This is a genomic window from Aliivibrio sifiae (assembly GCF_002954705.1).
GTDB lineage: Bacteria > Pseudomonadota > Gammaproteobacteria > Enterobacterales > Vibrionaceae > Aliivibrio > Aliivibrio sifiae_A.
Genome location: NZ_MSCO01000001.1, coordinates 1222138 through 1279808, shown reverse-complemented (window position 1 = coordinate 1279808; position 57671 = coordinate 1222138). Strand labels below are relative to the sequence as shown.

Here is a 57671-nt window from a genome sequence, read left to right as displayed (position 1 = left end):
TACGTGTTAGTGTTGGTAAAATAGTATCTGTCATGCTTACTCCAATGAACTCATTGAGTTAGATTTATTATTAAATGTTATTTATGTTGAACATACATATACATGAGCAACAACTCAAGTCTAAAAGATACAATAATGCTACTTTATACGCCCACATCTTTATCTCTATTAAGTTTTGGGTTTCATCCCTTTGAATTTTCCGTTATCTTACTCGGGTGTATTAAAGAATTAACAGGCGAAACTATGCCATTTCAAACAGATGAACTTCGTACTCAGCCTTTAGGCCCAATGCCAACACCCGCTGAGCTCACGACTGCTCACCCTATTACCGACGATGTTGCTGAACATATTGAGCACTCTCGCGCACAGGTTGAAGCTATTTTAACTGGCAAAGATAAACGTCTTTTAGTCGTTGTTGGTCCATGCTCTGTACATGATACAGCTGCCGCATTGGATTACGCACAACGCTTAGCCAATATTCAAGAACAGTATAAAGGTGAACTTTTCATCGTTATGCGTACTTATTTCGAGAAACCGCGCACAATTGTAGGTTGGAAAGGATTAATTACCGATCCTAATTTAGATGGCAGCTATGCACTTGAGGCTGGTTTACATAAAGCGCGTAAACTTTTGCTTGATATCAATAAACTGGGTTTAGCTACGGCAACTGAGTTTTTAGATATGATCACGGGTCAATATATTTCAGATCTCATTACGTGGGGTGCCATTGGTGCTCGTACAACTGAATCTCAAATTCACCGTGAAATGGCGTCTGCTTTATCTTGCCCTGTTGGCTTTAAAAACGGAACAAATGGCAACACACAAATAGCGATGGATGCTATCCGTGCGGCTAAAGCATCTCATTTCTTCTACTCGCCTGATAAACAAGGTCGCATGACGGTATATCGCACTGCGGGTAATCCGTTTGGTCATGTCATCCTTCGTGGTGGTAATGATAAGCCAAACTTTGATATTGATTCAGTGACAGATGCTTGCCAACGTTTAGAAAATGTGGGCTTACCCCCTCACCTGATCGTCGACTTTAGCCATGCAAACTGTGAAAAACAGCATCGCCGCCAACTTGATGTAGCAAAAGATATTTGTGCTCAAATCGAGTCTGGCAGCAATAAAGTGGTTGGTATTATGGCTGAAAGCTTCATCGTTGAAGGCAATCAACCAATGACTGATTTAAATAACCTGACTTACGGTAAATCAATTACTGATCCATGCCTAAGTTGGGAAGATACCGTGGCTATGTTAGACATGCTATCAAACACAATTAAAACATCTCGTTAATTTAAGGATTAAAACTATGCCTGCTTTTGATATCGTTTCTGAAGTTGATAATGTTGAACTAAAAAATGCGGTAGACAATGCTACTCGTGAATTAGCTACTCGTTTCGATTTTCGTGGTGTTGATGCTAGCTTTGAATTAAAAGGCGAAAACATCAAGATTAAAGCGGAAGATGACTTCCAACTATCTCAGTTAGTAGATATTTTACGTGGTAACCTTGCAAAACGCGGTGTTGATGCTCGTTCAATGGATATCAAAGACGCAGTTCACTCTGGTAAAAACTTTTATCAAGACATCGACTTTAAACAAGGTGTTGATACGCTTATCGCTAAGAAATTAGTAAAAGAAATCAAAGCATCAAAAATTAAAGTTCAAGCTGCAATCCAAGGCGAACAACTTCGTATTACTGGTAAGAATCGTGATGATCTGCAAGCTGCAATGGCACTTGTACGTGAAGGTGACTTTGGTCAACCTTTCCAGTTCACAAATTTCCGTGACTAATCCAGTTTTCACATAGTGATGTTCTAAAAAACATTACTATTTGATAGATATAAAAAAAGCGTCTCTACTGTTTATCAGTGAGACGCTTTTTTATTATTTTCAGTTATATTTTTCGTTAGTCTCTAGTTTAAAATTAGCTGACTAATCGCTCAAATTCATCAATTTGTTGGCTCACTCTATCTAAGCTCTGCTGCCAAAATGTTTCTTGGGTTAAATCCATCTGTAAGTGCTTTTGAACCACCTCTTCAGCTCGCATAGAGCCTGTATCACGCAGTAAACTTACGTAATCACTGTAGAAGCATTCCCCTTTTGCTTCTCTCTGAGCGTATACACCAATACTGAATAAGTAACCAAACAAATATGGGTAATTATAAAAACTCACTTCTGGGATGCTAAAATGCAGTTTACTTGCCCAAAATAATGGGTCTGGCTCTGACATCGAGTCTCCATACCATTCAGTCCAAGTTTTACTCATTAAGTCGGAGAGTTGTTCTGACCCTAACTCTTTATTTGCGCATTGCTCATAAAATGCTTTTTCAAACTCATATCGCACTGGAATATTAATGGTTAGCGCTAATGCCGAAGACAGTTCTTCCCATAGCATTTCTATTTTGTCTTCTTTTGTTTTTGCTTTCGCCATCAATGCATCACGAACTACGTTTTCAGCAAAGATCGACGCTGTTTCTGCCAATGTCATTGGGTATTTAGTTTTACACAATGGCATGTCTCGCATTACCCAGTTATGGAAAGCGTGACCTAGTTCATGCGCAAGCGTTAATACATCTGACATGCTATTACCCCATGTCATAAAGACCAATGGCGTTCGAGAATCAGCAAATTTTGTACAGTAAGCGCCAAGACGTTTAGTTTCTTGTGGTGCGGCATCTATCCAACCGTTTTCCACCATTAAACCAACAAAATCAGCCATTTCTTGTGAGACTCCCGCAAAGGCATCTTTTATAATCTCTATTGCTTCATTGAAACTGTAATTTGATGCTTCACCAACAAGCGGTGGCATTGACGCTAATTGATCCCAAGGCGTAAGTTGTTTAGTGCCGAACATTTTCGCCATTAAACGCCCTGCTTTTTGACCGACTTCACGATTCTTTTTCGCTACCAACATCATGCTATCAAGTGTGGCTTGTTCAATACGGCTGCCATGCAAACTTGGCTCAAGAAAATGCACGCTATTTACTGCACTACGTTTTTTATATTCCGTTAATCTCCAGCCTGCTAGCGCATTTAAAATAGCCGAAAAACTTTCTTTGTTCTGTGCCATTGCTAATTGAATTGCACGCCATGCTGGCTCTCTACGTAACGTATCACTGCCATATAAGATACTTGCTGCTTGAGACAACCCAATGGTCTCATTTGTGTCGTCAGGAAGTTGCAGGGTCACTTTCATTGAGCCAGTGATGTTATCATACAGACGACCCCATGCATTCTTTCCATTCACACTCATGGCAGACAGGAGTTGCTCTTCTTTCACACTTAATCGTGTTGCTATTAACTTTCTTTCTTCTTCTAATAAGAATCTCTGAGCAGCAAGATCATCATTAAGTGTCAGTATTGCTTCAAATTGTACTTCTGACGCATTCACAATCGCATCTAAATATGGGCTAAAAGCTTGTGATAAATCAGAAGATAGCTTTGTCATCTGATTAACTAATGCTTTTGCTTGAGTGTTTGATGCATCGACAGAAGCGATGCAATTACCATAACTAGCCACGGTTGCTAACTGAACTGAGATAGATTCTTTTTCAAGAACAGCTTGTTGTAGATGGTGTACGTCAAGCTTAGTATCAGAACTTGAGAATGCCGCAATACGTAGCTCAATTTGAGATATTGTCTCGGTTAATTTAGAATCATCAAGTGATTGAAAAGCGATAGAAAGATCCCAACTTGGTGCTGTCATGATTATGTCCTTTTTATTTTTGTTTTCCACATCATAGCAATTACGTTTATGTGGTAAAGCACTCAATAGCTTAATCTCATCATTCGCGCTATTGAGTCTTAGTTTTCTCTATTTTTTGAACCAACAAACACGCTCGATGACCGTTTTCTACGTTGGCATTAGGGAAGACAACGCTTTCTCCTCCTGCTTGAGCGGTATATTGCACATCGCCATCGGTAGCAAGTAAGTCGTTTTCAGTAAATAAAGTGAAGTTAGCCAGATCGCTAGGGAAATGAAACGAAAATTGTTCACTATTTTTCATAATGCTGCGTGTTACTTGATATTCCACCAATGTCGAATCAACTGGAACCTGTTCGAAATAGTCAGCATGACTGAGCATATCTCTTAATGCTTCATTAAATTCAGAAAGCAACGCTAAGTCGTTCTCTCCCATTCTTGAGACTTTACCTAGTTCAACGGTTGCTGCATGAGCTCCGTGATGCTCTGCACTGTACCAACTAAACGTTGAAGCCGGTGCTTCTGAAAACAAACATGCTTCTATTTTGCTACGTGATAGGAAATCTAATAATAACTCTGAGCGCTTATAATGTTGATTATGTGGATGTATTGCAAAAGTATAATGTTGAGATGAACGAATTGCGCAATGTAGATCTAAATGCCACTTTTCTTCTACATTATGCTTGGTAAAAAAGCTATCCACACTTCGCATTAAACGATTGGCTAAGTCGATCTCAACAATGGTTTTGTTTTCATCTTGATGGTGAGCAAAGAGTCTATTTAAATTGGTATCAATAAAACGAGTATGTTGATGTGTGGCTGCAGGATGCCCATAGATAAATAAGCACGGATGTGACAGTGACAATTCACCGCTTTGAATATCTTCAATGATAGTATCAAGCAGTTCTATTGGAGAGGTTTCATTACCGTGTATTCCCGATGATAAAACAACGGCACTGTGAGAGTCAAAATCCAAATGAGGGATAAACTCGACTACCCCACGGCTATGCCATATAGCTTGAGTGCCATTAGCAAGTAGCCAAGAGCTTTTTTTAAAAGGCGTAGATAAATCTAAGGTATTTTGAATAAATGAAATATGATCCATTGGTACTTCTCTTTCTTGATAAAATATTTAACCAAAAAACTGTACCATTTAAGCCATGTTAAATTAACAATTTAAAAACAATTGTGTGAATTAACACCGATGTAACGGTTATCTAATAGCAATCGTAGTAATACAAATTCCAATCATTGTCTGATCATTTTACTGGTTAAATCACTCAATAATTACGTTAAAAGTTATTATTGCAGAATAGCTACTTATAAGAATTTTTGCCTTACTCTTAAGTGATTTTCCTGCGTAAGAAATAGATCATCTAATTAATTACATTGCTATAACTAACTGAATTGAGGTTATTTAGATAACAAAAAAGCTGTACAACATAAATGCTATACAGCTTTCATTTTCTTTAGCCAAAGATGGCAAGATTATTTTTCTACCGGTAGACTCTCAACACGAGCTTTCAGTTTCTGACCCGGTTTAAAAGTAACAACTCGGCGTGCAGAAATTGGAATATCTTCCCCAGTTTTTGGGTTACGTCCTGGTCGCTCGCTCTTTTCGCGTAGGTCAAAATTACCAAATCCAGATAATTTTACTTGCTCGCCACTCTCTAGAGCTTGCTTAATCTCTTCGAAAAATACTTCTACCGTTTCCTTGGCGTCGCGTTTACTTAATCCAACTTTTTCAAATAAGGTCTCAGCCAAATCAGCTTTAGTGAGTGCCATAAAAACTACCCTCAAGTTACGTTAGACATAGCTACAGTTTTTACTGTAACTGAAAACTGAACAGTTAGAACAATGACTTAACATTGGTTCCACTCTTGACAGTGTATGCCAACCGACTGATTTTCGCCAACTTTTTTCTAAAAAATCATGGCACACTTATGAGATAGAGATCAAATTTATAAGCTAATTACCCTAAGATATCTTACATCGGGCTATGCTAAGTCATTGAATTGGTATATAGCACTGATTTTGGTTATTTTTTTAGTTTATTAATCTGTATGTAAATTTGTGATGTTGACCAAGAAATTACTAACAGAATTAAAAATAAGCCATCTGATTGATTGTGAAGTAATTAGTTTTAAGGGGTAAAAAACAAAGATGCATAAGTTAACTACTGTTTCAGGATTATATACTGAAACGGTTTTTTACCTCTACTGCTGATGTTAAAAAACTGAAATAATCATATTTTATATTGATTAGATGAATATTCTTATACTTATTACTGTTTTTTATACCAATGTAATACCAATCGTAGTAAATAACTGATCATCCTAGCTAGTTAAAATACTCGATAACTGCGTTGAAATTTTTGATTGTAGAATAACTACTTATCGAAGCTATTTGTCGAAAAGTGCCGCCTTGTTCTCAAGTGTTTTCCCTGCGCTATTTCTGATCACTTACTTACTGTGATTGGTATAACTAATTAATAAAATTACAGATAAAAAAATCCAGTGCCAACAAACGTCAGCACTGGATTTTATATTCTTTTGTTAAAAAAGAAGTCGATTAGTCACGCAGTGTTGCTGAGAATTTCTCACCAATTACTGCAACGATAGCGTCAACAGCTGAAGTGATATCAGCCTCTTCTAGCGTACGCTCAACAGATTGAAGTGTCAGTGCGATTGCAAGACTCTTCTTACCATCTTCAACACCTTGACCACGGTAAACATCAAACAGTTTTGCGCTAGTTAATAGATCGCCACCTGATGCTAAACATTCAGCAACGATGTCACCAGATGCAATTGCTTCGTCTGCAACGATCGCGATGTCACGACGGTTTGCAGGGAACTTAGATACTGCAGCAGCTTCAGGGATAACACGAGTGTTGATTGCGTCCCACTCGATTTCAAACATGATTGTACGACCGTTCAAGCCAAACTTACGCTCTAGCTCTGGGTGTACTGTTCCGATGAAACCAACTTCTTTTCCGCCAACAACGATAGCTGCTGTTTGGCCTGGGTGAAGTGCTGGGTGTTTAGCGGCTTTAAACTCATACGCTAATTCGTTAGCAGTTAGTTCAAGAACAGCCTCTAAATCGCCTTTAAGGTCGAAGAAATCAACTGTGTTTGTTGCGATATCCCAATGCTCTTCACCACGAGTACCAGCGATGATACCAGCAAGCATCATTTCTTGACGCATGCCGTTTTCTGCTGATTCTTCAGGAATAAAACGTAGACCAGATTCGAATAAACGAACGCGTGGTTGTTGACGTTTTTGGTTATGAACAACGGTGTTGATCAAACCAGTCCATAGGCTTAAACGCATTGCTGACATGTCTGCTGAAATTGGGAATGGCAGAATTAACGGCTCAATTTCAGGCACGATCAGTTTTTGTTGCTCAGGCTCTACGAAGCTGTAGGTAATTGCTTCGTGGTAACCACGGTCAACAAGAAGATCACGAACACGCTTAAGCGGCTGGTTTGCTTCTTTATGATCGTTCATGTTTAGTGCAGCAACAGGTGCTTGGTTTGGAATGTTATTGTAACCGTAGATACGACCTACTTCTTCAATTAGGTCTTGCTCGATTGCAATATCAAAACGCCATGATGGAGACGTTGCTGTCCAACCTGTGTCAGTGCTTTCAACTGCACAACCTAGACGAGTAAGGATCTCAACTACATCTGTTGATGGGATGTGATGACCTAATAGACCGTCTAGTTTACTGCGACGTAATTCAACCGTGTTTGCTGTTGGAAGATCTGCGTTAGATTCTGCTGCAGAAATAGGCGCTACTTCGCCACCACAAAGTTCAACAAGAAGCTGTGTTGCACGCTCCATCGCTGTTGCTTGTAATGTAGAGTCAACGCCACGCTCAAAACGTAGAGAAGAATCAGTGTGTAGACCGTATGCACGCGCACGACCACGGATGTGATCTGGTGCGAAGAACGCACACTCAAGCATGATATCTGTTGTTTCAGAAGTAACACCAGACTCTTGACCGCCAAAGATACCAGCAATTGCTAGTGCTTTGTTTTGGTCTGCAATAACTAATGTATTGTTGTTTAGCTTCGCTTCGTTGCCATCAAGAAGAGTTAGTTTCTCATCTTGCTCAGCCATACGAACCACAATACCGCCGTCGATCTTAGACAGATCAAACGCGTGCATTGGTTGGCCTTGCTCAAGCATTACGTAGTTTGTGATATCAACAATCGCATCGATTGAACGAATACCACAACGACGCAGTTTCTCTTGCATCCAGATTGGCGTTTCAGCTTTTGCGTTCACATTCTTGATAACACGACCAAGGTAACGTGGACACGCTTCAGTTGCCTTAACTTCAATAGAAACGGTATCTTCAATGCTTGTCGCTACCGCTTCAAGAGTTGGTTCTGTTACGTCTGCACGGTTAAGAACGCCTACTTCACGAGCTAAACCACGAATGCTGAAACAGTCAGCACGGTTTGCTGTTAGGTCAACATCGATAGCAACATCGTTAAGCTCAAGAAGCTCACGAACGTCCATACCTAATGCAGAGCCTTCTGGTAATTCTAAAATACCGTCAGATTCAACATCAATACCTAACTCAGAGAAAGAACAAAGCATACCGTGTGATGGAACACCACGTAGTTTTGCTTTCTTAATTTTGAAGTCACCAGGAAGTACAGCACCAACCGTTGCAACTGCAACCGTTAGACCAAGACGACAGTTAGATGCACCACAAACGATGTCTAAAAGCTCTTCTTCGCCGATATCAATTTTAGTTACACGAAGTTTGTCTGCGTCTGGGTGTTGACCACACTCAACCACTTTACCTACTTTAACGCCGGTGAAAACACCAGCAACAGGTGCAACTTCATCAACTTCCAAACCAGCCATTGTGATTTGGTGAGCTAGCTCTTCGCTGTTAATAGCAGGTTTAACCCACTCGCGTAGCCAAGATTCACTGAATTTCATAAATTTCTAGCCCCGAATTACTTGAATTGTTTAAGGAAACGAAGGTCGTTCTCGAAGAACGCACGAAGGTCATTTACGCCGTAACGAAGCATAGTTAGACGCTCAACACCCATACCAAACGCAAAGCCTGAGTATTTTTCAGGGTCGATGCCAACAGAGCGAAGTACGTTAGGGTGAACCATGCCACAACCTAATACTTCTAACCATTTGCCATCTTTACGCTTCACATCAACTTCAGCAGAAGGTTCTGTGAATGGGAAGAATGAAGGACGGAAACGCACTTCAACTTCTTCTTCAAAGAAATTACAAAGGAAATCGTGAAGAATACCTTTAAGTTGTGCAAAGTTTACGTTCTCATCAACTAACATACCTTCCACTTGGTGGAACATTGGTGTGTGAGTTTGATCGTAATCGTTACGGTAAACACGGCCCGGAGCGATAAAACGGAATGGTGGTTTGCCATTTTCCATTGTACGGATCTGAACACCTGATGTATGCGTACGTAGCATTAGATCAGGGTTAAAGAAGAACGTATCATGGTCAGTACGTGCTGGGTGATCGTCTGCAATATTTAGTGCATCGAAGTTATGGAATGCATCTTCGATTTCAGGGCCAGATTCAGTGCTGAAACCTAATTCACCAAAGAATTGCTCAATACGCTCAACGGTACGAGTAACTGGGTGTAAACCACCGTTCTCGATACGACGGCCAGGAAGGCTTACATCGATAGTTTCAGCAGCAAGTTTCGCTTCAAGCTCTGCAGTTTGAAGAGAGTCTTTACGTTCAACTAATAACGTTTGAACCGCTTGCTTTGCTTTATTGATCAGTTGACCTGCTTCACGACGCTCTGAAGGATCTAGTTTACCTAGACCTTGAAGCTGAAGTGTCAAATGCCCTTTTTTACCTAAGTATTGAACACGGACTTCGTCCAGAGCGACTAAAGAGCCTGCTTGTTCAATTTCTGCCGTTGCATTGGCAATGATCTCGTCTAGATGTTGCATCGTTTCCTCATCCACTTATTGGTGGTATCCGTTGCGAGTAAAATACATATCAGCACATAGTAATAAATCACGGCGCTAAATCCAAACTGAATTGGATAAAATAGCTAATCTAATAGAAAAAAGTACTTTTCTTAGCCAAATGCCTGTCGAACACTTGTCAATTCCCCTCTTTTTATATGGCTATCATTTTTATTTTATTCAAATTTTCACGTCATAGAACAAAAACACAAAAGATCAAATGAAAACGATAGTAATTATCATTCGCAGTATGTATCATCTTTCCGAATTATGAGACCAGACACTTTCAAGGAATTAACATGTCTAATAAAAAAACACTTTTAGCCGCCTCTATTTTGATTGCCATTTCTCCCACTCTTCATGCTGAAACCTCTTCTAATGGGAATGCAACGATGTTTGATGAGGTTGTTGTTTCAGCCACTCGAACAGAACAAAACATTAAAGATGTATCGAGCTCTATATCAAAAGTTACGGCTGCTGATATAGATAAAACAATGGCAACTAATGTTCAAGATGCTTTAAAATATACACCTGGTGTAACAGCTAATGGCGGTGGTCGTTTTGGCTTATCTGGATTTACAATTCGCGGCATGAGCGATAGCCGAATTAAAGTACTCGTGGATGGTGTCCAACAACCTACCCCGTACAACCCAGGCTCAAACGAACAACGTAAATACCCAAGTACGATTGAGATTGATACGCTAAAAGCGATTGAGGTAAATAAAGGCCCCTCTTCTACGCTTTATGGCTCTGATGCACTTGGTGGCACCGTCCTAATGGAGACTAAAAATCCTGAAGATATTTTAAGAACCGAGGGAGACGAAAACGCTTTTGAAGTAAAAACAGGCTATAACAGCGTAGACTCAAGCACAAAGACAACGGGTACTTGGGCAATGCGCGCTGCTGAACTAGAAACTCTAGTCATGCTAACGTATAAAAAAGGCAGTGAATCACAAACCCATTCTAATGGTGCTGATATTGAAGGCCCAGATCGTGGAGCAGCAAACCCAGCGGATGCACAAATTGGTAACCTATTAGCAAAAGCCTTTTACCAATTAAATGATTCGCATCGCATCGGCACTACTGTCGAGTATTACACATCACAATATGATGAAGATGAACTTTCCCAAAATGGTTATTCTATGATGAGTAGAGGGGTACCTATCATTACTTATTACGATAACTACAATAAGGATACAACAACTCGATTACGCGTTGGTTTAGAGCATGAATGGACAGCTAATAATGCGCTATTCGATACGCTAGAATCAAAATTAAATGTACAACAAACTGAATCATTATCTGAAAACTATGATACTTCAACTGGGCCTTACGGCAGTGGTCGCCGTATGCGTGAACGTATTGCCAACGATGATTCAATCCAATTTGACGCACAGTTTGATAAAATTGCCGAGTTTGGAGAAGGATTCCATCAAATCACTTACGGTCTAAGCTTTAGACAAAACAAGTTTGCAACTGAAAACACCGATTATAAATACGACCAAGGCACATCTGGCCCCGGACATACCGATATGCCAGATGCAACAATGACTCAATACGGTATTTTTGCACAGGACCAAGCTTTCCTACTTGATGAACAATTAGTGCTAACTGCTGGTTTACGTTATGACTCATTTGAAGCAAAACCTGAAACCAATGACGGCTTTAAAACAGAATATCCTGATAGCAAAAATGACGCATTTACGGCTAAATTAGGTTCGGTTTATCATATAAACAATAACTTCAGTGTACTTGCTCAAGTAAGCCAAGGCTTTAAAGCCCCTACTCTGCAAGATATGTACTACTTCTATGACAGTGGTACCGTCATTGATGCCAATCCTGATCTTAAAGCTGAAAGCAGTATCTCTTATGAAACAGGTATTCGAGCACAATCTAATGCTGCACAAGTTGAGTTAATTGCTTTCTATAATGATTACTCTGATTTCATCAACCAACAATACTTAGGTAAAGTCGTTGGTGGCCCGAACGATGGAAAAGAACATTACACGAAAGAGAATATCGACTCTGTAGAAATTTATGGTGTTGAGTTTAGTTCTACTTATTTATTAGATGAAGCATTTGATGCACCTCAAGGTACTTATTCTAAGTTAAGTATTGCTTATGCTGAAGGTCGAGATAAAAAGACGGGAGCATCAATAGACAGTGTAGCTCCACTCACTTCAAATCTAGGTTTAGGTTATGACTCTGTTGGCTATACTTACGGTGCTTTATTAAATATAAATATGGTTGCGGCAAAAGATAAATGGTCAAACGTTGGTCATGAAAACATTGATGTTGCAGGCTACACCTTGGTTGATTTAACCGCTTACTACAAACCAATGAAAGATTTAACGCTTCGTGGTGGCTTATTCAATGCGCTTGATAAACAGTACTGGCTATACAACGACATGATTGGGACTGAAGCTGGTGATGATGGCATTGACCGTCAAGCTCAAGCAGGTCGTAACTGGGGCATTGAGTTAGATTACAAATTCTAAAAATGAATAAAATTCAACGTTAATTGGCTAGTTCAAAGCGGCGTCATCGCCGCTTTTTTTTATGTTTTTTGTATTATTATTTTGGTATTTCAGAGGATTCAAATGGACCGTAGTTATCTATTTCCTTAGGGTGGTTTATTTCAATGTATCTACTTTTACGAAATACCTTTAATAGATGATTCTTTATCTCTTCTCGGTCTTTAGGTAAATAAAATAGCCATTCGTATGAAGCATATAAATCATATGGATGGCTTATAATTGCAAAAGCATCCTCTTTTCTAATATCAAATAAAGTATATTCATCAGAAAAAAGTATGTATGACTTGCTGATTTTTGACTCAAACCCTGTCATTTTAAATGACAACAATGCACAGGCGCCAGCCCCAATAAAAGCCATGGGCCCTATTATAGTTACAGCCAAAAAACTTACCGCCACACCAAACCAAGCAAAACCTCTCATCACTTTATACGCCATTTCAGGGATTATCTGTTCTGTTGTAAAGTGAATGCCTTTTTCCGTTAAATAAAAACAAATATGCTCATCAGCAAGAAATAAATAACGTGATACCAGAGCCATAGCTATACCCATTAGCAATAACGGAATTATCGTCTCACTATCTTTAATAAGTAAATAGAAACCACCATAAACAAATAGTGATGAACCAATAGCAATCATCCAGCGCAAAGCATAACTAGCCCTATCGCACCTAATAGCTTCCCATTGATAAATAATAGGTAATTCTTGAAGTTCACGCTCAAGTTCTAATTCATTGTCTTTATCATGCATTATTTAACCGCATCCTTACCATTTCACATCAATCCTGATCCATAGGATGTAAGAACTCTTTATATTTATAATGGGAATAAATATCATCTTCTTCCTCTACCTCATAAAAATGACCATTTGGATAGAATTCCCTTAAGGTATTGAAAATTTGATTAATATTTTTACCATTACTGATAAAACCATTCCCTGAAACTAATAAATCTGCATTGGGTAGTATTGATACATAATTTGCTTTTGAAGACTTTATTATCACAGACTCCTCAAAATACAAAGTTTCAAACATCATAGGTTTCAGCCTAAAGTTAACCAGTTTGAATGAGAGTAATGCACTGGCCCCTGCCCCAACGAACGCCATAGGGCCAACAAAAACAACGGCAACTAAACATACAACAACACCCACTCGACCTATCATTCGTATGCATTGATAAGCGTACTCTGGTACCACATCTGCCTGCTCGGTTAATATTCCGTTTTTAGTGAACTTGTAAATCCGCTTTATGTCTGCAGAACCAAAAAAGATGAAAAACAATGTCATGAAAATGGTAAGTAAACTAAATGCCACCACACCACCTGTATCTAGCATATCTTGACTAAAGTCATATAACATCCAACTCATAACACTAAAAAAACCAATACCAGCAAAATACCCCAAATATTGATGCTCTATGGTTTCATACTCATAAAGCACTTCTTCGTTATATAAGGCCATTCTCATGGTTTCTATTTTGTCTGTATTTTCTATATCTTTATGAGTTAGCATTATTTAACGCATCCTTGCAATGTCACATCAATCTTGACCCATTGGGTGTAAGAACTCTTTAAATTTTTCATGCTCATAAATATCATCTTCTTTCTCAACCTCATAAAAATGACCATTTGGATAGAATTCTTTTAAAGTATTAAAAATATCATCTACATTATCTTTATTACAAAAAATACTATCCAATGACAAAAACAACGTTGAGTTTGGTGTGATATCAATATAATTTTCTTTGTTTGCTTTAAATATCGCGGACTCATCAAAATACAACGTTTCAAACATCATAGGTTTCAACCTAAAGTTAACCAATTTGAATGAGAGTAACGCACTGGCTCCTGCTCCAACGAACGCCATAGGGCCAACAAAAACAACTGCAACTAAACATACAACAACACCAACTCGGCCTATCATTCGTATGCATCGATAAGCGTACTCAGGCACCACATCTGCCTGCTCGGTTAATATTCCGTTTTTAGTTAACTTGTAAATCCGCTTTATGTCTGCAGAACCAAAAAAGATAAAAAACAATGTCATGAAAATGGTAAGTAAACTCAATGCCACCACACCACCTGTATCTAGCATATCTTGACTAAAGTCATATAACATCCAACTCATAACACTAAAAAAACCAATACCAGCAAAATACCCCAAATATTGATGCTCTATGGTTTCATACTCATAAAGCACTTCTTCGTTATATAAGGCCATTCTCATGGTTTCTATTTTGTCTGTATTTTCTATATCTTTATGAGTTAGCATTATTTAACCTCACAATTTCTATACCTAAATTTGTATTTTTTGAATAGTCATTAAATGAAGTAATCTTATTTATATTTATATTTAGATTTATATCCCCACTACCACCTTGAAAGCCGGAATAAGAAATAACATGAGGTGTTCTATTGGCTAAAACATCTAAATAAATAGTTATATTAGAAATATCTTCTGAATGGTTCCGTTCAATTTTCATTTTATAACAATTATTATCATTATTTACTTTAGTAAAATTGACTTCTACTTCTGATTGGTTGACCTCATTATTTCCAATGAAATTATAATGTTTTATTGCTTTTTTAGATGAGCTTTTAATCACTTTAATTCCAAACCATTTATCAGATAAGTAATCAGGTAACTCAATAGTTAACGTCCATTGTTTGTCTGAATCAGAGCTTGACTGATACGTTCTAACTATTCCGGTGTCTATCTGGGCAACAGGTTTATTTAATATGTTTTGCAAGTTAACTAGCTCAATTTCTGGTGCCCACTTAGCCGTCTTTACTCCCCATATGGATTGCACTAACCACAACTCCATATCGGTTCGTTTAAACATATTAATAAATACGGTTGCAGCAATATAAATTACACCAAAAATAACCAACCCTATAACCATCCAAGGAGCAAAAATAGCACCAATGGTTCCATTCATAAAACATGATATTAATTGAGTAGAATAAATAAATGCTTGGCCTACTAATGATCCTGATTTTAGAATCTCTGCCATCCTTTCTTCTTTGGACAAAAGAGGACTATCTAAGCGTTTATAGACATAATAAATTTCAGACACACTGGCGATTAATCCAGTAACAGCTACTAATCGAGTTAGATTTACAAATTTAGTAATGAGTTTTTTATTTGATACAAGAGCTTTATTTCTTTGTAATTTCAATAGACGCTTATCTTTCATCACTTCAGCCCATGCAGCGTCTCTTGATACCAAGGCGCACGCGTTTACTGTCCAAGAAGCCGTATAAACAACCTCTGCGGCGACTGATTTATATTCCTCTGTCGTCTTACTCTCTTGGTTTCTTTGAAGTAAATTTGAAAAAACGGTTATTGAATTCCAAATATTTAATGCTGCAACAACCCCATTCCAACTTGCAGACCCTTTCCACTTCCTTTCTGAAAAACTAACAAGATCTGCTTTTGTATTCTTATATGCAGCCCAACTCTCTGCCACGCCTTTGCTGATTGCTCCTTTTACGTTTACCATTGAGCCGTTTTGTGAAACCTTAAGCATTTGAGGCATGTTCTCTGAAATAAATTCAGACGTTTTTTGTACTAACACGGCAGCAAATTGTTCTTTCCGAATAATCGCAGCCATTGTTTTACTGTTAGATAATAAAAACTGATCATATTTTTTATTAAATGCCGCCAGTTCTTTAGGGTAATTAGGATTTACAGAAACAATAAAACTGCTATCTGCTAGATTTTCCATGATGAGAACTCTGAAACGAGTCATAAAACTAAGTGCACTGAATTGATTAGTTCGAGGTTGGATTGCGTTGAGCATCTCCATCGAAGGTCGAAATTGCAATATCGGATTGGTTTTATTACTGGCAATAAATGCAGCAAACACGGCTTTAATATCGATATGAAGCAGCTTATACCAATCAGAATCTTGAATTCTTACGTCACCTGTTAATGTATCGAATTCTGATAATCGAGTATGCAGTGCGATCATGTCACTAGGACTGCTCATATTAAGTGCAGCTCCACCTTCAGAATAAGTGGTTAACTCATTCACCACTTCTTTTGAGTAAGCAAATGGGGCTAATGCTAATAGATTGTTTGGGTTACTCAGATCTAACATTTCTTCTAGATAATGCTTAATCTCAGGAACATTAAAACCCGATTGAACAAGCTCGACGGTTATTGGTGAAAATAGTTCAGATAAATAACGTTGACCAACCTCTGTTTGATTATCAATCCCGAAATACATAGGGTCGATACCCATCTGTTCAATGGCATCTGTTACCTCTTTATGCTGATAAACTAACTTACTGTTTAATATTTCTACTTCTGATAATTTGTCGTATTTTTCAAATAGGTATTCATTTAATTCATTCCATCGAATTTCATCAAAATTTCGATATTGCCTTTTCCATTGAGAAGTATGTTCCTTTTTGATTTCAAAATTAAACCGCTCTTTTATGGTTTGTTTTTTCGCTTCTAACGCCTTATACCATGAGGTATTTTCTACCCCTTCGCCGACATGATATTCATAAGATGCTGAAGATTGTTGGACATTTTGCTCTTGATATAAATACTCATTTATCTCTATTTCTAGTTTTAACCGTTCAATTGGATCTGATTTAATATTTTCAGGAAGTTGATCATCACTAAATGTCACCCTTGCTAAAGATCGTGTTAATTCAGCCATTTGAGCTTTGTACTCATCCTCCTCTGTCCCTTGTAATTCAACAATACGAACGTATGTTTCTGACAACTTCAAAAACAGATCCGTTATATCAGCCAACTGATCATCCAGTGCGATATACAAAGCGCTGTTCTTTTCTAGTAAATCACATTGATAATCGGTTTCTAATACGGGTTTCTTATGGGTAGCGAGATGAAACTCATCATCAGAGGGATCATCATCTTTTAATGGTGAACATGTTTTTCCAAACAAGGTATCAGAGGGTTTTGGTGTACCAATATCAGCAACAGCATGGGCAAAATCACGCATGCCACCACCGTGTTCTATTTCTAATGTGTTTGAATAGGTTTTTAAGTCGACAATTCGCATCCATTCATTACGACATTGACTATTTGAGCGCATATGTTCACATAAACGCCATGTCCAACGTTGGTGAGAAAATGATATCGTTACCATGTCATTCTTAGAGTAAGACAAACAGCTTTTAGCCTCTCCTGCTTTCCCTCTCTCTTCCGGTGCTTTATCGGCTTCATTTGAGCCCCAATCCATTTTAATGAATTGAGTGCCTTTCACCTGATATTCATGAAAGGTTTTATCTTTATTGCTATAAACGTAAAGCCAACCGTCTCTTAATTGTCTTAATGTATATTTTGAATGAGCAACATCAAAAAAACCGTTCCCTTTATGGGTATCAAGTAATGAGTGTTTTTGCTCTTTTTCTTCATTATCCATATCATCAATCGCATAACGAACCGGAATGATGTCAATAACACCAAACTTTACAGGACAAGCCCCTGCTGGGTTTTTCGCATCTTTTTTACTGCCACACATGGCTGCATTGTTTGCTTCGCTCATTCTTGTAAATCCTTTTGTATAGAGTGACGATATTGATAGGCCAAATCCGCCGCTTGTTTGATTCTTTGTTCTGGGGTTTGCTGCGATGTTTGATAGATCAATTCGGTGATTTTGGGGTATTTATCGGTTGTAATCGCTTCTTTTCCTAAATAGCCCATCACATTCATAAATAGACAGACGTCAGTCTCATTTTGAAACCCTCTGCTGTAAGCGGCATCGAACCAATACTGAATCCATTTTTGTTTATCTATCACGCCCTCTAAACAATGTGGGAAGAAATACTCCACATGATTAAGTACATAGGCATAGGCATTTTCAGTCGCTAACTCTCCTAACGCTTGCCATTGTTCATCCGTTAAACGATAAGGTTTGATGCTTTTCATCTCAATGCAAGGCGATAGGTAATGTGCCCATCCCTTTTTATATGGAAGCCAAACGTCATCAATGTGTTGCCAATACCAATCTGTTCCTGTTGAGAATAAAATATTGGCACACCCTGAATCCGCGGATTTTAATATGATGGATGAACCATAAGGCGATTGAACCTTAATCAAACCTCTAAAATGCTCTGCAAGGCTTTCTAGATCTAACGCCGAACTGAATAAGAAACCGTCTAGTTGACCACGTTGACTTTCAAACCATTGTGCAATAGCAGGCGTTGCTTTTACCAAATAAGGAGAGACAGATATCAAATCATCCCAAGGCTCATACAAATAAAGAGGTTCTTGCTCGATCACCGTGTCTAATTGATACAATTGTTTTAATACGTCAACACTCTGACTTGTGTCTAGCATCAAATAGACGGAAGTGAAATCATCAATAGCCAAAGAATCATAGCACTGCATTTCCATTATTCTTGCCCCTGCTCTTGCTCACACTCCTCACAAACAGGATCCGATGTTTTTAGTGCTTCTATCTGATGAGCAGCGTTAATTTTACTTCTTGTGTATTCAGAGACCGTTGCGGTTTCAGCCACACTGCTTGCAGCTTCACTCTGCTTCATGACGGGTTGGGTTGCTGTAATACCTGCATACCCACTGCCGCTTCCTGCACTGCCGCCTTTATTTAAATCAATAGCCGCTCCAAGTAGATGAATGCCACCTGAATCTAACTTCATTGTGCTACTGCCTGTGGTGATGGTCAGTTCACTACCTGCATCAAGGACTGCTTTATTACCCACCTTAATGTGTAACTCGGTGCCTATTTGTTCAAGCCGACTTCCTTGAATTTTTTGTTGAACAGAGCCTGATACTTGCTGGTGTGCGTCACCTTTAATTGAGCTTAAATTATCTGATTGCACGGTCAGATGATTATCTTTGGTGATTTGATGAAATTGATCATGATGCACAACAGAGTGATCATCATTAAATATCTCGCTGGTACGGTTGTTTTGAATTTGGCTATCCATGTCTTTCGCTGCATGAATATAGATCTGCTCTGACGCTTTTTTATCCTCAAAGCGCAGCTCATTAAAATTATCTGCACCAATGGAGCTTGATGTTTTAAATGTACTGCGTGTTTTATGCTCTGGCAGTGTATATGGTGGTTTATTATTCCCGTTATATAACGAACCTGTAATTATCGGTTTATCTGGATCACCATGTAAAAAACTGACTATTACTTCGTGTCCTATTCTTGGTAATACAAATTGACCATATTGATTACCAGCCCAACCCTGCGAAGTACGAAGCCAACAACTGGTTTTTTCATTAGCTTGGCCATTTCTATCCCAATGAAATTGCACTTTTACTCGCCCATATTCATCACAATAAATCTCTTCACTTTCTGGCCCAGTCACTATCGCGGTATCGATATTACGAATGTATGGTTTTTTAACACTCGCTAATTTATACGGAACAAACCAAGGGGTAGCTGTAAAATCACAATAATAACAAGATCCACCATCAGCAAGTTCTTCCATTACTTGAGGCTGTATACCTGAATGTACAATCTTGGTTAATAACCAATTGATATCCCAATCAGGATTAGAGGCATTATTTATTGGTTGAAAATACCCTACTGCAAGCTGCGCACTGTTGCTACTACCGACCAGTTCCATAGAACTAATCCGACGTTGCTCTAGGTTCAATTTTGCTTGCTGCTTTGCTTTTGAGTAATTCGCTTGATTTGCTGGGTACTGATAATGGTCTAATGCAGTTTCACTACTTTGCTTATCTTGCTCTTGATGTTGTACTTCCCCCAAAATAGACTGAGATGGATGAGTAAACATATAATCTTTAACTGACGCTTTACCGACTTGAACTTGGTGCTTTACTTTAAGAGAGTGGATTGTATCCCCCTCTTGCACCATTCCACTGTCAGTAACAACCGATAATGGTGCTAAAGCGGTATACGTTTCTTTTCCATCTGAAATGATTAATTTAGAGCCAAGCTCTGTATGTTCAAAGTAAGAAACGAGTCCTTCCTCAGCCATTAATCGTGAAATAAACTGATCGTCTGATTCACCATATTGCACACAATAATCTCGGGGTACGTGTGTATTATATAATTCAATAACGAAATGGTGGCTCAGTATTCCTGCTTGTCGATAAATATCTGAAATGATTTCTGGAACGGATTTATTTTGAAAAATTTGAAAGTTTTTTCGATAATTTAATAGACTAAAAATAGGTACTAGAGTCAATCGGTAGGTACTAAAACGAAAAGAGGAACTCAACTGTTCTATCGATTCAATCACTCCATGTACATAACGCTTGGTATTCTCCGGCGCTTCTTGATTAAAATGTTGAATGACTAATCTAGCAGGCAATTGTAACCATTGTGCTAATTCTAAATCAGGCTCTTCACACACAAACGTAATATCAAACTGGTAGTTATCTCCTAATATTTCTTCACCTGAAAATTCATATACTTGAAGTGGTAATTCTATTGTTGCTACATCAAGTCCAAATTGAGTTTGATTTGCATCCTGCATATACATTCCGAATTTAATTTAAATAACAAATTAATCAATAACTTATTGTAATTAAGAACAGATAATATCAGTAAAAAACAAGATACCTATTTTGGTTAAAGATTATGCGATCAACGGCACTTTCACGCTTGAAAATCAATCAAACTAAAAATCGTGCCAATTTAATTGGTTTTTTATACGGTAATTATAGATATAGGAGTTAAAACGTGGGGTATATTAATTATAAAAAACCAAGCTATTAGTTAGCTTGGCCATAGATTAAGTCATCAAAATTACGTCCAAATTAAGCTGTCTCTCGCTTTTTATGACCTTCTTCCAAATGAACAAAGTCTACAAGATCATCGCCACTAACTTGAAAAGCTTGGCCAAATCCTTTTACAAATAGACCTTGTATTGGCTTTAATCTGAACATTTTAAAATCTTCTAATGAACTCAAACCATCAATAATCTCACCAAAACGACCTTTCATTTCTGAGACTGCTTGTTGCCATTTATCTTCACTACGTTCAACTAATATGGCTGTTGCATCAAAGGTCAGACGCTTACGTGCAAATAGTTGTTTAGACGTATCCTCATCTTCTACTAGCATTAATGAAACGTCTGGATTTTGAAGTAAATTACGAGCATGACGTGCGATCTCAGAAATCAATATATAGTAACCATCATCCAATAAAACAAATGGCGCATAGCTCACGTTTGGTTTTCCTTCACAATCCACGGTTGCTAATTGCAGCGTTTTACGAGAATCTCGAAACTCTTGAATTTCTGGACCTAGGCGATTTTGTAATCTTTCTTGCTTAACAGCTGAACTCATTTTTATTTCCCTCTAAATTACATTCTGACTAACTTATTTATATTTTTGTTTTAAGACATTAAAAGCACTAACTTGTTCAGGGATAAGTTGGCGCTTTTTATCACGACCTAAGTAAATTTTAAAAACCGAATGGCCGCTCTGGTCAAAGAATCCAAAGTAATGACTTTCTGTCCCTCTAAATGGTTTACTTACAAGTGCTATATCCGTAATTAAATCCAATTTTAAGTGACCGTGTAACTCACCATTGCGCCCCATTAAATTATAGTAACCGTGGGCAAGCTTCCCTTTAGGAAATGGGGCTTTTACTTCAAAAATTGAACCGAATGAATGGATAATAGTCGTGACATCACCAAAACCGACTAGGCCCTCTAAGACCTCTTGAGCTTTTATCCCATCAATTAACGTGACCATTTCTTCTGGTAAATATTTTACGACCGCACATTCTGATAGTTCTAATTGCTTAGCAATATCACTTGGCAGCAATGAAGGGTTTTGTTTTAGTAGTTCTATAACGTCTTTTTTCATGAATATCTGTCTCTTCTACTTTTAAATTTATATCTGATTTATGCTGCTTTTTCGTTAGCTAAAGATAGCGCAGATATAACTCCTTGAGCCAATGTTACCGACCAAAACTCCCCCGCTAATGTCAGGCTTAAATAATCATCATTAACGGTAACTAATCCATTTTTTTGCCAGTGCTTAAATAGGGGCATTAAGTAATTAAACATATCTTGCTTTGAATGCTGTTGTAATAACTGGCGTGATAAAACCCCACGATCAAACCCTGCTTTGATCATAGAAAGCAATCCTGCCGATGCTGCAGATTGTGTCATCATAGCTATTGGCATTTGGTGAGTATTAATTGCCTCTATATAAGCGCTTAACGTACGATGTTGCATTATACCAACACCGCCAACATTACCTCCTGCACCGCAACCAACAGGCAATACTTCCGCGGTTGTTTTCGCTAAGCTGTTATAAATACTTCTTTCTCTATTATCTCTAGCCCAGTGATTAACACTAAGACGACGCAAATGATGTTTATTCATAAAATCAACACCGTATTGGTACATATACGCTTTTTCTTCTGTTGACGCGGGTTGAGGTAATTTACCGTTTTCAATCATTCCCTTCATTGGCGTCCCGCCCATTTCAATCAGCTGATACAAATCAACACCATGGGCTCCTGTTTCTAAGAAATCCTTTAGATCCTGTTGCCACACCTCTGTTGTTTGATATGGCAAACCATAAAGAAGGTCCACCACAATTGGGGCTTGGTTAGATTGACTAAGTTCTTGAATTCGTCTTAACACATACTCTTTATCATCTAAGCGTTTTGCTGAACGCCTAACTTTGGTATTAAAGCTTTGCACACCAAAGGAAAACCGATTGAACCCACCTTCCAGTGATTTATCAAACATCTCTTCATCAAATCGATTAATACGTCCTTCTAACGTAATTTCACAGTCTGTTGTTAGAGGAAAATAATGACAAATCGCTTTACCTAACTTCTCAATTTGATCCGCACTAAGATCCGTTGGTGTTCCCCCGCCGATGTAGACCGCATGAAATGGGGCAGCTTGTGTCCAAGCTAATTGCGCTTTCCATTTCAACTCAATCATCAAGGCATTAAAATAATCGGCAACGAGACTTTTACTTGACGCATGTTGGAAGAAATTACAATACGTACAACGCACACGACAAAAAGGAATATGTACGTATAAGCAACGGTGATTGCTTAATTCTGTTGTTTCTGACAATGCATTATCAAAGTGCTCAGTAAAATGCGCCTGATTAATAGGAAGTGAACCCCCACCAGCATGAGCTGATGATTTTCTTTGAAAAGCATAAAGCAAAGGTTCTGGAGTGTTTTCACCTAAGATTGATGTGGGTAGATGATGTAAATTTATCTGTTTATTCATGATTTCAATTCTACTTCTCTGCTCTTTACCGCTAAGAGCTTCGTTTCTTCTAACATCATAAATTATTTTTAAATGATAATACAATTGATAATTGATCTCATTTCCATTCCGTTTATAATATTCCTATCTTTTGATGTGTAAATACCAATCTTGATTGGTATAAATTTGATATGGAGTTATTCGTGCTGAACTTTCGTTACCTTGCTGCCGTTGGTTTTTCTTTAGCTGTTCACACCGCTCTGCTTTGGTCTGTGCCAGAAAAGAAAGCATTTGCTATGCCAACAGGAAGTCAATCTTCACAAGTAAATATTCAGTTTGTTGCTCCTAGCGCACCAGCAATGTCTTCAGTTAAAAAAAGCGAGCCGCAGAAAAATGAAACTCTGCCAAAAAAAGTGGAAACGGTTAAAACCCAAAAAACGGTAAATAAGAAAGTAGAAAATACAAAAAAAACTTCAAAAATAAAGCCAAGTAACTCTAAACCACCAGTTAAGAAACAACCAAAACCAGCAGTAGAACAAGCGAAATCAAAACCTACACCTAAAAAATCAGTAACAAAAACAAAACAAGACATTGCAAAAACAGACAGTACAGCAAAACCTGTTGCATCAAAATCAGGGGCAACAGAGAAACCACAGTTAATTCAAAAACCGAACTTCCTTAAGCGTCCTAGCGCTCCTCGTTACCCTCGAATTGCACAGCGTAAAGGGGTTGAAGGAACCGCTTTATATGAGATTTGGCTGAATGAAAAAGGAAAACAAATTAAACAAGAGCTCATCACTTCTTCTGGGGCAAGCGTACTTGATGAAGCAGCACTTAACGCTATACGCGATTGGAAATTTTCACCACAAGTTATTAATGGTCAGGCTATCGCTCATCGCGTTCAGATCCCTGTTCGATTCTCTCTAAACTAGTTGTATGGATATCAACATGCTCAATTTTTCCCATTTATACTCTCAATTAGGCATCATTGCATTGCCGCTTTTAGCCTGCTCTCTCATTACGTTGGCATTAGTGATTGAACGAATAATTCAACTATTACTTTTTTCTGGTAGTTCACATAACTCAATTAAAAAATCTTTAGCACAATTAAATAAAGACGATAACCAAAACATTCATCTATTAATTAAGTCATTAAAACATCGCAGAGCTTTATCTGCAAAAGGCAATGCTATGCTACTTGCACATCGTAATTTCACTAAAACTCTTCGTGAAGATGTCGCTGGCTTATGGTTACAAGAGAAACGATACCAACTACGCTCAGGACTTAGACTGTTATCTTTGATAGGTATGATCAGCCCATTATTGGGGCTATTAGGCACCGTACTTGGTCTTATTGATATGTTTAAAGATGTTGCCGCTACCACTGGCTCAATTACACCAAATATTCTTGCTGATGGATTAGGCCTTGCAATGCGAACCACTGCGATTGGTTTAATGATAGCCTTACCTGCTATTTCAAGTGCCCAACTGTTAGGGTTATGGGCTGACCGTATTTTTTCTCGCTTGGAGCATTCGCTAAACTATACCAATTTATGGATTGAGGGCGTTTTTATCAGTGATGAACCAGACTTAAGAAATGAAGTATCAAAAAATAAAGAGCACTTGGCATGATAAAACTCACGACAGAAAGCCATTCTGACTCCTTGCAGCCAGATCTAACCCCTCTGCTAGATATCATTTTTATTGTGATGGTATTTCTTCTATTAACAGCCACTGTAAAGCTTCAATCCCTTGAAGTTAGCTTGCCTAGCGCAGAAACAGAAGCGGTATCAGATGTAGATAGTAAATCTCTTACAGTAAATATTTTAGAAAAAGCGCCTTATTGGGGATTAGATGGAAAGTCTTACTCTTCTTGGGAGAGTTTTACACAAATATTATTAATTCAAGTAAAACAAAAGCCAGATTTTCAAGTCGTCATCGCCTCTGATAAATCAGCTGAAATTCAACATATGGTCAAATTACTCGCCTTCTTACAAGACAATAAAATCAAAGCAACTCAAATTTTAATGGATGAAAATAAATCATGAACAAATTCAAATTGGCCTCAGCTTTACTTGCTTTAATCATTTCCTCTATGCCCTCAATCACCTTCGCTCAAGAGCGAATTATCAGTGCAGGAAGCGCAGTTACTGAATTAATCTATGCATTAAATGCACAAGAGTCTCTTGTTGCTGTTGATGTCACCAGTAAGATGCCACAAGCATCTAAGTTACCCAAAATTGGTTACCACCGCCAATTATCCGCTGAAGGGTTACTTGCATTGCAACCAACTCAACTCATTGGATCAAATGAGATGGGACCACAAACAACACTGGATTTACTAGCTCAATCGAATATCAAAGTAAATGTAGTAAATACAAAACCAACGATAAAAGGCTTATTAGAGCGTATCGACGAAATTGCGTTACTTACTCATCACCAGAACAATGCACAACATATTAAAGATGAAGTTAATAAAAAAGTGACTCAACTAAACAATAATATTCCAGAAAAATCAAAGCAGAAAAAGGTTCTCTATTTATTACTTCATGAAGGTCGTGCTCCTTACGTTGCGGGAAGAGAAACCACAATGGATGAAATGATACAGCTTGCTGGTGGAATCAATCCAGCGCAAACCCTAATTTCATCATTTAAACCACTTTCTATAGAAGCGATGATTTCAATGCAGCCTGATGTTGTTCTTGTTAGCAACCGTAGCTTAGCCAAATTAGAAGGTATAGATAATATTATTAAATCCATTCCTACATTAGCCTCAACACCTGCGGGGATTAATAAACAAATCATTGGTATTGATGGTTCTGCATTGGTTGGTGGCCTTGGCTTGGCTACGCTTGATGAAGCCGCACGTTTAAATACCCTTCTTTATCCTTAAGTCGTGATTATGTTGTTAAAATATATCTCTTATTCGAAATTATTATGGTTGAGTACTTTTTCTCTTCTACTTATTGCAGTTAGCTCCATTGCAACTGGGCCAATGAACATTACACTAAGTGATAGTTTTCACAGTCTTGCTCCTTGGTCTACTTCTGCTATCCCTGCTCATATTGATTTAATTATTCACCAAGTTCGCTTACCAAGAACCATTCTTTGTATGCTTGTCGGTGCCATATTAGCGATCTCCGGTGTTGTTATGCAGGGCTTATTTCGCAACCCTTTAGCTGAACCTGGAATTATTGGGGTTTCAGCAGGCGCTGCACTTGGAGCCGCCTTAGCTATTGTTCTATTTTCATCAATTACTGAGCAATTCCCTCTATTTATGAATTTTGCCGCAGTGCCTATCTTCGCTTTTCTTGGTGGTGCATTAACGACTTTAATTGTTTATCGATTAGGAACCAGTAAATTTGGTACCTCAATTACAGTAATGCTACTTGCTGGTGTCGCCATTAGTGCTTTATCCGGTGCTGGGATTGGTTATTTAAATTTCATTGCTGATGATCAAATGCTTCGTGATCTCTCTTTATGGTCGATGGGATCATTAGCTGGAGCAAAATGGAATGACTTACTACTTGCAGGCATTGGTCTTATCACTTTACTTGTTTTATTTATGAAAAACGCATCTGGACTTAATGCCCTACTTCTTGGCGAAGCTGAGGCAAAACATTTAGGCATTAATGTTCAATCACTAAAGAAGCGCATGATCATTTTAAGCGCGGTTGGTGTTGGTATCACGGTTAGTTTATCTGGAATGATAGGATTTATTGGGTTAATAATTCCTCACCTTGGTCGCATGTTATCTGGGCCAAACCATAAAACCTTGTTACCTCTTTCAGCATTACTTGGAGGGCTTTTATTAACTGCAGCTGATATGTTTGCCCGAGTCGCGGTTAGTCCGGCAGAATTGCCTGTAGGTATCGTGACTGCCATTATTGGTGCGCCTTTCTTCTTATACTTATTATTTACCCAGCGAGGTAAAATTTAATGAGCCATTCTACGTTAGCTATTTCAGCAAAAAATATTTCCTACCACATTGGATCTAAAATGATTTTAGATAATATCAATTTAGACCTTCATTGTGGTGAGGTTACTACTCTACTTGGGCCTAATGGTGCCGGGAAAAGCACACTATTAAAGCTATTATGTAACGAGATATCATCTTTCAATGACATTCGTTATTTTGGGAAAATGAACGATCAATGGAATAGTAATGAGCTAGCAAAGCGACTTGGTGTTCTTCCACAGCACAGTACGCTTTCGTTTGCCTTTAATGTTCACGAAGTTGTTGAACTTGGTGGTTTGCCGCTAGGACTTTCAAACCAAGACTTGCATAAAATCACTAATGATATGATGAATAAAACAGATATTAATCACTTAATAAATAGGTTATATCCATCACTATCAGGAGGTGAAAAACAACGAGTTCATTTGGCTCGAGTTCTGACGCAAGTGAGTCAACATCAGCAAAAGATCGTAATGTTAGATGAACCTACGTCTGCTCTGGATCTCTCTCATCAGCATAAGACATTAAGATTAGCGAGAGAATTAGCTAATGAAGGTGCAGCTGTTATTGTGGTATTACATGATTTGAATTTAGCAGCCCAATATTCAGACAGAGTTATCGTATTACAAGATGGAAAACTACAAATTGATGGAACACCATGGAAGGCAATAACACCTGAAATGATAGAAAAGGTCTATGGGCATACAACATTAGTTCAACCACACCCTACTTTGGATATACCGGTGGTTTTTGCAGCATAACAAATTTACTATGTATCGCATTATATAAAAGAGCGTACAGACTTACTGTTCACTCTTTTATTTCTATATTTACTATCTATTGTAACTAACGCATTTTAAAGATTTCTTTATGGAAAGCATTTTCTGGTAAGCCATCTTCAACCAACGCATTTTTTAAACTCATCCCAAAGGCTTCTGGCCCACAAAAGCTAACTGAATAAACTTTATTACCAACTTTCTTCAAGACTTGTTCAGGCGTTAGCCTATTGCCTTTCTTTGATTCAACAAGATGTAATTCAATAAAATCCATACTACCTAGAATCGCTTTAATTTCAGTATTAAAAAACGCTTCTTTTTCACTATTTACGCAATAAAATAGATGAATCTTTTTAATCTTATTTTGAGCTGTACTAGATGTTTTTTGAAGCCAATATAGTCGTGAAAGTAGTGGAATAATACCAATTCCAGCCCCTATCCATACTTGGTTAGCATCAGATGACACCTGAAAGTATCCATAGCCTCCCTCCACTGTCACTTTCGTTCTTATTTTGATCTCATTAACTAATTGATGAGTGTAATCACCAAGATCTTTTATCCCAAATTCAACTAATTTTGTGTCTTCATCATAATTTAGAATAGAAAAAGGATGAGGCGCTTCACCGTCATGGAAATTGATATAAGCAAACTGACCTTCTTTATATTGCAGTGAGTTTTCAAGCTTAATTTTTAGACGAATTACTGCTGTTAAATCTGATCCACCCTTAAATTTATCAACCTGTATTACTTTACCTTTTATTTTATTTTTCTTACCAATAGAACCTGTTAGCGAAAGTATTGCGCACCAAACTGAGATAACAGATATCAGTACAATTGCGATATTCATTGGTATTAATGAAAGATCCCATTTGATCAGAAACAGAGTATGAAACACACCGGCTAGCATTAATGCTCCACCAATTTTATGGATCCCTTTAAATTTTTTATAACTGACTCTTTCGACTAAACTGATAATGGTAAAAATGATGAAAAACTTAAATGATATGTCTCCTACTTTTTCAGCAACTGACATCCAATCAATCCCTGTGATTACTCTTTCTTTTCCGCTATGAGATGGACGGACAAGCCAACCAAGTTGCACTGCCCAGTGAGCGCTTTTAATAACTAACCAGTGTAAGATCAAAGTGACAAATGCAAAGATCCCTAATTTCTTATGCAGCACATAACTTTTATCTAGCCCCTTTACTAAACGTTCTACCCACTTAAATCGTGCAGAAAGAATTATCGCAGCTCCCATATAAGCAAAGCCAAGCCAGCCTGTTAATACAATAAGTTGCTTACGCAAGTTCATGATATTATCGAGTTCAAAAAACGATGAAACAAAAGAAGGTAGCCACAATAAAAGAAGCAAAATTGTAAATTTACGCATCATCTATACTCATTAGATTGAATTAATTGCATCAATAATATGCTTTCATAAATAAATCAAAAGTAGATTTACAGTAGCTGTAATTCTTTTACAAAACCTGACATTGATTCAAAAATATTATAAATGCAATAAATCGCTACAAACTGAATATGAGACCGATTAGTGGATTAGTGGATTAGTGGATTAGTGGATTAGTGGATTATCTTACAGGCATAAAAAAGGAGAGCTAGTGCTCTCCTTATTTAGTCTTAAGCCTTTGAAACTGTTCTAATTAAAGAGCAGCTTTCGCTTTAGCAACAAGAGCAGCGAATGCTACTTTGTCGAATACAGCGATGTCAGCTAGGATCTTACGATCGATTTCAATAGATGCTTTCTTAAGGCCGTTAATGAAGCGGCTGTAAGACATCTCGTTTTGACGAGCTGCAGCATTGATACGAGCGATCCAAAGTTGACGGAAAACACGCTTTTTGTTGCGACGGTCACGGTAAGCATATTGACCTGCTTTAGTAACTGCCTGGAAAGCTACACGATAAACACGTGAACGTGCTCCGTAGTAACCTTTAGCTTGTTTTAGAACTTTCTTATGACGTGCACGAGCTTGTACACCACGTTTTACGCGAGGCATTATGTCTCTCCTAAACTAAAATTAAATAAATACTAAAAATTATGCGTATGGAAGCATACGTGCAACTGCTGCTACTTCACATTTTGGAAGTAGAGAGTTTGGACGAAGCTGACGCTTGTTTTTAGTAGTACGTTTAGTCAGGATGTGACGTTTCGTAGCGTGCTTAAATTTGATACCACCAGCAGTTTTCTTAAAACGCTTAGAAGCACCTTTGTTTGATTTCATCTTAGGCATGATGAATATAACTCCGCATTGTTGCGTGATTAAACATATAGTAATTAGGCGAATAAAATAGGATAACTGCGAGCAGCTACCCCACTTTACTACTTGAATGCACTAAATTACTTCTTCTTAGGGGCCAACACCATAATCATCTGGCGACCTTCAATTCTCGATGGGAAAGATTCAACTAGAGCAAACTCTTCAGTATCCGCTTTCAAACGATTAAGAACGTCAACACCGATGTTTTGGTGAGCCATTTCGCGGCCACGGAAGCGAATTGTTACCTTCACTTTGTTGCCGTCTTCAAGGAAACCAGTCAGGTTGCGTAGTTTTACCTGATAGTCTCCAATATCAGTTCCAGGTCTAAATTTAATTTCTTTAGTCTGAACCTGTTTTTGTTTTTTCTTCTGTTCTTTAGCAGCCTTAGCCTTTTCGAAGAGGAATTTGCCATAGTCCATCACACGACAAACTGGTGGCTCGGCATTCGGGCTGATTTCAACTAGATCGACACCTGCTGCAAGTGCAACGTCTAACGCTTCATTTAGTGAAACGACACCAACTGACTCGCCATCTAGACCTGTAAGGCGCACTTCTTTAACGCCAATAATTTCACCGTTTAGACGATGAGCATTTTGTTTAGCCGGCTGTTGGGCTCTTTTTCCGCCTTTAATACCTTATTCCTCCACAGTATTGAGCGTTCGGGCACTAACTTCTTGCTGCAGGAATGCAACAAAATCATCAATTTTAAATTTACCCAAATCTTTACCTTTACGAGTACGTACTGCAATTTCGCCAGCTTCCATTTCTTGGTCACCACAAACAAGCATGTACGGAACACGTTTCAAAGTATGTTCCCTGATTTTAAAGCCAATCTTCTCATTTCTCAAGTCCGCTTTGACTCTAAATCCATTTTTTTGCAGTTTTTTTGCAATTTCTTGTACATAATCAGCTTGTTTGTCTGTAATGCCCATTACAATTGCTTGTTCTGGCGCCAACCATGTTGGGAAAAAGCCTGCGTAGTCTTCAATTAAGATACCAATGAATCGCTCAAGAGAACCTAAAATCGCGCGGTGAATCATCACTGGTGTGTGACGTTCGTTATCTTCACCTACGTAAGTGGCCCCTAAACGCTCTGGTAATGCAAAATCGAGCTGTACTGTACCACATTGCCACGCACGGTCCAGACAATCATGCAAAGTAAATTCAATTTTCGGTCCGTAGAATGCGCCCTCACCCTCTTGAATCTCATAAGCGATATTCATCGACTCTAGAGCAAGGATTAAATCGGCTTCTGCTTTATCCCACATTTCGTCAGAACCCACACGTTGTTCAGGACGTGTAGATAGCTTAACTACGATGTTTTCAAAACCAAATGTAGTATATGTATCATAAACCATCTCGATACAAGACTTAACTTCAGCTTGTACTTGCGCTTCTGTACAGAATACGTGTGCATCATCTTGAGTAAAGCCACGAACACGCATGATGCCGTGCAGAGCACCTGATGGCTCATTACGATGACATGAACCGAACTCAGCCATACGTAATGGCAGATCACGGTATGATTTCAGACCTTGGTTAAAGATTTGAACATGACCTGGGCAGTTCATAGGCTTGATAGCGTATTCACGGTTCTCTGAGCTTGTTGTGAACATCGCCTCTGCGTATTTATCCCAGTGACCAGAACGCTCCCAAAGTACACGGTCCATCATTAATGGGCCTTTTACTTCTTGGTAATCGTATTCTGTTAGTTTTTCACGGATAAATACTTCTAACTCACGGAAGATTGTCCAACCGTTATGATGCCAGAAAACCATACCTGGTGCTTCTTGCTGCATATGGAACAGATCAAGGTGCTTACCAATTTTACGGTGATCACGCTTTGCAGCTTCTTCTAGGCGGATAAGGTGTGCCTTAAGCAGTTTCTTATCTTGAAATGCAGTACCGTAGATACGTTGAAGCATTTTGTTGTCGCTATTACCACGCCAGTATGCACCAGCAACGCTCAGAATCTTAAAGTTCTGGCAGAAGCTCATGTTTGGAACGTGAGGACCACGACACATGTCGATGTATTCTTCATGGTGGTATAAACCTGGACGATCGTCTTTAGATACATTTTCGTCAATGATTTCAATTTTGTACGTTTCGCCACGAGCATCGAATGCATCGCGAGCTTCTTGCCAGCTTACGTTCTTCTTGATTACTTGGTACTTGGTTTTAGCAAGGTCTTTCATACGCTTTTCAATCTTATCAAGATCTTCTTGCGTTAAAGAATGCTCCATATCGATATCGTAGTAGAAACCGTTATCGATAGTAGGACCAATCGCCATTTTAGCTTCTGGGAAAAGCTGCTTAACTGCGTGACCTAAAAGGTGCGCACAAGAGTGACGAATGATTTCTAAACCATCTTCATCTTTTGCTGTGATGATTTCAAGTTGTGCATCATTTTCAATTAAATCACACGCATCAACACGAACGCCATCAACACGACCAGCGATACAAGCTTTCGCAAGACCTGGACCGATGTCAGCAGCAACATCCATAGTAGAAACAGCATTATCGAATTGACGTTGAGAACCGTCTGGAAGAGTAATTACAGGCATGTTTTATCCTTTACAGTGGTGTTGCACACGAAGCAACACATGCTAAAAATTAATAAGTCTAAATAATAGATTGTTTATATGATGTAAGAATCAATCAACCACACAAAGGTCGGGAACACTCACAAGTCGGTCATTGTACGACTCTTAATCAGCTAATGCAAAAAAGAATCGAGATCACAAAAATGATGTCGATTCTTTTAATATATTTAAAATAAAAACGTTAGCTATACACGTAATATCTTTTGCACTGCATTATGAATCTCTGCACTTGATGCATTAGTATTTAGTGAAAACGACACATATTGGTCACCGCGATTAAAGCCCATTGAACGATCAACCTCAGCTAAACAATGAAGAACTTGACCATCGAGAATAAATGACAGTTCAATCTCTTTTTTATTAATGAATCCATTACTTCTAAATTCAATCTCTTGGTAACCGCCTGAATGAGATTTAAAGTGACCACCATTAAGGTAGCCCTGCTCTACATCTGCTTTCACCATACTAAAGCCTGCTTGTTCTATTTGATGAATGATTGTTGCAGCAACGGTCATTGGTTTAACAATCAGTAAATCACGATCCGTTGGATCAATTGCAAAATCAATATCTAGTACGGTCTCAACCCAAACATCACAATGATTATTACGAACATTCAATGCTGTGATCGGAGTTTCATCAGGCAGCTTAATTGTGAATCGCATTTCCTGCTTCTCCCCTGCTTGGATAACAAAAGGATTTACTGCTTGAGTATGAAACAGAGTCAATGTTTGATAACTAGTACCGTTATCGTTTTCTACTTTAACTTCTGTATTGAGTTTTAAGTGAATTGCATCAATTTTCTGCTCAACATCGCCACCTTGGATATGAACAGTCCCTATTAGGGTGTCACCTTGAAATAACTCTGGATTTTCTAAAATGGTATCTACCTTTGCGGCACCTATACCTAACGAGGCTTTTAATTTTTTAAACATCCTTTCGTCCTTTTATATGCTTTTTTTATTCAATTCTGTCCGAGGCTACTTGCAACTAAAAACTTAGTCTCAATCTTTTAGATTAGGTACCTAAAATTTGCATGGGTAATTGTAATAAAGCATCACCACTGCTAGCAAAGTACCAGATAATCCCAATAAGTGAACTTACTAACCCTACATACCATGCAGTCGATACAAGCTGTCCATACTTATCTAATGGCAATAAATGGCTATGATGACGAGCGCGCCACTCAAATACGATTTCAAGACTTCCCATAATAAGTAAGAAACCAAAAAGTGCGAGTCCTAATTGGTAACTCAATATAACACCGCCAATTGCAGCCAACGCACATAATGTAATACCTAATTTACTGTTCATTGAAAAGCTAATACTCTTCAGAACATGACCACCATCTAAAGGGAGTATTGGAAGTAAGTTAAACAAATTCAAAAAAGCATTAAAAACGGCAAGACCAGCAAAAAACATTTCGCCAGTAATCCAATAAACAACCATCAATATTAAAGAGAGGAGCAAGCCAAAGAATGGTCCCATAATAGAGATAACAACATCTTGCCAACGGGTGTTTATTTTCTCATCACTAAGGGCTAAACCGCCTAAAAATGGAATTAAATAAATACCTTTCGTTTTCATGCCAAAGTATTTCATTGCTCGAATATGACCGTACTCATGAAACACAAGACAGGCAATAAGTGATAATGCAAATTCAATAGAGAATAACCAGGAATATGCAGCAATACTGGCAGATGCCAATACCACTTTGATCAATTTTGCACTTTTTAGCGCTTTCATGCCTAGCGAAACAAGACCTATTAAACTAAATTTTCGCTCAGCTTTAATCGGTGTATGTGGCACTTGTTTCTCAATGTCTTTTTCGTTACGACTGCCTTCTGAAACTAACTCTCCATCAACGGTGGCACGATATTCAATAAGAAACGGTTGCCAAGTTACTTTGGCTTCTAACTGACAAGTTATCTCTTTATCACCTCGAGTTAATTGAAACTCATGGTGGTAATTATCATTATGATCAGCTGATGCCACGTGCTGAGCAACTAAAGTATTACCCCAAAACACTTGCTGCCAACCAGCCATTGAACCTTCTAAACGAAGTGGCTGCCCTAAAAAGTCAATAGATAATAGTTCCATTACTTACCTTTACTCTCTTATACTAAATGGTACGAAATAACGTACAGCTGACCTTTATTTGGATAGATCTCTTCAATGATGTTTTTAAGCTCTTCTAAAGTCATGTTTTCTTGTTCTGCATGATACTGATTAAGATCGTCAAAATTAATTGGGTCAACAGCATCAATTGCTAGGCGACAAAAACGACGATTATCTTCATAGGTACTCACTTCGACTTCTGTTCCTACCACGTAATCTTTTTCAGATTCATCACGAATGGTGATTACTTTTTTACCTGACAAAATATCGGCTTCAAAACGTTCAAAAAATGTCATGGCTGTCGGTGCTACTTTCATTGTATTTTCCTAATATAATTCGAGCTGCGACAGTGCAGCTCGAAAATTAACTATTGATAAAAATGGTGTTATTGACCAAAACAGTAGTTAGCCCAATGCGCTAGGCCAGCAGTTACCGAACCAAAGTAATTCCCCCCAACAATTTCAATGTTTGGTAATTGTTGCTGTAAGGCTGCTCGTAAAATTGGTGAACGAGCTGAACCACCTGTAACATAAATAATGTCTGGCGTTCGACCAGCTTGCTGAATCGCTTCTTTTACTAACTTATTGATGTTGTCTTGTGGCTTTGCAATCGCTTCTGCTAAATCTGACTGATTAAGAGATAACGATAAACCTTCATCTAAATAACTTAAATTAATCGCATGCTCTAGGTGTTCTGATAACGCGATTTTTGTTTGTTCTGCATCTCGCAATAATTTATAGCTTAATTTCTCATCATAAAGCTTAATTAAACGCGCTAATTTTTCAGGCTCTTGAGTATCGTTCATCATCTGTAAAAGGTGTTTACGGTTACCAAAACCAAAGAAATCTAATTGAGCAACAATATTATTAATTGCAATTGGGTTCCAGAACTGTGTCATTGGTAACTCAAGGCCTTTATGTGTACGGCTTTGAGAACCCAATAATGGCATTAATTGACGATGTGCTAAATGGATATCTAAATCATTACCGCCAATACGAGAACCACTGTGAGATAAGATCCCTTTGGTACGATCATGATGCTCTCTCCATGACGGTCCCATTTGGATCATTGAACAGTCTGTTGTACCACCGCCAATATCGACAATAAGAACTGTTTTGTCTTCATTTAGTGTTTGTTCGTAATCTAGGCCAGCAGCAACGGGTTCAAATTGAAATTCAATATTCTTAAAGCCAACACGTATGGCCGCACGAGATAATATTGAAATCGCTTGACTATTTGCTTCATCACTCGCTGCACCTTGAAAGTTTACAGGACGACCGATAACTGTGGAGGTGATATCTTGTTGTAGCTCTTGCTCTGCTTTGTTTTTGATGTTCTTCATCATCGCAGTAACAAGATCTTCGAACAAGCTAACTTGAACATCACGCAGACCAGAAACCCCTAGGAAGGACTTTGGTGATTTAACGTAATAAACATCTTCAGGATCATCAATGTAAGTATTCAGTGCTGCTTGGCCAAATGTCATCGACTCAGCATCGACATCAATATCTTCTTCACGGTTAAATGAAATAGCGGTATGAAGTAAACGTTCATTAATATCTGTACTTGGTTGTACACCCCAAATACGGAATAGATACTCAGAAACAGCTTCACGTGTAGGCGCACATAACGCTGAAGGAATAAAGGTGCTATCCCCTTCTAGCTTTAATAGCTTCGCTTGATTATTTTGGATGGTCGCCACTGAGCAGTTGGCGGTTCCGTAGTCAAATCCAATAAACATGTTGTACACCTAGCATCGATAAAAGGGAGCCGATTTTACTCGCTTGTTGTCCCTTTGCCAATCAAAATGAGAAAGATGCTGCTATTCCAACCTGATCTTGATTAATTACAGGCACAATCATCACTTGATTTGAGTCTATATACTTATCAGTCACCAAATATTGAATCGTTGTTGCTAATACTGCACCTGCAATAACGTCTCGCCAGTAATGATGATCATTCTCTACTCGTGAATATCCAACTAACCCTGCACCGAGGTAAGCAGGAAGACCGTACTCCCAACCGTAGCGAAACTGTAAATAAGACGCCCCTTGAAATGCTGCAGATGAATGCCCTGAAGGAAAACTTAAATCATCCTCACCGTTTGGTCTCTCTTCTCTTACTGTATATTTTAATGCTTGTGTTGCTGCTAACGTATAGGTTGCGCCTTTAGCAAACATCCAAAAACCATCATAGTCTTCTTTATATAAAGCAATTGAACCTGCAATGATTGGAATTCCTACAGCACCAATATCAGCAGCCATATCTCCTGATTTTTTTTCTTCTGCACAAGCAAAAGAATTCATAAAAATAAATGAACCTGCTATTCCTATTTTTACTAATGATTTCATTGGTGCCCTTTATTTAAGCAATCACTGCATTTAGGTATTATTTCTGATAATTATAACGACTAAAACGTGAAGTAATTGTCAATTTATCTACAATTTGAAACGTTTAACCGATTGTTTTTACGTTTATTATGACTGGATAGACCATTTGACGATAAGAGATTGGGTATACTTACGCTGTTATTTCATTAGCTAGGTTTTTACCAAATATATTATGCAGTTAAATCAATATTTTTCGGAAACAGATAATTCATTCGAATTCACCCGTCAGCAAGCAAGTGATTTTGCAAAAAAAGTAGCTGGTGATTTCAATCCTATTCATAACGTAGACTCAAAACGTTTCTGTGTTCCTGGTGATTTATTGTTTGCCGTTTTACTATCTAAAACGGGCATTAGTAACAAAATGCATTTTGACTTTGCCGGAATGGTAGCTGGCGGGACAGCTCTGCATATCAATCACCTTGAAGAGGGTGAATATTCATTATCAGACGAAAACGATAAAGAGTACTTGCACGTTAGCCGTAGCGGTGAGAAAAATTTAAACCCTGAGTTTATCGAGCACGTAGTAAAACAATACGTTCAATTCTCTGGCATGAACTTCCCTCACATCATGGTTCCATTAATGGAAGAAAAGCAATTAATGATTAATTGCCAACGTCCTTTAGTCATTTATGAAAGTATGGATGTAGAGTTTACCCGTCTAGATATTTCAACACCAAGTGTTGAATTTACGGGAGCAACTATGGATATCGAAGGTAAACGTGGCCTTGTTAAATTAAACTTTAAATTCACCGAAAATGGTGAAGAAGTGGGTCACGGCACTAAACGTATGATTGCTACGGGCTTAAAGGCTTATGATCAAGCGGCAATTGATGATCTTGTTGAAAGATTTACTGCATTGAAAGTGGCTTATAACAGTTAATCTTATAAAACATAAAGTTATTTACAAAAAGGAGCATATTGCTCCTTTTTTTTGTGAATAAATCAAGATAAATCACGATCTGCGCTATTGTTTTACGATAAATATCATACGATACTTAACATATACCTATAACGATTATGAATGCGATGAGCTTCATAACATTACTAAAGCTGGCTAGAATGAAATCAACAATCGATATCAAAGAGCAAGAACAATCCAGGCGATCTACACTAAGAGATCCCCTTTCCGAAAAAAAAACATCCCCACTTATAAATAATCATTACACATGCTGCGAATGTTATGCCGCTTGGTTCGGAAAACCTATCTGCATAGCGTGTGGAAAAGAAAAATTTGTTGTCATCACTAATTTATATTCCGAAAGGGGTAAATTTGATATCTTTTAATTACTCGCTTAATTAAGATTGAAGTCTATCTCATGATAATATCTATATAACGTAAGCAGTCATTATTTGTCCTTAATACCGAACATAAAAAAGCCCGCTTATTTCTAAGCGGGCTTTTTAAATACATTACAGTAAAATATTACTCTTCTGTGATATCTTCATCAGATTCAGCTTGAGGCATATCACCAGCTTCAGTAGTTACTGCCGCTTCTGTGATCTCACCCTCTTCACCTTCAAGGATTTCAAGTTCTTCTGGTTCATCAATGCGTTGTAGGCCAACTACATTTTCATCTTCAGCAGTACGGATCAGCGTAACACCTTGGGTATTACGACCCACTTGGCTTACTTCTGATACGCGAGTACGAACTAGCGTACCTGCATCAGTAATCATCATGAACTCATCACCATCTTCAGTTTGAACTGCACCAACAACGCTGCCGTTACGCTCAGAAACTTTGATAGATACAACACCTTGTGTTGCACGACTCTTCGTAGGGTACTCAGAAAGTTTAGTACGTTTACCGTAACCATTTTCTGTCACTGTTAAAATGTCACCTTCATTTGAAGGAACAATTAACGAAACAACCTGATCTTCACCAGTTAGCTTCATACCTCGAACACCCGAAGCAGTACGACCCATTCCACGAACATGTTCTTCGTTGAAACGAACCACTTTACCAGCTTTAGAGAACAGCATGATTTCATTTGAACCATCAGTGATATCAACACCGATCAATGAATCATCTTCACGTAGATTAACTGCAATCAGGCCGTTTGCACGTACTTTAGCAAATTGATCTAGAGATGTTTTCTTAACCGTACCATCACCTGTTGCCATGAAGATAAACTTATCTTCAGAGTATTCAGATACTGGTAGAATCGCTGTAATACGCTCACCTTCTTCTAAAGGAAGAATGTTAACGATAGGCTTACCACGAGCAGTACGGCTAGCTTGAGGAAGTTGGAATACTTTCAAGCTGTATGCTTTACCACGTGTAGAGAAGCAAAGGATATTATCATGAGTATTAGCAACAAGTAGACGCTCGATATAATCGGTGTCCTTCATCTTCGTTGCACTCTTACCTTTACCACCACGACGCTGAGCTTCGTAATCACCTAGGATTTGGTACTTAACATAACCTTCACGAGAAAGCGTTACTACTACGTCTTCTTGTGTGATTAAGTCTTCCATGTCGATATCGTGAATTGCAGCACCAATTTCAGTACGACGCTCATCACCATAAGTATCACGAACGGCTACTAATTCGTCACGGATAACTTCCATTAGACGTTCAGTGCTTGCAAGGATATGCATTAGCTCTGCGATTTCGTCTAATAAAGCTTTGTATTCATCTAGAATTTTTTCATGTTCTAAACCAGTTAAACGGTGTAGACGTAATTCTAGGATAGCTTGAGCTTGTTGTTCCGTTAAGAAGTATTTGCCTTCACGGATACCAAACTCTGGCTCTAACCAATCTGGACGAGCTGCATCTGTACCTGCACGCTCTAGCATGTCAGCTACGTTGCCAAGATCCCAACCGCGAGCGACTAGGCCTAGTTTAGCTTCTGCTGGAGTCGGCGCATTTTTGATTAGCTCAATGATTTCATCAATGTTTGCTAATGCTAGTGCTAAACCTTCAAGGATATGAGCACGATCACGCGCTTTGCGTAATTCAAAAATAGTACGACGAGTTACCACTTCACGACGGTGATCAACAAAACACTTCAACATTTCTTTCAAGTTGAACAGTTTTGGTTGGCCATTGTCTAGTGCAACCATGTTTACGCCGAATGTAGTTTGAAGCTGAGTTAATGAGTACAGGTTATTAAGAACCACCTCACCTACTGCATCACGCTTACATTCAATAACAATACGCATACCATCTTTATCAGATTCGTCACGCAGTGCTGAAATGCCTTCTACTTTCTTATCTTTAACAAGCTCTGCAATCTTTTCAATTACACGGGCTTTGTTTACTTGATAAGGGATCTCAGTAACAATAATGGTTTCTTTGCCATTCTTGTCAGCTTCGATGTTTGCTTTAGAACGCATGTAAACTTTACCACGGCCTGTTTTATATGCATCAACGATGCCTTTACGACCGCTGATTAATGCAGCTGTCGGAAAGTCAGGACCTGGAATGTAGTTTATTAGCTCATCGATAGTGATATCTTCATTCTCGATAAATGCTAAGCAACCATTAACCACTTCTGTTAAGTTATGAGGTGGAATGTTTGTTGCCATACCAACAGCGATACCTGATGCACCATTAACTAATAAGTTAGGTACACGAGTTGGTAATACCGCAGGGATTTGTTCTGTACCATCATAGTTAGGAACGTAGTCTACGGTTTCTTTGTCTAAATCTGCCAACAGTTCGTGAGCAATTTTCGACATACGAACTTCGGTATAACGCATCGCCGCCGCTGAATCCCCATCGATAGAACCAAAGTTACCTTGGCCATCAACAAGCATGTAGCGTAGTGAGAACGGCTGCGCCATACGTACTATCGTGTCGTATACAGCACTATCACCGTGTGGGTGATATTTACCAATTACGTCGCCGACTACACGGGCAGATTTTTTATATGGTTTATTCCAATCATTACCTAATACATCCATCGCAAATAAAACACGGCGGTGTACAGGTTTTAGACCATCACGCACATCTGGAAGAGCACGACCAACGATTACTGACATCGCATAGTCTAGGTATGAACCTCGAAGCTCATCTTCAATATTTACGGGCGTGATCCCTTTAGCAAGATCGCTCATAGAGCCAATATCCCTCAATTAGTTCTGTCGTATCAATATCAATTACTTTATCAATCATACTATCTATAAAGACAAAGTAATTGATACTGATAAACGTGCAAGATTGCAAAATATAGCACATAACACTTCTATTTCGCATCGTTTTAATTCGTAAAACAGCTCTTAAGCTTAAGAATCCTACGAAATCGGGAGCAAGTCACATAGCTGAGCATCATATTCTTGAAAAACCTCATAAAAAGCGGCGAAAAAATCACCATTTTAAAGTCTCTCTTTCTGTTTTTTTTCTGTATATAATGAAGGGAAGACAAAAAAGGAATAATTACTATGACTCAGCAGTTAAATGTCGATCCGGCAGAAATCAAAAAATTTGAAGATATGGCGTCTCGTTGGTGGGATCTTGAAGGTGAATTTAAACCATTACACCAAATTAATCCATTACGTCTGAACTACGTATTAGATAGCGCTAATGGCTTATTTGGTAAAAAGGTATTAGATGTGGGCTGTGGTGGCGGCATTCTAGCTGAGAGCATGGCAAATCAAGGTGCTGATGTTATTGGATTAGATATGGGGAAAGAGCCTCTAACTGTTGCTCGTTTACATGCTTTAGAGACGGGCGCTACATTAGAGTATATTCAATCAACAGCAGAGCAACACGCCGAAGAGAACTCTGAAACATATGACGTAATTACTTGTATGGAAATGTTAGAGCACGTTCCTGACCCACTTTCAGTAATCCGCTCATGCGCAAAGATGGTAAAACCTGGTGGACACGTATTTTTCTCTACATTGAATCGTAATATCAAATCTTACTTATTTGCTATTGTTGGTGCAGAACAGTTGCTTAAACTGGTACCTAAAGGCACCCATGACCACGATAAGTTCATCCGCCCTTCTGAATTATTGAAGATGCTAGATCAAACGGCATTACAAGAGCAAGGCATTACAGGCTTACATTACAACCCATTAACAGATGTCTATTCATTAGGCAAAAATGTGGATGTTAACTATATCGTCCATACTACTTTATAATCCCTAATCATCGCCTATCATAATTTTCACTCTTTATCTGTGCTCTTAATACAAATAAAGAGTGAATTAATTTCAAAATACTTCAATTCTTATCTTGTTTACTAAAGCTCCATTAATGCTAAATTTAGAGCAACAAATCAGCAATTTTTTTTGATTCTTAGAGATCCACCTAAACCACAAAAATCAAGAAAAATATTTTTTCTACTGTCTACTTCTCCACCATTACGAAATACGTTATTTCTGATGTCTTGATATAGCTAATCTCACTCGGTTAGTGCCTACTTACTGTTTTTTTTAATTCATAGGTTATCCACAGGGCTGTCTCATTTTCTAACTTGATTACCTATCAATTTATCACTATCTTGTACTCAATTACTTATTAAGCCCTACATGTTGTGTTTAGTTCCAAATTCAACACTATGAGCTTGATCACAAATTAATAACGAAAATTACAAATATTACATCTTTCGTTCTTCATCCTAAGGAAAAGTAGCAAATGACCCAACAGCTTACCGTTACTAAGCGAAATGGCACCACAGAAAAGATCAATTTGGAAAAGATCCATAAAGTGATCACCTGGGCTGCAGAAGATCTAGATAACGTTTCAGTATCTCAAGTTGAAATGAAATCTCATATCCAATTTTATGATGGTATGAAGACATCAGATATTCATGAAACTATCATTAAAGCAGCTGCCGATCTTATCTCTGAAGAAACGCCAGATTACCAATATCTTGCTGCTCGTTTGTCTGTTTTCCACCTTCGTAAAAAAGCGTATGGTCAATTTGAGCCACCAAGGCTGTTTAATCACGTACACAACCTAATCGAATTAGGTAAATACGATAAACACATTACTGAAGATTATTCTGAGGCGGAATTCGACCTGATGGATCAAATGATCGATCACAGTCGTGACATGGATTTTTCATACGCTGCGGTTAAACAACTTGAAGGTAAATATTTCGTTCAGAACCGTGTAACGGGCGCGATCTACGAAAGTGCACAATTCCTTTATATCCTTGTTGCTGCATGTTTATTTGCAAAATATCCAAAAGATACGCGTCTTGATTATATTCAACGCTTCTATGACGCAACATCTACATTTAAAATTTCACTACCTACACCAATTATGTCTGGTGTGCGTACTCCTACTCGTCAATTCAGCTCTTGTGTTCTTATTGAATGTGACGATAGCCTAGATTCAATTAACGCAACTGCTGGCTCTATTGTACGTTACGTATCTCAACGTGCGGGTATTGGCATCAATGCTGGTCGTATTCGTGCTCTTGGCTCTGAAATTCGCGATGGTGAAGCTTTCCATACGGGTTGTATCCCATTCTACAAATACTTCCAAACAGCGGTAAAATGTTGTTCTCAGGGTGGTGTTCGTGGTGGTGCTGCGACCTTATTCTACCCTATTTGGCATCGCGAAGTTGAATCTCTACTGGTTCTTAAAAACAACCGTGGTGTTGAAGAAAACCGTGTTCGTCATATGGACTACGGGGTACAAATCAACAAATTAATGTACACTCGCCTAATTAAAGGTGGCCACATTAGTTTATTCTCACCATCTGATGTACCTGGTCTATACGATGCGTTCTTTGCTGATCAAGTAGAGTTTGAACGCCTATATGACATTTATGAGCAAGATACATCAATCAAGCGTGAAACAGTAAAAGCGATTGACCTATTCTCTTTGCTTATGCAAGAGCGTGCATCTACAGGTCGTATCTACATTCAAAACGTCGACCACTGTAATACTCACAGTCCGTTTGACCCAAGTGTTGCTCCTGTTCGTCAATCTAATCTATGTTTAGAAATTGCATTACCAACGAAACCACTAACACACGTTAATGATGAAGAAGGTGAAATTGCACTTTGTACACTGTCTGCATTTAACTTAGGTGCTATTGAAAAACTTGAAGATCTTGAAGAATTAGCTGAGCTCGCAGTTCGTGCTCTTGATGCATTACTTGATTACCAAGACTACCCTCTTCCTGCTGCATACAAATCAACCATGAATCGCCGTACATTAGGTGTTGGTGTTATTAACTACGCTTACTACCTTGCGAAAAATGGCGTGAAGTATTCTGATGGCAGTGCAAACGGATTAACACATAAAACGTTTGAAGCAATTCAGTTTTATCTTCTAAAAGCATCTGTTGGTTTAGCAAAAGAGCAAGGCGCTTGTCCTGCGTTCAATGAAACAACTTATGCGCAAGGTATCTTACCTATCGACTCTTATAAGAAAGACATCGATAACGTATGTACTGAGCAATTACATCTAGATTGGGAAACATTGCGTCAAGAGATTAAAACTCACGGCCTACGTAACTCAACACTGTCTGCATTAATGCCTTCAGAAACGTCTTCTCAAATCTCTAACGCAACCAATGGTATTGAACCACCACGTGGCTTTGTGTCAGTAAAAGCATCTAAAGATGGCATCTTGAAGCAAGTTGTTCCTGATTACGTAAATCTAAAAGATAACTATGAGTTACTTTGGAACATCGGTTCAAACGATGGTTATCTACAACTTGTAGGTATCATGCAGAAATTTGTTGACCAAGCTATCTCTGCAAATACAAATTATGATCCAAACCTTCAGCCAAATGGCAAAGTGCCAATGAAACTGTTGTTAAAAGACCTATTAACGGCTTATAAACTAGGCCTTAAAACTCTTTATTATCATAACACCCGTGATGGTGCTAGCGACTCACAAGGTGATCTTGGACAAGATGACGATTGTGCAGGCGGCGGTTGTAAGATCTAAGTTTTCATTCTAAAATCAAGCCCGCTTTCATTCGCGGGCTTATTTATCTTTTAGCTCTATATCTATAATTATTAATCCAATATGTGCCTAAATTCGTATAGGTATCTATCGGCATAATTTTTAAATAAAGAAGCCCTTCTCTATTTCTTTGGCTTTAATCACATTGAGGTTTCCATGGCGTACAGTACTTTCCGACAAGAAAAAAATGATCAATTGAAAGAACCTATGTTCTTAGGTAACTCGGTAAATGTTGCTCGTTATGACCAACAAAAATTTCAGATCTTTGAAAAACTTATCGAAAAGCAACTTTCGTTCTTCTGGCGTCCGGAAGAAGTTGATGTTTCTGGTGACCGCATTGATTACAATAATCTGCCAGAGCATGAACAACATATCTTCATCAGTAACCTAAAATACCAAACTTTATTAGATTCAATCCAAGGTCGAAGCCCAAACGTTGCTTTACTGCCTTTGGTTTCTATTCCTGAATTAGAAACATGGATTGAAACATGGTCTTTCTCTGAAACGATCCACTCACGTTCATACACTCATATTGTTCGAAATATTGTTAATGATCCTTCAGTAATTTTTGATGACATCGTTGAAAATGAAGAAATCCTAAAACGTGCAAAAGACATTGCACACTATTACGATAATTTGATCCAAGCAACAAATGATTACCACCGTCTAGGCGAAGGCACTCATACGATCAATGACGAAGAAGTTATCGTGTCAAAACGTGAATTAAAGAAAAAACTTTATCTTTGTTTAATGTCCGTTAATGCACTAGAAGCGATTCGTTTCTATGTAAGCTTCGCTTGTTCTTTTGCGTTTGCAGAACGTAAATTAATGGAAGGTAATGCAAAGATCATCAAACTCATTGCTCGTGATGAAGCCCTTCATTTAACCAGTACTCAGCATATGGTTAACCTACTTCGCACGGGTCAAGATGATCCTGAATTTGTAGAAATTGCAGCAGAGTGTGAGCAAGAATGCTTTGATTTATTTAAAGCAGCAGCGGAACAAGAAAAAGAATGGGCAAATTATTTATTTAAAGATGGCTCAATGATTGGTTTAAATAAAGATATTCTTTGTCAATACGTTGAATACATCACTAACCTACGTATGAAAGCCGTTGGTCTTAATAGTGCATACGAAGGCGCAACTCAAAACCCTATTCCATGGATTAATTCTTGGTTAAGCTCTGATAATGTTCAGGTTGCTCCTCAAGAAACAGAAATTAGTTCATATCTTGTTGGGCAAATTGATAACGACATGGATGCAGATGATTTAGGCGATTTTGAGCTTTAAGTTTATCTAAAAATACAAGCCGAGCCTAGTTGCTCGGTTTTTTTATGCCTACAATTTATGACCTCATCCACAATTTAGACTTATTGATAGGGATAAAAATAAGACATCACTTCATATAATTATTCATATATGCAATAATTTCTTGTAATAACATAATAATTATAAAAGTAAATTATGGCAAAGAATCTATGGAATGATTATTTACTGGAGCAAGTACGCCAGTTACCCTCAGCTTCATCCAAGGAACAAGTTCAACTTCACCTGAATACAATCACAGTTGAAGCGTTGAAACGAAATCAAATTGTTCCTCCACAATTTGACTATATACTTCAAGCTTATCTGCTTTCTCGTTCAGGCAAGCTAATTGAATCCATCAGTTTGTTCTTTGATGCCATTACTTTTGCTCAACAAAACAAACAAGAATTTTTAATCTGCTTTTGTAATTATAATATCGGCACACTTTATGGAATGCTTGGTAATTATTTTTATGCCCATAAGTTTTTAACAAAAGCAGAAAAATCACAGCAATTTTGCGATAGTTATATAACAGGGCTTATTAAAAATAATATTGGTGATATTTTTCGTCAAATTGGTAATTTCAGTGAAGCTCTTACTTATCTTTACGAAGCAAAAAAGCGACTAGAGCAATACGGCTCAAAGTCATCTATCGCTTTACCACTCTTTAATATTGCAGAAATTAAAGCAAAACAATGTCGTTTTACTGAATCCCAAGCGATCCTCAACTCCCTTTTTCATCATATCCAAAATGAGCCTCGTTTTTTAGGTTTTTACTATAAAATCAAAGCTGAAATCTCGAATGGATTAGAGCAAATAGAAGAAGCTGAAAAATATCATCTACTTTCAATTGAAAAAATGAAAGTAAGCCAACACGATTATTATTATGCTGAAATGATTTTAGAATATTGTCAATTTTTAACCAGCTATGATAAATACTCAATGCTTGATCAATATATTAAACAAGGGCTAGATATTGCTAAAGCCATTGAGAGCGATAAGTTAATTGATGGTTTCAATGACATTATCTTACTTCGAATTAAAGATATTAAAGAAATAGACATTAGAGAAAAACATTATCAAACCTTAACCTCTTCTCTACTGAACTCTAGACGAGAATTACTTAAAAGAGAAAGTGACTACCTACAGCAGCTTTATCGTCTTAACATCGCTAAACTTGAACTTAGTACAGTAAAATCGTTGTCTGAAAACTTAGCGCTAATTAATAAAATTGGTCAATATATTAATAATAATACCGATATTCAAAGTATCTTACCTAAGATCCAAGAAGATCTTTCTGCGTTATTCCAAACAGATACATTGGCATTAGGCTTTTATGATAAAGAAAAAGACAATATAACGATTCACTACATGGATGACAAACAACCAGTCACACACCCTTATATAACCCATTGCCAAACTGAAGCGACTTATATGAGTTATTGTATAAAAAGTGATTCCTCATTTTATTTTAATCATATGAATTCAGAACAAAAAGTAATAATGCTAGGAGATAACTGCGATAAACGAGTGACTTGTAAATCAGTCATGTTCTCTCCCATTAAGTTTAATGGAAAAGTACAAGCTTGCTTTACTGTACAAGCCAAAGAAAGCTACCAATACCAAGCATTTCACTTTGAACTGTTTATTCAATTGATTAACTATATTTCCATTGCACTTGAGAACCAATACAACCGTCAACAGTTATTGCATTTATCACAAACAGATCACCTAACCCAACTTTGGAATCGTAACTCTCTTGAGTCACATTTTAATCAACTCAAGCGACAATCGACTCAAAATTATACGGGGATCATGCTAGATATCGATCATTATAAAGAATACAACGACACCTATGGCCATATTGCTGGAGATGAAGTTTTAATCAAGATAAGTCAACTCATCAAAAAGCATTTTCATTGTTTAAAAACACGAGTATATCGCTACGGTGGTGATGAGTTTTTCATTCTAATCTCTGAGATCGATCAAGATAAAATGCATAACAAAATCGAATGCTTATTAAGTGAAATTAAACACTTACTGATCCCTCATAAGAACTCATGCTGCTCAGAGGTAATATCGGCATCCGTAGGAATTAGCTACGCTATCGACCCATCAGGTTCTTTAACTCTTAATAAACTTATAGAGCAAGCAGATAAAGCATTATACAAGGCAAAAGACAACGGAAGAAACTGTTACTATGAAGGCTCTCAAATGGAAATACTAACGGAAAAACCTTAGTTATCAATACCAAATGAAAGCTGACCCACTTTTTAAAAATCACCGTTTGAATATTAGTCCACTTATTTTACTTTCATCAAGTATTCCTGATTTTCTCTTTGATTATAATCTATAACTGTCCCCACTCAGCTGAAGGACATGTAGGTACAGGTCGCTCCACTTTCCAATAGCCCATTGGCTACGAAATAATATGAAGGATTGTGGGATCTTGGCGTTAAACTGAGTTTTTGCAACAACCCCATCTTTAAATCCGAGATTAACCTGTTAGATTTCACAGTAGAAATAAGATCAATATAGTAATAAATTATGTTTATTGATTAACAACATAACGAGGTAAAAATAGAACCTATTTTCTGTCTATGTCTAGTTTTTTTTATGGTTTACTCCAACCATAATAACTTTGAATGAAGCTACTATTTTAATCTTTTAGCAAGGTGACACCCTATAAAACAGTAGTTTTTTTGGCCCAGATTGGCAGCTGGGCCACTTTTTTAAGTTTGTACTTAGAACCTTGTCCAGCTCAAATTATGGGAGAAGTTTAACAGTGGATTTAGTTAAACATCACAAAACAAATTATAAAAAAGTAGTTGATTTATCTGAACAATCTTGGGAAGAAGCATTACAACATAGTATAACATCTATTAACGCATCAGTTTCTGGTGTTAATCAATATCAGTGTATGAATACAAACAATGTTTTTTCTCATTTTTGTACAACGTCTTACTTAGGTTTAGAGTTTCATCCATCGATCATTCAAGGCGCAATTGATGGAGTTAACAATGTTGGTGTGTTGAGAATACCAAATTCTAGAAATCGCTTGAAGTTATCATATCTTTATGACTATGAAGAGAGGTTATCTTCTCATTTTAGGTGTGAAGCTTTGGCTACATTGTCTTGTAGTTCTGCCAGCTCAGGAATTTTACCTTTACTTGCATCTGGTGTAATGACCAATAACCAAGTCCCAGTCTTAGCCTTCGATAAATTTTCACATTATTCAATGAATCACACAAAGGCAGCTTGCTCTGCAGAAACTGATATTGTAACTATTCGTCATAATAATATGGAGCAACTTGAAGATTTGTGCAAGAGAGAGAAGTTTGTAGCCTATGTCGCGGACGGAGCCTACAGTATGGGAGGAGTAACTAAAATAGATGACCTCATGTATTTACAAGAGAGGTATGGTCTTTTTTTGTATCTAGATGATTCTCACTCCCTATCTGCTTTTGGAAGCAAAGGAGAAGGCTTTGTTAAAAGTTACTTAGGTGAAATGAATAATAAAACGATTATTGTTTCTTCTTTAGGTAAAGCTTTTGGAGCTAGTGGTGGTTTAGCGATGCTACCAAATAATAGTATGAGAAACCTAGTTAATAGATATGGTGGTCCTTCCAACTGGTCCCAAAGTTTAAACTCTGCTGGGATTGGGGCTGGGATGGCGTCACTCGATATCCATGAATCTGGAGAACTTCAAGAACTACAGCAAAAGCTACAAGACGTAATTACATATTTTGATTCGATTTTCAATACAAAAGAAAAGGGAAACGTGATACCAATTAGATTGCTAAGATTATACGATGACTCTTTAGCTAATCGTGTATGCTCATCTTTATTATCTGATGGATTTTTCACGTCTTCAGTATTCTTTCCTGTTGTTCCTCGAGGGCAGGCTTCAATTAGAGTTACATTGAGAGCAGACATGACACATTCTGATATTGATTCTTTTTATACTTCCTACCAAAAATCTCTCGATTTTGAGGCTCGGTAGTGTGGGCAATTGTAGCTGTATTATCAGCATTTTTCTTATCCATAAGGGATATATCAACTAAATCCTCCAAAGTCACTGGATTAAAATCAGCTTACTTTACTTTATTAATAATCCAACCACTGTCGCTGATTATTATTTATAATGAATTTCAGTGGTTTGAGTTTGAATTATTGACAGTTTTACTCATTGCTTCTTTGTTAGATTCCCTGGCTATCGTGGCTTACTCTTATGCTATTAAAGCAGGTAAAGTTTCAGAGTCGGCTCCGATTCTTTGCTTTATACCAGTTTTTCAGCTGGGAATTAATTTCTGGTGGTATGGAGGGGTTCCGTCATTTTTGAGCCTGTTTGGGGTAATATTGTCAATTGTATTCGTAATGTATAGCTATAAATTTAATGTAAAAAATATGCTATCAAACCTAAGTTCATTACTCATGGTTTGTGTGGCTTTTTGTTGGTCTATTAGCTCAATGTTTCATAAGAATGGTGCACAAGCTTTGGGTCCTATTCTATGGACCTGTTTGGTAGTTAGTACTTCTTTCGTGCTGGTGACTTTTTACATATTGATATTTACAAAAGAGAATTTAAGTACTGAAGGTATACAAATGAATATAGTAACTTCTCTCGCTCACTTTATGACTCTAATTACATTCTATTGGGCTTCTTCTTTGGGAAATGTTGCGTTTGTTTCGGTTATAAGGCGACTGTCAGCATTATTTTCAGCATTGTTTTCTACTATTTTGTTAAAAGAAACGGTCAGTAATAGGCAATGGATCGGCATTGTGGGAGTAATGCTAGGGGCATCCTTAGTTGTCTTAGGGGTGTAATCTCGAAGGTATACTAAAACTTGGAGTTACCATTTTTCGTAGTGAGCAGGATTGTGGGATCCTAGCGTTAAACTGAATTTTTTACAACAAGCCCCCTATTTTTTACTCCTATTATGCTATTATTTTGTTATCTATTTTATCTAAATAATTCGATATTATATGCTCAAAATACACATTAATCAGGTTGTCACTTTAACTAATCAAGTCAATAAATCCCTGTTAGAAGTCATGGAAGATCAAGGAATGGTAATTGAATCCCATTGTCGCAATGGTGACTGTGGAACGTGTCGCTGCACACTTACCTCAGGAGAAGTCAGCTACCAATCATTTCCTTTAGCTTTTTTAGCCCCTAATGAAATCTTACCTTGTGTATGCAAGGCAGAAACTGACCTCGTCCTTGAAGGGGTTAATTTTCAAATGTCCGAAAAAAAGGCATAAAAAAACGATCCGCTTGGATCGTTTCTTTTCTTAATAGAATCAATATTTATTACAATGCACTTTGCGGTACATAAATTTCAGATTCTCTATTTAATGACTCATAGTGACCAAACATCGGTTTCTTTTCTAGACATCGACGTAACATATCAAGCATAAGCGTTGAAACAATTGAGCGCATTTCATTATAACTATAATTACGCTTAAGACTGATCAGTTGCCCCCACTCCCCGTACGGTGTCGATAGTGCCACTGCAACCTTACCTTGTATCATTGGACCTGATGAAAGACCAATTGCTGTTTGTGTTCTTTCGCGTGTTGCTGCCGCTAATGCTAATGCGGCGGCCAAAGGGTCTTGTCCTGCCATTTGCTGATCAACCAGTGAAGACAAAATCCAGCCTTGCTTCATATTGATACGAATTTGCTCGTCTTCTTGTAGCCAACTCGTCAACCAACCACCAGTTGCTTGTTCTGCAACCGTTAAGTTTAGTGAAAACTCACTTAATAGTGCGCCGACATTAGGAAGCATAGATTCATCAACGCTAACAACATTATCACCGAGTAAATGATACATTCTTTCTAATACAGGAAAACGTTCATCATGATTTGCTGGACCAAATAGTTTTACTTCAATAAAAGGCAAAGATGAACGATACCCAATTTCAAATCCATGAGGTAAGCGGATTTGCTGCAATTTATCTTGAATACCAGATTCAGATAAACCAAAAGTAAACAAACGGCTGCATTCAGACGCTTCTACCATTGGGTGCCATTGTTTCATGCGAGGCAAGATCTGATGCTCTACCATAACTTTAAATTCAGACGGCACACCTGGAGTAAATATCACTATTGATTGATTTACTTCAATAAAGAAACCACAAGCTGTCCCTACTGGGTTATCAATAAGCTGAGCGCCTTCTGGAAGCATAGCCTGCTTAATATTACTGTGTGGCATCTCTTTACCTAGCTCTAAGTATCGAGCTTGCATTCGATCTAACCAATATTGAGACATTACAAGTGGGGTATTTAATACCTTTGCTGCTGCTTCTCCAGAAATATCATCCGACGTTGGCCCTAACCCACCATTTACAATAACGACAGACGCAGTCGTCGCTTGATGTTGAATTTCAGCAACTAACGCCTCAATATTATCGCCAACAGTAGAACGGTTCGATAATTTAAAACCGTGTTGATAAAATAGTTGAGACATCCATGCAGCATTGGTATCAACAATATCCCCATGTAAGACTTCTTCACCTGTGCTAATCATTGCAACTTGCAACATGCACTCTTCCTCTTTGATATTTCTATAATTATGTCTAATTTATCACATTAAGCGATTTAAAAAACCCATCTACTTTCAATTATAGTGAATATTCTAGCCATAAACCAATGTAAATAATAACTTACACTTGGTGTAATTTAAATTATACAAATAATTGAATTTAAATTCGATACGGCGTACATTTACATCATTGAAAAAAGCACTCAGCTTGAACTGATTTAGTATAGAAGATGTATAAATGAAGACAAAAGTTCTCGGAAGCTCTCTAATTATCGCAGGAACCACTATTGGTGCAGGAATGCTCGCTTTACCTCTTGTATCTGCTAGTTTAGGTTTCTTTACAGCAAGTCTACTCATGATTGGAATATGGGCAATCATGAGTTACACCAGTTTGTTGATGCTAGAAGTCCATCAGTACGGACAACGAAGTGCTACATTACATAGTCTTGCTCTTCAATTTCTAGGTAAAAATGGGCAACGAATTGCTACTTTTTCAATGTTATTTCTTTTTTATGCGTTATGTGCGGCTTATATTGCCGGTGGCAGCGAGCAATTCCATTCAAAAATTAATATCATCTCACCTTTTGAATTATCTAAAACTGGTTCAACTATTCTCTTCACTGTAATAGTTGCCATTGTTATCGCATTGGGAACAAAAACAGTTGATGTGATTAATCGTGGTTTATTTACATTAAAGCTAATCATGCTGGTATCAATTCTGTTTTTCTTGACTCCGAATATTACTGGCGAATACTTGATGTCACTTCCTGTTCATCAAGGTGTATTTATTACTGCGCTCCCTGTAATTTTCACGTCTTTTGGCTTTCATGGAAGCATTCCAGCTATCGTTAATTACCTTGATTTAGATATCAAAAAAATCAAAACAAGTTTACTCATTGGCTCTTCGCTTCCTTTGGTTATCTATTTATTTTGGCAAGGCATTACTTTAGGTCAGCTTTCTCAATCTGAATTTGAGCAAATTAACGGATTAAATCAATTTATTACAACTATTCAACAATCAATTGACCATCAGTTTATTCAATTGGCTTTATCATTATTTGCTGATTTAGCACTATTAACTTCATTTATTGGAGTCAGCTTGGGTCTATTTGAATTTCTGAGAGATTCGTCAAAACAATGGCAGAAATCATCAGTAATTACTGCTTTATTAACCTACATTCCACCTTTAATGTTTGCTTTATTTTACCCACAAGGTTTTATTACTGCACTAGGCTACGCAGCAATAGCTCTTGTGATATTGGCTCTATTTTTACCTGTGGCTCTGGTTATTTCAGCACGAAGAACACACAAAGAACCTGGGTATACTGTGGCAGGTGGTAACCCCGCTTTGGTTATTGTTTTAATTTTTGGCTTAATCATTATTGGTAGTCAGTTATTCAGTTCTCTTTAATAAGTTTCACCCACAACAATTGAACTAAATGCACATATTATAAACCTCTGTATTTAAGGCCTATTTATCTCTTCGAATGAGGAATAAAGAGGCCTTTTTTTACTTTTATGTTTTGCTTTTCTCAATTAATAGTAGATAATTGTGATCTAGCTCAGTATTTAATTGATTAAGGACTTTCTGTGAAAAAACAAGCAATAGCCAGTTTGCTTTTAGGTTGTGCAGCGTCAACACACGTGTACGCACTCGATACTAATAGCGCTTATAACATGGAATATAAAAATGATTGTTCTACAAACATTTATTCTAGCTATTGTTCAAATGCCACTTTTAACTTTTCTCCAATGAGATTAGACGATGATACGACACCATCAAAAGTAGCAGAAACAGATGCTTTTTCTACAGATACTCCACTGCCTCATTACTTACGCGTATCTGATGAGCGTGATTGGGATTATCTATTAGAGCAGTCTTATACCATTCTTGGTTTAAGTGTTGCGACAGTAGGTTTAATGACATTTTTACCAGAAAGCATTACAAAATGGGATTCTGAAGACTCAAGTCTCAAAGGGCTTGGTAGCAAATGGAAAGATAATGTTAGTGCAGGTCCTGTTTGGGATAAAGATGAACATTTCTTAAATTACGTTATGCACCCTTACTTTGGCGGTGTTTACTATACTGCTGCTCGTCATGCTGGCTTTAACGAGTTCGAATCTTTCTTATACTCTACGACTATGTCTACCTTCTTTTGGGAGTATGGCGTAGAGGCATTCGCTGAAGTGCCATCAATTCAAGATTTATTTGTTACTCCATTCTTTGGTGCTGTTGTTGGTGAGTTAATGCTACAACAAGAACTAAGTATTACCGAAAATGGTGGTGAAGTAATGGGCTCTGAAGCACTTGGTAGCTTTAGTCTATTCTTCTTAAACCCTGTAGGCCATATACACTATTGGGTGACAGATGCATGGGGTGGTGATACAGAAGTTAACCTAGCGTACAATGCATGGTTCAGTAATGGTGATGCTGCACAATTTGCTTATGATGCAGGCATGCCTTACACAGACCAATTTGTTGGACTTGAAGTTAAATTAAAGTTCTAAACATATAGACGGTCAAAAAAAGACATCCTAAGCGATGTCTTTTTTTATATCTGAATTTACCCTAACCCGATTTTATACCAATGTTCGCTAAGCTAAATATAGATACAAAAAAACCGAGACAATCTCGGCTTTTTTGTATCTTAAAGCTACTTACTAAAACATTAAGCTGCTTTGTAAATTACTTTATTACCAGCAAGTTGTTCACGTACAACAAGGTTTTCTTCAACTAGCTTTTTCAAACCACCTGTAGCCCATGCTGCCGCTTTTGCTTCTTCTTGACCAGCTGCTACGCCAATCTCTTTTGAATTGATACCTTCAGGATTCTGGCAAACAATATCAAATACAGTCTGTTGCTTTGGTGTAAGAGCAATGTCTGTTGCTACTACTGCGGCTTTAGGCGCTGCTGCAACTACTGCTTCCACTTTTTTCTCAACTGGTTTAGCTACTTTTGCAGGCTTAGCTGCTTTTTTCACTTCAGTTTTTGGTGCAGTTGCTTTAATGCGTTTATGCAACTTAGACTGTACTTTACGTTTGTGAGCAATTTTCATGAAACTTAAACTCCGTTGCGCTATGTCTATTTTTTAAGCAAAATACGCTCAAAATGATAGCGGAAAAAAGATGTCAATTCCTAAAGTGAAACTCAAATAGTTGTATTGGAATTGGCGAAGCGCGTTTTATACCAAAAAACGCGCAATATTTATAGGGATGCTGGCACTGTATGGCGAAAAGTACGGCACTTTTGCCAAATTTCTTACCAAAAAGGCATTTCATCCGCAACAAACGGGTTTGTTTTACGTTCATATCCAAATGTAGATTCAGGGCCATGCCCTGGTACAAATTTCATGTTATTACCCAAAGGCCACAATTTTGTTTTAATTGAAGAAATAAGTGTCTCGTAATCCCCTTTAGGGAAATCAGATCGACCAATCGCTCCTTTAAACAATACATCACCAACAAAAGCCATCTCTGCTTCTTGGTTAAACAATACGACATGACCTGGTGTATGGCCCGGAGTATGCAGCACATGTAATACTTGATTACCAAACTCAACAGTATCGCCTTCGTTTAGCCATTGAGTTGGTTCAAACGCATCAGTATGTGGAAAACCAAAACGTTGGCTCTGATTTGGGAGACTCTGTAGCCAAAAATCATCTTCTTTATGAGGACCAATGATTGGTGATCCTGTTAATGCAGCTAAAGACTCAGTTCCACCCACATGGTCTAAGTGACCATGAGTTAAGACTAGCTTAACGATGTCTACATTCAATACTTCAATGGCTTGCATTAGTAAGCTAACATCACCACCTGGATCAATAACAACGCCTTTCATGGTTTCGTCACACCACACAATTGAACAGTTTTGCTCATAAGAAGTCACTGGAATAACTTGATATTGTAAACTCATAACTTTCTCTTCCTAAATTAATTACACTAAGAATACCACGGCTATTATTTTAGGGGAATGTCGATATATCTTCGTCGGCCTTTAAGGTTAATCCGCTATTAAATTTGACTCCAATGGTTATCCCACATTACATTGGTTTGGTGACTGACGACCTCTCCTTTTTCCGTTCTATTAATCACCTTGCCAGTGCCTGAACTTATATGCCATTGAGGTAAATCACTACCATTACTATTCACCACGACGCCAGAAGCATCTGCTAGCGAAGCTATCTCAACTAACTGAGTAGTTTTTAAATTCCAAACACCATAACAATTACCTCTTGGGGACGTCGCTACAACGTGCTCTCCCAATACTGCAATACTTGCAATGTAATGGTTAAACCTAAGCCACTCTTCTGGCTCTGCCGTTAATAATTGCAATGGTTCACCACGGCGATGTACAGCGACTAATGGAACGCCATCTTCGGGTTCTCCTCTATATTGTTGCCCACACAATACCCGTCCGTCATCGGTTAAA

Annotated in this window: 49 protein-coding genes (1 of these 49 running past the window's edge); 19 read left to right on the top strand and 30 right to left on the bottom strand. The window is 37.9% G+C overall.

The window, feature by feature from the left end:
- Positions 1-34, bottom strand: the 5' end (the start) of a protein-coding gene (locus tag BTO22_RS05680) for a putative PEP-binding protein (protein WP_105054640.1). Its footprint begins 851 nt before the window's first position; 34 of the gene's 885 nt are visible here — the first part of the coding sequence; its start codon is at positions 32-34; the stop codon falls past the left edge of the window.
- A 209-nt stretch (positions 35-243) separates the two neighbouring features.
- Here BTO22_RS05680 and BTO22_RS05675 point away from each other — a divergent pair, with 209 nt between their 5' ends.
- Positions 244-1296, top strand: a complete 1053-nt coding sequence (locus tag BTO22_RS05675) for a 3-deoxy-7-phosphoheptulonate synthase (protein WP_105055566.1) — start codon at positions 244-246, stop codon at positions 1294-1296.
- A gap of 16 nt (positions 1297-1312) precedes the next feature.
- Positions 1313-1795, top strand: coding sequence for a YajQ family cyclic di-GMP-binding protein (locus BTO22_RS05670; protein WP_045102132.1), 483 nt, complete (start codon positions 1313-1315; stop codon positions 1793-1795).
- Positions 1796-1928: 133 nt separating this feature from the next.
- On the opposite strand, the gene BTO22_RS05665 is transcribed toward BTO22_RS05670, so the two are convergent.
- From BTO22_RS05665 to pheS, 5 genes are all read right to left on the bottom strand, one after another.
- Positions 1929-3710, bottom strand: a complete 1782-nt coding sequence (locus tag BTO22_RS05665) for a M3 family oligoendopeptidase (RefSeq protein WP_105054639.1) — start codon at positions 3708-3710, stop codon at positions 1929-1931.
- A gap of 88 nt (positions 3711-3798) precedes the next feature.
- Positions 3799-4812, bottom strand: coding sequence for a succinylglutamate desuccinylase (locus BTO22_RS05660; RefSeq protein ID WP_105054638.1), 1014 nt, complete (start codon positions 4810-4812; stop codon positions 3799-3801).
- Between the two features lie 383 nt (positions 4813-5195).
- On the bottom strand, positions 5196-5492 hold the full coding sequence (locus BTO22_RS05655) for an integration host factor subunit alpha (RefSeq protein ID WP_060990903.1): 297 nt from the start codon (positions 5490-5492) through the stop codon (positions 5196-5198).
- A gap of 786 nt (positions 5493-6278) precedes the next feature.
- Complete coding sequence (pheT, locus tag BTO22_RS05650) at positions 6279-8666, bottom strand: phenylalanine--tRNA ligase subunit beta (protein WP_105054637.1); 2388 nt, start codon at positions 8664-8666, stop codon at positions 6279-6281.
- 17 nt (positions 8667-8683) lie between these two features.
- Entirely contained in the window at positions 8684-9667 is a 984-nt protein-coding gene (pheS, locus tag BTO22_RS05645; protein ID WP_045102137.1) for a phenylalanine--tRNA ligase subunit alpha, read from the bottom strand.
- 317 nt (positions 9668-9984) lie between these two features.
- Here pheS and BTO22_RS05640 point away from each other — a divergent pair, with 317 nt between their 5' ends.
- Complete coding sequence (locus BTO22_RS05640; RefSeq protein ID WP_105054636.1) at positions 9985-12183, top strand: TonB-dependent hemoglobin/transferrin/lactoferrin family receptor; 2199 nt, start codon at positions 9985-9987, stop codon at positions 12181-12183.
- A gap of 76 nt (positions 12184-12259) precedes the next feature.
- On the opposite strand, the gene BTO22_RS05635 is transcribed toward BTO22_RS05640, so the two are convergent.
- The 9 genes from BTO22_RS05635 to hutW form a co-directional block, all read right to left on the bottom strand.
- Entirely contained in the window at positions 12260-12970 is a 711-nt protein-coding gene (locus tag BTO22_RS05635; protein WP_105054635.1) for a hypothetical protein, read from the bottom strand.
- A 28-nt stretch (positions 12971-12998) separates the two neighbouring features.
- Positions 12999-13730, bottom strand: a complete 732-nt coding sequence (locus BTO22_RS05630; RefSeq protein WP_105054634.1) for a hypothetical protein — start codon at positions 13728-13730, stop codon at positions 12999-13001.
- Positions 13731-13757: 27 nt separating this feature from the next.
- Positions 13758-14489 carry a hypothetical protein gene (locus tag BTO22_RS05625; protein WP_061028585.1) on the bottom strand — a complete coding sequence of 244 codons (732 nt, stop codon included), beginning with the start codon at positions 14487-14489 and terminating at the stop codon, positions 13758-13760.
- Complete coding sequence (locus BTO22_RS05620) at positions 14476-17742, bottom strand: T6SS effector BTH_I2691 family protein (protein ID WP_105054633.1); 3267 nt, start codon at positions 17740-17742, stop codon at positions 14476-14478. Before BTO22_RS05620 ends, BTO22_RS05625 begins: the two co-directional genes overlap by 14 nt.
- Positions 17739-18593: a DUF4123 domain-containing protein gene (locus BTO22_RS05615; RefSeq protein ID WP_105054632.1), complete on the bottom strand. Its 855-nt coding sequence runs from the start codon at positions 18591-18593 to the stop codon at positions 17739-17741. The genes BTO22_RS05620 and BTO22_RS05615 overlap by 4 nt, the downstream gene beginning before the upstream one ends.
- Positions 18593-20677: a type VI secretion system tip protein TssI/VgrG gene (gene tssI / locus BTO22_RS05610; RefSeq protein WP_105054631.1), complete on the bottom strand. Its 2085-nt coding sequence runs from the start codon at positions 20675-20677 to the stop codon at positions 18593-18595. The genes BTO22_RS05615 and tssI overlap by 1 nt, the downstream gene beginning before the upstream one ends.
- 283 nt (positions 20678-20960) lie before the next feature.
- Complete coding sequence (gene hutZ, locus BTO22_RS05605) at positions 20961-21491, bottom strand: heme utilization protein HutZ (RefSeq protein ID WP_105054630.1); 531 nt, start codon at positions 21489-21491, stop codon at positions 20961-20963.
- Between the two features lie 33 nt (positions 21492-21524).
- Positions 21525-22016, bottom strand: a complete 492-nt coding sequence (hutX, locus tag BTO22_RS05600) for a heme utilization cystosolic carrier protein HutX (protein ID WP_105054629.1) — start codon at positions 22014-22016, stop codon at positions 21525-21527.
- 38 nt (positions 22017-22054) lie between these two features.
- Positions 22055-23413 (bottom strand): heme anaerobic degradation radical SAM methyltransferase ChuW/HutW, encoded by a 1359-nt coding sequence (hutW, locus tag BTO22_RS05595; RefSeq protein ID WP_105054628.1) that lies wholly within the window; start codon positions 23411-23413, stop codon positions 22055-22057.
- A gap of 182 nt (positions 23414-23595) precedes the next feature.
- Between hutW and BTO22_RS05590 the strand changes: the two genes are divergently transcribed.
- Genes BTO22_RS05590 through BTO22_RS05565 form a run of 6 tightly spaced genes read left to right on the top strand, consistent with a single transcriptional unit; the run spans position 23596 to position 28111 of the window.
- Entirely contained in the window at positions 23596-24324 is a 729-nt protein-coding gene (locus BTO22_RS05590; protein ID WP_181044569.1) for an energy transducer TonB, read from the top strand.
- A 16-nt stretch (positions 24325-24340) separates the two neighbouring features.
- Positions 24341-25024 carry a MotA/TolQ/ExbB proton channel family protein gene (locus BTO22_RS05585; RefSeq protein WP_105054626.1) on the top strand — a complete coding sequence of 228 codons (684 nt, stop codon included), beginning with the start codon at positions 24341-24343 and terminating at the stop codon, positions 25022-25024.
- Complete coding sequence (locus BTO22_RS05580; RefSeq protein ID WP_105054625.1) at positions 25021-25440, top strand: ExbD/TolR family protein; 420 nt, start codon at positions 25021-25023, stop codon at positions 25438-25440. Before BTO22_RS05585 ends, BTO22_RS05580 begins: the two co-directional genes overlap by 4 nt.
- Positions 25437-26285, top strand: coding sequence for a heme/hemin ABC transporter substrate-binding protein (locus BTO22_RS05575; RefSeq protein WP_105054624.1), 849 nt, complete (start codon positions 25437-25439; stop codon positions 26283-26285). Before BTO22_RS05580 ends, BTO22_RS05575 begins: the two co-directional genes overlap by 4 nt.
- 9 nt (positions 26286-26294) lie before the next feature.
- The gene (locus tag BTO22_RS05570; RefSeq protein ID WP_105054623.1) at positions 26295-27332 is read left to right on the top strand and encodes a FecCD family ABC transporter permease; all 1038 of its coding nucleotides are present in this window, start codon (positions 26295-26297) and stop codon (positions 27330-27332) included.
- Complete coding sequence (locus BTO22_RS05565) at positions 27332-28111, top strand: heme ABC transporter ATP-binding protein (protein ID WP_105054622.1); 780 nt, start codon at positions 27332-27334, stop codon at positions 28109-28111. Before BTO22_RS05570 ends, BTO22_RS05565 begins: the two co-directional genes overlap by 1 nt.
- An 85-nt stretch (positions 28112-28196) precedes the next feature.
- Here BTO22_RS05565 and BTO22_RS05560 read toward each other — a convergent pair whose 3' ends face one another.
- The 10 genes from BTO22_RS05560 to BTO22_RS05515 all read right to left on the bottom strand — a co-directional run bounded on the left by BTO22_RS05560 (position 28197) and on the right by BTO22_RS05515 (position 37471).
- Positions 28197-29519: a ferredoxin reductase family protein gene (locus tag BTO22_RS05560; protein ID WP_258132462.1), complete on the bottom strand. Its 1323-nt coding sequence runs from the start codon at positions 29517-29519 to the stop codon at positions 28197-28199.
- Positions 29520-29787: 268 nt separating this feature from the next.
- Positions 29788-30141, bottom strand: coding sequence for a 50S ribosomal protein L20 (gene rplT, locus BTO22_RS05555; protein WP_045102152.1), 354 nt, complete (start codon positions 30139-30141; stop codon positions 29788-29790).
- 39 nt (positions 30142-30180) lie between these two features.
- The gene (rpmI, locus tag BTO22_RS05550; RefSeq protein ID WP_005419080.1) at positions 30181-30375 is read right to left on the bottom strand and encodes a 50S ribosomal protein L35; all 195 of its coding nucleotides are present in this window, start codon (positions 30373-30375) and stop codon (positions 30181-30183) included.
- Between the two features lie 107 nt (positions 30376-30482).
- A complete protein-coding gene (infC, locus tag BTO22_RS05545; RefSeq protein ID WP_081091546.1) occupies positions 30483-31034 on the bottom strand; it encodes a translation initiation factor IF-3 in 552 nt (183 codons plus the stop codon).
- Positions 31035-31037: 3 nt separating this feature from the next.
- Entirely contained in the window at positions 31038-32966 is a 1929-nt protein-coding gene (gene thrS, locus BTO22_RS05540; protein ID WP_105054621.1) for a threonine--tRNA ligase, read from the bottom strand.
- Between the two features lie 224 nt (positions 32967-33190).
- The gene (locus BTO22_RS05535) at positions 33191-33937 is read right to left on the bottom strand and encodes a sporulation protein (protein WP_105054620.1); all 747 of its coding nucleotides are present in this window, start codon (positions 33935-33937) and stop codon (positions 33191-33193) included.
- 82 nt (positions 33938-34019) lie between these two features.
- A complete protein-coding gene (locus tag BTO22_RS05530; protein ID WP_105054619.1) occupies positions 34020-35102 on the bottom strand; it encodes a site-2 protease family protein in 1083 nt (360 codons plus the stop codon).
- A gap of 17 nt (positions 35103-35119) precedes the next feature.
- A complete protein-coding gene (gene yqfB / locus BTO22_RS05525; RefSeq protein WP_105054618.1) occupies positions 35120-35437 on the bottom strand; it encodes a N(4)-acetylcytidine aminohydrolase in 318 nt (105 codons plus the stop codon).
- A gap of 68 nt (positions 35438-35505) precedes the next feature.
- Entirely contained in the window at positions 35506-36861 is a 1356-nt protein-coding gene (gene yegD, locus BTO22_RS05520; RefSeq protein ID WP_105054617.1) for a molecular chaperone, read from the bottom strand.
- Positions 36862-36922: 61 nt separating this feature from the next.
- The gene (locus BTO22_RS05515; protein ID WP_105054616.1) at positions 36923-37471 is read right to left on the bottom strand and encodes a phosphatase PAP2 family protein; all 549 of its coding nucleotides are present in this window, start codon (positions 37469-37471) and stop codon (positions 36923-36925) included.
- 211 nt (positions 37472-37682) lie between these two features.
- On the opposite strand from BTO22_RS05515, the gene BTO22_RS05510 reads away from it, so the two are divergent.
- Positions 37683-38390 carry a DUF3581 domain-containing protein gene (locus BTO22_RS05510; RefSeq protein WP_105054615.1) on the top strand — a complete coding sequence of 236 codons (708 nt, stop codon included), beginning with the start codon at positions 37683-37685 and terminating at the stop codon, positions 38388-38390.
- A gap of 543 nt (positions 38391-38933) precedes the next feature.
- Here BTO22_RS05510 and gyrA read toward each other — a convergent pair.
- The gene (gene gyrA, locus BTO22_RS05500; RefSeq protein ID WP_105054614.1) at positions 38934-41570 is read right to left on the bottom strand and encodes a DNA topoisomerase (ATP-hydrolyzing) subunit A; all 2637 of its coding nucleotides are present in this window, start codon (positions 41568-41570) and stop codon (positions 38934-38936) included.
- A 324-nt stretch (positions 41571-41894) separates the two neighbouring features.
- Between gyrA and ubiG the strand changes: the two genes are divergently transcribed.
- The 7 genes from ubiG (at position 41895) to yfaE (ending at position 51960) form a co-directional block, all read left to right on the top strand.
- Positions 41895-42599 carry a bifunctional 2-polyprenyl-6-hydroxyphenol methylase/3-demethylubiquinol 3-O-methyltransferase UbiG gene (gene ubiG / locus BTO22_RS05495; protein WP_105054613.1) on the top strand — a complete coding sequence of 235 codons (705 nt, stop codon included), beginning with the start codon at positions 41895-41897 and terminating at the stop codon, positions 42597-42599.
- Positions 42600-43095: 496 nt separating this feature from the next.
- The gene (nrdA, locus tag BTO22_RS05490; RefSeq protein ID WP_105054612.1) at positions 43096-45372 is read left to right on the top strand and encodes a class 1a ribonucleoside-diphosphate reductase subunit alpha; all 2277 of its coding nucleotides are present in this window, start codon (positions 43096-43098) and stop codon (positions 45370-45372) included.
- A gap of 174 nt (positions 45373-45546) precedes the next feature.
- Positions 45547-46680: a class Ia ribonucleoside-diphosphate reductase subunit beta gene (gene nrdB, locus BTO22_RS05485; RefSeq protein ID WP_105054611.1), complete on the top strand. Its 1134-nt coding sequence runs from the start codon at positions 45547-45549 to the stop codon at positions 46678-46680.
- A gap of 174 nt (positions 46681-46854) precedes the next feature.
- On the top strand, positions 46855-48936 hold the full coding sequence (locus BTO22_RS05480; protein WP_105054610.1) for a sensor domain-containing diguanylate cyclase: 2082 nt from the start codon (positions 46855-46857) through the stop codon (positions 48934-48936).
- A 544-nt stretch (positions 48937-49480) separates the two neighbouring features.
- Positions 49481-50698: an aminotransferase class I/II-fold pyridoxal phosphate-dependent enzyme gene (locus tag BTO22_RS05475; RefSeq protein ID WP_105054609.1), complete on the top strand. Its 1218-nt coding sequence runs from the start codon at positions 49481-49483 to the stop codon at positions 50696-50698.
- Positions 50698-51522 carry an EamA family transporter gene (locus BTO22_RS05470; protein WP_105054608.1) on the top strand — a complete coding sequence of 275 codons (825 nt, stop codon included), beginning with the start codon at positions 50698-50700 and terminating at the stop codon, positions 51520-51522. The genes BTO22_RS05475 and BTO22_RS05470 overlap by 1 nt, the downstream gene beginning before the upstream one ends.
- A gap of 159 nt (positions 51523-51681) precedes the next feature.
- Positions 51682-51960, top strand: coding sequence for a class I ribonucleotide reductase maintenance protein YfaE (yfaE, locus tag BTO22_RS05465; protein WP_105054607.1), 279 nt, complete (start codon positions 51682-51684; stop codon positions 51958-51960).
- Positions 51961-52009: 49 nt separating this feature from the next.
- On the opposite strand, the gene BTO22_RS05460 is transcribed toward yfaE, so the two are convergent.
- Positions 52010-53242: a CinA family nicotinamide mononucleotide deamidase-related protein gene (locus BTO22_RS05460; protein ID WP_105054606.1), complete on the bottom strand. Its 1233-nt coding sequence runs from the start codon at positions 53240-53242 to the stop codon at positions 52010-52012.
- Between the two features lie 238 nt (positions 53243-53480).
- Between BTO22_RS05460 and BTO22_RS05455 the strand changes: the two genes are divergently transcribed.
- On the top strand, positions 53481-54653 hold the full coding sequence (locus BTO22_RS05455; protein ID WP_105054605.1) for an aromatic amino acid transport family protein: 1173 nt from the start codon (positions 53481-53483) through the stop codon (positions 54651-54653).
- Between the two features lie 179 nt (positions 54654-54832).
- On the top strand, positions 54833-55750 hold the full coding sequence (locus tag BTO22_RS05450) for a DUF3943 domain-containing protein (RefSeq protein ID WP_105054604.1): 918 nt from the start codon (positions 54833-54835) through the stop codon (positions 55748-55750).
- A gap of 161 nt (positions 55751-55911) precedes the next feature.
- Here the strand turns inward: BTO22_RS05450 and BTO22_RS05445 are convergent, their stop codons facing one another.
- The 3 genes from BTO22_RS05445 to BTO22_RS05435 all read right to left on the bottom strand — a co-directional run.
- Positions 55912-56298 (bottom strand): hypothetical protein, encoded by a 387-nt coding sequence (locus tag BTO22_RS05445; protein ID WP_060990824.1) that lies wholly within the window; start codon positions 56296-56298, stop codon positions 55912-55914.
- Between the two features lie 203 nt (positions 56299-56501).
- Positions 56502-57155 (bottom strand): MBL fold metallo-hydrolase, encoded by a 654-nt coding sequence (locus BTO22_RS05440; protein ID WP_105054603.1) that lies wholly within the window; start codon positions 57153-57155, stop codon positions 56502-56504.
- A gap of 98 nt (positions 57156-57253) precedes the next feature.
- Positions 57254-57671: DUF1513 domain-containing protein (locus BTO22_RS05435; protein ID WP_146107530.1), on the bottom strand; the 418-nt coding region annotated here is incomplete at its 5' end.

Coding starts and splice junctions, on each gene's coding strand:
- BTO22_RS05530 (WP_105054619.1), bottom strand. CDS start 35,102: ATGGAACTATTATCTATTGACTTTTTAGGGCAGCCACTTCGTTTAGAA.
- yfaE (WP_105054607.1), top strand. CDS start 51,682: ATGCTCAAAATACACATTAATCAGGTTGTCACTTTAACTAATCAAGTC.
- BTO22_RS05515 (WP_105054616.1), bottom strand. CDS start 37,471: ATGAAATCATTAGTAAAAATAGGAATAGCAGGTTCATTTATTTTTATG.
- yqfB (WP_105054618.1), bottom strand. CDS start 35,437: ATGAAAGTAGCACCGACAGCCATGACATTTTTTGAACGTTTTGAAGCC.
- BTO22_RS05560 (WP_258132462.1), bottom strand. CDS start 29,519: ATGATGCGTAAATTTACAATTTTGCTTCTTTTATTGTGGCTACCTTCT.
- hutW (WP_105054628.1), bottom strand. CDS start 23,413: ATGAATAAACAGATAAATTTACATCATCTACCCACATCAATCTTAGGT.
- BTO22_RS05635 (WP_105054635.1), bottom strand. CDS start 12,970: ATGCATGATAAAGACAATGAATTAGAACTTGAGCGTGAACTTCAAGAA.
- BTO22_RS05535 (WP_105054620.1), bottom strand. CDS start 33,937: ATGTTTAAAAAATTAAAAGCCTCGTTAGGTATAGGTGCCGCAAAGGTA.
- BTO22_RS05670 (WP_045102132.1), top strand. CDS start 1,313: ATGCCTGCTTTTGATATCGTTTCTGAAGTTGATAATGTTGAACTAAAA.
- ubiG (WP_105054613.1), top strand. CDS start 41,895: ATGACTCAGCAGTTAAATGTCGATCCGGCAGAAATCAAAAAATTTGAA.
- BTO22_RS05620 (WP_105054633.1), bottom strand. CDS start 17,742: ATGAGCGAAGCAAACAATGCAGCCATGTGTGGCAGTAAAAAAGATGCG.
- yegD (WP_105054617.1), bottom strand. CDS start 36,861: ATGTTTATTGGATTTGACTACGGAACCGCCAACTGCTCAGTGGCGACC.
- BTO22_RS05665 (WP_105054639.1), bottom strand. CDS start 3,710: ATGACAGCACCAAGTTGGGATCTTTCTATCGCTTTTCAATCACTTGAT.
- BTO22_RS05480 (WP_105054610.1), top strand. CDS start 46,855: ATGGCAAAGAATCTATGGAATGATTATTTACTGGAGCAAGTACGCCAG.
- BTO22_RS05630 (WP_105054634.1), bottom strand. CDS start 13,730: ATGCTAACTCATAAAGATATAGAAAATACAGACAAAATAGAAACCATG.
- nrdB (WP_105054611.1), top strand. CDS start 45,547: ATGGCGTACAGTACTTTCCGACAAGAAAAAAATGATCAATTGAAAGAA.
- BTO22_RS05460 (WP_105054606.1), bottom strand. CDS start 53,242: ATGTTGCAAGTTGCAATGATTAGCACAGGTGAAGAAGTCTTACATGGG.
- BTO22_RS05440 (WP_105054603.1), bottom strand. CDS start 57,155: ATGAGTTTACAATATCAAGTTATTCCAGTGACTTCTTATGAGCAAAAC.
- rpmI (WP_005419080.1), bottom strand. CDS start 30,375: ATGCCTAAGATGAAATCAAACAAAGGTGCTTCTAAGCGTTTTAAGAAA.
- tssI (WP_105054631.1), bottom strand. CDS start 20,677: ATGCAGGATGCAAATCAAACTCAATTTGGACTTGATGTAGCAACAATA.
- BTO22_RS05510 (WP_105054615.1), top strand. CDS start 37,683: ATGCAGTTAAATCAATATTTTTCGGAAACAGATAATTCATTCGAATTC.
- nrdA (WP_105054612.1), top strand. CDS start 43,096: ATGACCCAACAGCTTACCGTTACTAAGCGAAATGGCACCACAGAAAAG.
- BTO22_RS05445 (WP_060990824.1), bottom strand. CDS start 56,298: ATGAAAATTGCTCACAAACGTAAAGTACAGTCTAAGTTGCATAAACGC.
- BTO22_RS05675 (WP_105055566.1), top strand. CDS start 244: ATGCCATTTCAAACAGATGAACTTCGTACTCAGCCTTTAGGCCCAATG.
- BTO22_RS05640 (WP_105054636.1), top strand. CDS start 9,985: ATGTCTAATAAAAAAACACTTTTAGCCGCCTCTATTTTGATTGCCATT.
- BTO22_RS05615 (WP_105054632.1), bottom strand. CDS start 18,593: ATGGAAATGCAGTGCTATGATTCTTTGGCTATTGATGATTTCACTTCC.
- BTO22_RS05580 (WP_105054625.1), top strand. CDS start 25,021: ATGATAAAACTCACGACAGAAAGCCATTCTGACTCCTTGCAGCCAGAT.
- gyrA (WP_105054614.1), bottom strand. CDS start 41,570: ATGAGCGATCTTGCTAAAGGGATCACGCCCGTAAATATTGAAGATGAG.
- hutX (WP_105054629.1), bottom strand. CDS start 22,016: ATGAAAAAAGACGTTATAGAACTACTAAAACAAAACCCTTCATTGCTG.
- BTO22_RS05655 (WP_060990903.1), bottom strand. CDS start 5,492: ATGGCACTCACTAAAGCTGATTTGGCTGAGACCTTATTTGAAAAAGTT.
- hutZ (WP_105054630.1), bottom strand. CDS start 21,491: ATGAGTTCAGCTGTTAAGCAAGAAAGATTACAAAATCGCCTAGGTCCA.
- pheS (WP_045102137.1), bottom strand. CDS start 9,667: ATGCAACATCTAGACGAGATCATTGCCAATGCAACGGCAGAAATTGAA.
- BTO22_RS05575 (WP_105054624.1), top strand. CDS start 25,437: ATGAACAAATTCAAATTGGCCTCAGCTTTACTTGCTTTAATCATTTCC.
- BTO22_RS05585 (WP_105054626.1), top strand. CDS start 24,341: ATGCTCAATTTTTCCCATTTATACTCTCAATTAGGCATCATTGCATTG.
- rplT (WP_045102152.1), bottom strand. CDS start 30,141: ATGCCTCGCGTAAAACGTGGTGTACAAGCTCGTGCACGTCATAAGAAA.
- BTO22_RS05565 (WP_105054622.1), top strand. CDS start 27,332: ATGAGCCATTCTACGTTAGCTATTTCAGCAAAAAATATTTCCTACCAC.
- BTO22_RS05660 (WP_105054638.1), bottom strand. CDS start 4,812: ATGGATCATATTTCATTTATTCAAAATACCTTAGATTTATCTACGCCT.
- thrS (WP_105054621.1), bottom strand. CDS start 32,966: ATGCCTGTAATTACTCTTCCAGACGGTTCTCAACGTCAATTCGATAAT.
- pheT (WP_105054637.1), bottom strand. CDS start 8,666: ATGAAATTCAGTGAATCTTGGCTACGCGAGTGGGTTAAACCTGCTATT.
- BTO22_RS05625 (WP_061028585.1), bottom strand. CDS start 14,489: ATGCTAACTCATAAAGATATAGAAAATACAGACAAAATAGAAACCATG.
- BTO22_RS05455 (WP_105054605.1), top strand. CDS start 53,481: ATGAAGACAAAAGTTCTCGGAAGCTCTCTAATTATCGCAGGAACCACT.
- BTO22_RS05570 (WP_105054623.1), top strand. CDS start 26,295: ATGTTGTTAAAATATATCTCTTATTCGAAATTATTATGGTTGAGTACT.